This is a genomic window from Pseudomonas sp. 2(2015) (assembly GCF_000955865.1).
Lineage (GTDB): Bacteria > Pseudomonadota > Gammaproteobacteria > Pseudomonadales > Pseudomonadaceae > Aquipseudomonas.
The window spans coordinates 170,572-226,942 of record NZ_JYOF01000014.1; the positions used below are offsets into that span (position 1 = coordinate 170,572).

55 protein-coding genes and 1 tRNA gene (2 of these 56 running past the window's edge) are annotated in these 56,371 nt (G+C 63.7%); 21 read left to right on the top strand and 35 right to left on the bottom strand.

Going from position 1 to position 56,371, the window contains the following annotated elements:
* The 4 genes in view from UB48_RS28225 to UB48_RS19165 are tightly spaced (at most 54 nt apart) and all read right to left on the bottom strand, a layout consistent with a single transcriptional unit that may run on beyond the window.
* Window positions 1-308: the 5' end (the start) of a hypothetical protein gene (locus tag UB48_RS28225; protein ID WP_082075475.1), read on the bottom strand. Its footprint begins 724 nt before the window's first position; 308 of the gene's 1,032 nt are visible here — the first part of the coding sequence; its start codon is at window positions 306-308; the stop codon falls past the left edge of the window.
* Between the two features lie 50 nt (window positions 309-358).
* Window positions 359-1,156, bottom strand: coding sequence for a nucleotidyltransferase domain-containing protein (locus UB48_RS19155; protein ID WP_045199937.1), 798 nt, complete (start codon window positions 1,154-1,156; stop codon window positions 359-361).
* 13 nt (window positions 1,157-1,169) lie between these two features.
* Window positions 1,170-2,375 carry an RtcB family protein gene (locus UB48_RS19160; RefSeq protein ID WP_045199939.1) on the bottom strand — a complete coding sequence of 402 codons (1,206 nt, stop codon included), beginning with the start codon at window positions 2,373-2,375 and terminating at the stop codon, window positions 1,170-1,172.
* Window positions 2,376-2,429: 54 nt separating this feature from the next.
* Window positions 2,430-3,575, bottom strand: a complete 1,146-nt coding sequence (locus UB48_RS19165; protein WP_045200064.1) for a slipin family protein — start codon at window positions 3,573-3,575, stop codon at window positions 2,430-2,432.
* Window positions 3,576-3,909: 334 nt separating this feature from the next.
* Between UB48_RS19165 and UB48_RS27415 the strand changes: the two genes are divergently transcribed.
* The 3 genes from UB48_RS27415 (at window position 3,910) to UB48_RS19175 (ending at window position 6,923) form a co-directional block, all read left to right on the top strand.
* Complete coding sequence (locus UB48_RS27415; protein WP_082075476.1) at window positions 3,910-4,098, top strand: hypothetical protein; 189 nt, start codon at window positions 3,910-3,912, stop codon at window positions 4,096-4,098.
* Window positions 4,099-4,171: 73 nt separating this feature from the next.
* Window positions 4,172-5,764, top strand: a complete 1,593-nt coding sequence (gene rtcR / locus UB48_RS19170) for an RNA repair transcriptional activator RtcR (protein WP_045199941.1) — start codon at window positions 4,172-4,174, stop codon at window positions 5,762-5,764.
* Window positions 5,765-5,834: 70 nt separating this feature from the next.
* Complete coding sequence (locus tag UB48_RS19175; RefSeq protein WP_045199943.1) at window positions 5,835-6,923, top strand: alpha/beta hydrolase; 1,089 nt, start codon at window positions 5,835-5,837, stop codon at window positions 6,921-6,923.
* Window positions 6,924-7,167: 244 nt separating this feature from the next.
* On the opposite strand, the gene UB48_RS19180 is transcribed toward UB48_RS19175, so the two are convergent.
* The 3 genes from UB48_RS19180 to UB48_RS19190 are packed head-to-tail and all read right to left on the bottom strand — an operon-like array spanning window position 7,168 to window position 10,896.
* Window positions 7,168-8,373 carry an SGNH/GDSL hydrolase family protein gene (locus tag UB48_RS19180; protein WP_045199946.1) on the bottom strand — a complete coding sequence of 402 codons (1,206 nt, stop codon included), beginning with the start codon at window positions 8,371-8,373 and terminating at the stop codon, window positions 7,168-7,170.
* Entirely contained in the window at window positions 8,373-9,506 is a 1,134-nt protein-coding gene (locus tag UB48_RS19185; RefSeq protein ID WP_045199948.1) for an SGNH family hydrolase, read from the bottom strand. The genes UB48_RS19180 and UB48_RS19185 overlap by 1 nt, the downstream gene beginning before the upstream one ends.
* Window positions 9,493-10,896, bottom strand: coding sequence for an MBOAT family protein (locus tag UB48_RS19190; protein WP_045199950.1), 1,404 nt, complete (start codon window positions 10,894-10,896; stop codon window positions 9,493-9,495). Before UB48_RS19190 ends, UB48_RS19185 begins: the two co-directional genes overlap by 14 nt.
* A 243-nt stretch (window positions 10,897-11,139) precedes the next feature.
* On the opposite strand from UB48_RS19190, the gene UB48_RS19195 reads away from it, so the two are divergent.
* The 4 genes from UB48_RS19195 to UB48_RS19210 all read left to right on the top strand — a co-directional run bounded on the left by UB48_RS19195 (window position 11,140) and on the right by UB48_RS19210 (window position 16,260).
* On the top strand, window positions 11,140-11,382 hold the full coding sequence (locus UB48_RS19195; RefSeq protein ID WP_045199952.1) for an exodeoxyribonuclease VII small subunit: 243 nt from the start codon (window positions 11,140-11,142) through the stop codon (window positions 11,380-11,382).
* Window positions 11,379-12,266 carry a (2E,6E)-farnesyl diphosphate synthase gene (gene ispA / locus UB48_RS19200; protein ID WP_045199955.1) on the top strand — a complete coding sequence of 296 codons (888 nt, stop codon included), beginning with the start codon at window positions 11,379-11,381 and terminating at the stop codon, window positions 12,264-12,266. The genes UB48_RS19195 and ispA overlap by 4 nt, the downstream gene beginning before the upstream one ends.
* A 140-nt stretch (window positions 12,267-12,406) precedes the next feature.
* A complete protein-coding gene (dxs, locus tag UB48_RS19205; RefSeq protein WP_045199956.1) occupies window positions 12,407-14,305 on the top strand; it encodes a 1-deoxy-D-xylulose-5-phosphate synthase in 1,899 nt (632 codons plus the stop codon).
* Between the two features lie 77 nt (window positions 14,306-14,382).
* Window positions 14,383-16,260, top strand: a complete 1,878-nt coding sequence (locus tag UB48_RS19210) for a TonB-dependent receptor (protein ID WP_045199958.1) — start codon at window positions 14,383-14,385, stop codon at window positions 16,258-16,260.
* Here the strand turns inward: UB48_RS19210 and UB48_RS19215 are convergent.
* The 12 genes from UB48_RS19215 to nrdR form a co-directional block, all read right to left on the bottom strand.
* Window positions 16,238-17,047 (bottom strand): cobalamin-binding protein, encoded by an 810-nt coding sequence (locus UB48_RS19215; RefSeq protein WP_045199960.1) that lies wholly within the window; start codon window positions 17,045-17,047, stop codon window positions 16,238-16,240. The genes UB48_RS19210 and UB48_RS19215 overlap by 23 nt on opposite strands.
* On the bottom strand, window positions 17,047-17,466 hold the full coding sequence (locus UB48_RS19220) for a hypothetical protein (RefSeq protein ID WP_045199962.1): 420 nt from the start codon (window positions 17,464-17,466) through the stop codon (window positions 17,047-17,049). Before UB48_RS19220 ends, UB48_RS19215 begins: the two co-directional genes overlap by 1 nt.
* On the bottom strand, window positions 17,463-18,080 hold the full coding sequence (gene ribA, locus UB48_RS19225) for a GTP cyclohydrolase II (RefSeq protein WP_010222848.1): 618 nt from the start codon (window positions 18,078-18,080) through the stop codon (window positions 17,463-17,465). The genes UB48_RS19220 and ribA overlap by 4 nt, the downstream gene beginning before the upstream one ends.
* Window positions 18,081-18,193: 113 nt before the next feature.
* The gene (locus UB48_RS19230; protein ID WP_045199964.1) at window positions 18,194-18,946 is read right to left on the bottom strand and encodes an ABC transporter substrate-binding protein; all 753 of its coding nucleotides are present in this window, start codon (window positions 18,944-18,946) and stop codon (window positions 18,194-18,196) included.
* A gap of 11 nt (window positions 18,947-18,957) precedes the next feature.
* A complete protein-coding gene (locus UB48_RS19235) occupies window positions 18,958-19,461 on the bottom strand; it encodes a phosphatidylglycerophosphatase A (protein ID WP_045199966.1) in 504 nt (167 codons plus the stop codon).
* A complete protein-coding gene (gene thiL, locus UB48_RS19240; RefSeq protein WP_045199968.1) occupies window positions 19,458-20,423 on the bottom strand; it encodes a thiamine-phosphate kinase in 966 nt (321 codons plus the stop codon). The genes UB48_RS19235 and thiL overlap by 4 nt, the downstream gene beginning before the upstream one ends.
* A gap of 18 nt (window positions 20,424-20,441) precedes the next feature.
* Window positions 20,442-20,942, bottom strand: a complete 501-nt coding sequence (gene nusB / locus UB48_RS19245) for a transcription antitermination factor NusB (RefSeq protein WP_045199970.1) — start codon at window positions 20,940-20,942, stop codon at window positions 20,442-20,444.
* Complete coding sequence (gene ribE, locus UB48_RS19250) at window positions 20,939-21,415, bottom strand: 6,7-dimethyl-8-ribityllumazine synthase (protein ID WP_010222842.1); 477 nt, start codon at window positions 21,413-21,415, stop codon at window positions 20,939-20,941. The genes nusB and ribE overlap by 4 nt, the downstream gene beginning before the upstream one ends.
* Before the next feature lie 89 nt (window positions 21,416-21,504).
* Entirely contained in the window at window positions 21,505-22,599 is a 1,095-nt protein-coding gene (gene ribBA / locus UB48_RS19255; RefSeq protein ID WP_038998529.1) for a bifunctional 3,4-dihydroxy-2-butanone-4-phosphate synthase/GTP cyclohydrolase II, read from the bottom strand.
* 18 nt (window positions 22,600-22,617) lie between these two features.
* On the bottom strand, window positions 22,618-23,283 hold the full coding sequence (locus tag UB48_RS19260; protein ID WP_010222840.1) for a riboflavin synthase: 666 nt from the start codon (window positions 23,281-23,283) through the stop codon (window positions 22,618-22,620).
* A gap of 45 nt (window positions 23,284-23,328) precedes the next feature.
* The gene (gene ribD, locus UB48_RS19265; protein WP_045199973.1) at window positions 23,329-24,459 is read right to left on the bottom strand and encodes a bifunctional diaminohydroxyphosphoribosylaminopyrimidine deaminase/5-amino-6-(5-phosphoribosylamino)uracil reductase RibD; all 1,131 of its coding nucleotides are present in this window, start codon (window positions 24,457-24,459) and stop codon (window positions 23,329-23,331) included.
* A gap of 2 nt (window positions 24,460-24,461) precedes the next feature.
* The gene (gene nrdR, locus UB48_RS19270) at window positions 24,462-24,926 is read right to left on the bottom strand and encodes a transcriptional regulator NrdR (protein ID WP_010222838.1); all 465 of its coding nucleotides are present in this window, start codon (window positions 24,924-24,926) and stop codon (window positions 24,462-24,464) included.
* 107 nt (window positions 24,927-25,033) lie between these two features.
* On the opposite strand from nrdR, the gene UB48_RS19275 reads away from it, so the two are divergent.
* Genes UB48_RS19275 through trxA form a run of 3 tightly spaced genes read left to right on the top strand, consistent with a single transcriptional unit; the run spans window position 25,034 to window position 27,043 of the window.
* Window positions 25,034-25,480 carry a YbaY family lipoprotein gene (locus tag UB48_RS19275; protein WP_045199975.1) on the top strand — a complete coding sequence of 149 codons (447 nt, stop codon included), beginning with the start codon at window positions 25,034-25,036 and terminating at the stop codon, window positions 25,478-25,480.
* Window positions 25,480-26,139 (top strand): methyltransferase, encoded by a 660-nt coding sequence (locus UB48_RS19280; RefSeq protein WP_045199977.1) that lies wholly within the window; start codon window positions 25,480-25,482, stop codon window positions 26,137-26,139. Before UB48_RS19275 ends, UB48_RS19280 begins: the two co-directional genes overlap by 1 nt.
* Window positions 26,140-26,170: 31 nt before the next feature.
* Entirely contained in the window at window positions 26,171-27,043 is an 873-nt protein-coding gene (trxA, locus tag UB48_RS19285; RefSeq protein WP_045199979.1) for a thioredoxin, read from the top strand.
* 66 nt (window positions 27,044-27,109) lie between these two features.
* Here the strand turns inward: trxA and UB48_RS19290 are convergent, their stop codons facing one another.
* Window positions 27,110-27,454 (bottom strand): hypothetical protein, encoded by a 345-nt coding sequence (locus tag UB48_RS19290; protein WP_045199981.1) that lies wholly within the window; start codon window positions 27,452-27,454, stop codon window positions 27,110-27,112.
* Window positions 27,455-27,586: 132 nt separating this feature from the next.
* On the opposite strand from UB48_RS19290, the gene UB48_RS19295 reads away from it, so the two are divergent.
* The 5 genes from UB48_RS19295 (at window position 27,587) to UB48_RS19315 (ending at window position 31,514) form a co-directional block, all read left to right on the top strand.
* A complete protein-coding gene (locus tag UB48_RS19295) occupies window positions 27,587-28,165 on the top strand; it encodes a DUF2796 domain-containing protein (RefSeq protein ID WP_045199983.1) in 579 nt (192 codons plus the stop codon).
* A 46-nt stretch (window positions 28,166-28,211) separates the two neighbouring features.
* Entirely contained in the window at window positions 28,212-28,931 is a 720-nt protein-coding gene (locus UB48_RS19300; RefSeq protein WP_045199985.1) for an ABC transporter ATP-binding protein, read from the top strand.
* Window positions 28,931-30,196, top strand: a complete 1,266-nt coding sequence (locus UB48_RS19305) for an ABC transporter permease (RefSeq protein WP_045199986.1) — start codon at window positions 28,931-28,933, stop codon at window positions 30,194-30,196. The genes UB48_RS19300 and UB48_RS19305 overlap by 1 nt, the downstream gene beginning before the upstream one ends.
* 8 nt (window positions 30,197-30,204) lie before the next feature.
* A complete protein-coding gene (locus UB48_RS19310) occupies window positions 30,205-30,720 on the top strand; it encodes a DUF3299 domain-containing protein (RefSeq protein ID WP_045199988.1) in 516 nt (171 codons plus the stop codon).
* 110 nt (window positions 30,721-30,830) lie between these two features.
* On the top strand, window positions 30,831-31,514 hold the full coding sequence (locus UB48_RS19315; protein ID WP_038998518.1) for an OmpW family protein: 684 nt from the start codon (window positions 30,831-30,833) through the stop codon (window positions 31,512-31,514).
* A 77-nt stretch (window positions 31,515-31,591) separates the two neighbouring features.
* Here the strand turns inward: UB48_RS19315 and UB48_RS19320 are convergent, their stop codons facing one another.
* Window positions 31,592-32,521, bottom strand: coding sequence for an NAD-dependent epimerase/dehydratase family protein (locus UB48_RS19320; RefSeq protein WP_045199989.1), 930 nt, complete (start codon window positions 32,519-32,521; stop codon window positions 31,592-31,594).
* Window positions 32,514-33,398 (bottom strand): sugar nucleotide-binding protein, encoded by an 885-nt coding sequence (locus tag UB48_RS19325; protein WP_045199991.1) that lies wholly within the window; start codon window positions 33,396-33,398, stop codon window positions 32,514-32,516. The genes UB48_RS19320 and UB48_RS19325 overlap by 8 nt, the downstream gene beginning before the upstream one ends.
* A 295-nt stretch (window positions 33,399-33,693) precedes the next feature.
* On the opposite strand from UB48_RS19325, the gene UB48_RS19330 reads away from it, so the two are divergent.
* The 3 genes from UB48_RS19330 to UB48_RS19340 are packed head-to-tail and all read left to right on the top strand — an operon-like array spanning window position 33,694 to window position 36,397.
* Window positions 33,694-34,737, top strand: coding sequence for a TauD/TfdA family dioxygenase (locus UB48_RS19330; protein WP_045199993.1), 1,044 nt, complete (start codon window positions 33,694-33,696; stop codon window positions 34,735-34,737).
* A 16-nt stretch (window positions 34,738-34,753) separates the two neighbouring features.
* Window positions 34,754-35,548, top strand: a complete 795-nt coding sequence (locus UB48_RS19335) for a TSUP family transporter (protein ID WP_045199995.1) — start codon at window positions 34,754-34,756, stop codon at window positions 35,546-35,548.
* A 9-nt stretch (window positions 35,549-35,557) separates the two neighbouring features.
* Complete coding sequence (locus UB48_RS19340) at window positions 35,558-36,397, top strand: alpha/beta hydrolase (RefSeq protein WP_045199997.1); 840 nt, start codon at window positions 35,558-35,560, stop codon at window positions 36,395-36,397.
* A 5-nt stretch (window positions 36,398-36,402) separates the two neighbouring features.
* Here the strand turns inward: UB48_RS19340 and UB48_RS19345 are convergent, their stop codons facing one another.
* A complete protein-coding gene (locus UB48_RS19345; protein ID WP_045199998.1) occupies window positions 36,403-37,221 on the bottom strand; it encodes a helix-turn-helix transcriptional regulator in 819 nt (272 codons plus the stop codon).
* A 175-nt stretch (window positions 37,222-37,396) separates the two neighbouring features.
* Between UB48_RS19345 and UB48_RS19350 the strand changes: the two genes are divergently transcribed.
* Window positions 37,397-38,839, top strand: coding sequence for a sodium:alanine symporter family protein (locus UB48_RS19350; RefSeq protein WP_045200000.1), 1,443 nt, complete (start codon window positions 37,397-37,399; stop codon window positions 38,837-38,839).
* 1 nt (window position 38,840) lies between these two features.
* Complete coding sequence (locus UB48_RS19355) at window positions 38,841-39,833, top strand: asparaginase (protein ID WP_045200002.1); 993 nt, start codon at window positions 38,841-38,843, stop codon at window positions 39,831-39,833.
* A gap of 3 nt (window positions 39,834-39,836) precedes the next feature.
* Here the strand turns inward: UB48_RS19355 and UB48_RS19360 are convergent.
* The 9 genes from UB48_RS19360 to UB48_RS19405 all read right to left on the bottom strand — a co-directional run bounded on the left by UB48_RS19360 (window position 39,837) and on the right by UB48_RS19405 (window position 51,053).
* Window positions 39,837-39,932 (bottom strand) — tRNA-Sec (locus UB48_RS19360).
* Window positions 39,933-39,941: 9 nt separating this feature from the next.
* Entirely contained in the window at window positions 39,942-41,861 is a 1,920-nt protein-coding gene (gene selB, locus UB48_RS19365; protein ID WP_045200004.1) for a selenocysteine-specific translation elongation factor, read from the bottom strand.
* Window positions 41,858-43,273, bottom strand: coding sequence for an L-seryl-tRNA(Sec) selenium transferase (gene selA / locus UB48_RS19370; protein ID WP_045200006.1), 1,416 nt, complete (start codon window positions 43,271-43,273; stop codon window positions 41,858-41,860). Before selA ends, selB begins: the two co-directional genes overlap by 4 nt.
* A 62-nt stretch (window positions 43,274-43,335) precedes the next feature.
* Complete coding sequence (gene fdhE, locus UB48_RS19375) at window positions 43,336-44,259, bottom strand: formate dehydrogenase accessory protein FdhE (protein WP_045200008.1); 924 nt, start codon at window positions 44,257-44,259, stop codon at window positions 43,336-43,338.
* Between the two features lie 4 nt (window positions 44,260-44,263).
* Window positions 44,264-44,917, bottom strand: a complete 654-nt coding sequence (locus UB48_RS19380) for a formate dehydrogenase subunit gamma (protein ID WP_045200010.1) — start codon at window positions 44,915-44,917, stop codon at window positions 44,264-44,266.
* On the bottom strand, window positions 44,914-45,864 hold the full coding sequence (gene fdxH / locus UB48_RS19385; protein WP_045200013.1) for a formate dehydrogenase subunit beta: 951 nt from the start codon (window positions 45,862-45,864) through the stop codon (window positions 44,914-44,916). The genes UB48_RS19380 and fdxH overlap by 4 nt, the downstream gene beginning before the upstream one ends.
* Window positions 45,864-48,929 carry a formate dehydrogenase-N subunit alpha gene (gene fdnG, locus UB48_RS19390; RefSeq protein ID WP_156160223.1) on the bottom strand — a complete coding sequence of 1,022 codons (3,066 nt, stop codon included), beginning with the start codon at window positions 48,927-48,929 and terminating at the stop codon, window positions 45,864-45,866. The genes fdxH and fdnG overlap by 1 nt, the downstream gene beginning before the upstream one ends.
* Before the next feature lie 207 nt (window positions 48,930-49,136).
* On the bottom strand, window positions 49,137-49,649 hold the full coding sequence (locus UB48_RS19400; protein WP_045200019.1) for a single-stranded DNA-binding protein: 513 nt from the start codon (window positions 49,647-49,649) through the stop codon (window positions 49,137-49,139).
* A gap of 9 nt (window positions 49,650-49,658) precedes the next feature.
* Window positions 49,659-51,053, bottom strand: coding sequence for an MFS transporter (locus tag UB48_RS19405; protein WP_045200021.1), 1,395 nt, complete (start codon window positions 51,051-51,053; stop codon window positions 49,659-49,661).
* A 129-nt stretch (window positions 51,054-51,182) separates the two neighbouring features.
* Between UB48_RS19405 and uvrA the strand changes: the two genes are divergently transcribed.
* Window positions 51,183-54,017 (top strand): excinuclease ABC subunit UvrA, encoded by a 2,835-nt coding sequence (gene uvrA / locus UB48_RS19410; RefSeq protein ID WP_045200024.1) that lies wholly within the window; start codon window positions 51,183-51,185, stop codon window positions 54,015-54,017.
* A gap of 60 nt (window positions 54,018-54,077) precedes the next feature.
* On the opposite strand, the gene bfr is transcribed toward uvrA, so the two are convergent.
* The 3 genes from bfr to rplQ form a co-directional block, all read right to left on the bottom strand.
* A complete protein-coding gene (gene bfr, locus UB48_RS19415) occupies window positions 54,078-54,542 on the bottom strand; it encodes a bacterioferritin (protein ID WP_045200027.1) in 465 nt (154 codons plus the stop codon).
* Between the two features lie 155 nt (window positions 54,543-54,697).
* Window positions 54,698-56,146, bottom strand: coding sequence for a catalase (locus UB48_RS19420; RefSeq protein WP_045200029.1), 1,449 nt, complete (start codon window positions 56,144-56,146; stop codon window positions 54,698-54,700).
* A 173-nt stretch (window positions 56,147-56,319) separates the two neighbouring features.
* Window positions 56,320-56,371, bottom strand: partial view of a 50S ribosomal protein L17 gene (gene rplQ / locus UB48_RS19425; protein ID WP_002555463.1) — the 3' portion only. 335 nt of this gene lie beyond the right edge of the window; only the last 52 of its 387 coding nucleotides appear in the window; the start codon falls outside the window, past its right edge; it ends in the stop codon at window positions 56,320-56,322.

Sequence of the window (56,371 nt, forward strand, 5' to 3'; positions counted from 1 at the left end):
AAGTCGAGAACACCCGACCAGAACGGCTCGTACTTGCGCCGTGCCCAGCCCGCGAGCAGCGCCGTCATCACAAAGCTGGTGATCACGCCCATGACCGCGGCAATGCCGCAGCGGGCCATGAACTCGAAGTTGCCCCGGCCGATGCCGAAGTCCAGGTAGACCTCGTTGGCATCACGGTGCAGGAGCTGGTAGCTGTAGGCCTCGACGCCCGTGGGCAAGGGTTTGGGCGACAGGTAGACAATCTCGGTGCCAGAGACTTGCTCGAAGTCTCCGGCATGGGGCAGGCGTTGGTACTTACTGTCAGGCATGAAAACGGTCCGAGTCCTTTCGACAAGGAAGGCACGCCAAGGCGCGCCTCCTATGAATAACGCCGCACAGTATCGCGCAAATAGTCATCCAGCTGTTGCGTATCACCGCGCAGCCGCGGCAAGGCTGGCGAAGTTTCGGCGCGCAACAGCTCAGTGTCGATGAACTGCTGCAGCACCACCCGTCGCGGCCCGTAATCGGCCTCGACCGCCTGGCGCTTGATGCGCAGCAATTCATCGATCTCGGCAAGCATCTGTGGCTCGTTCAAGGTGCCTGCCAAGAGCTCGGCAAAGGCCGTCGGCGGCATGCCCAGGCCCAGGTCGATCCAGCGCACCGCCAACAGCGAACGCAGCACGTAAAGGTACTTCTTGAAGCGCACCTGCTCGCCCTGGAGAAAGTCGCGGTGGTTCTTTTTCGCCATCGACAAGTAATGATGCCGCGCCGCCCGGGCGCTGTAGAAGTTCAGCGCCAGCGCCCTCAGCGACTCGACCGCACCGGGCTCGGCGCGATACACCAGCGGCGAGCCGAGCCATTCGAGCAGGGTCGGGTTGGAGTTGCGCAGCAGCTTCAGGGTCTTGCGCAACTCCCAACCGCTGATGTCCAGCTCGTCGGTCAGCGGCCGTTCGATCACGTCGCGCGGCTCGTCGACACGCAGGTACCAGTCCTGGCGCGGGACGTAGATGAAGCGCACGTCGAAATCGCTGTCGGTGGAGGCAAAGCCCCAGGCACGGCTGCCGGATTCGCAGGCGTAGAGCACGCGCACATCGTGTTCAAGCTCGACCCGGCGCAATTCTTCAAGCACCCACTCGCGCATGGCGCCCGGCAGTGGGTGACGGTCTTCCTTGTTCATGGTGTATCCCTTCCTATCCCTTTACGCACACCACCTGACGCAGGGTGTGCACTACTTCCACCAGTTCGCGCTGGGCCTGCATCACCGCGTCGATGTCCTTGTAGGCCATGGGGATCTCGTCGATCACGTCCTTGTCCTTGCGGCATTCGACATGGGCAGTGGCGCGGCGCTGATCCTCAACGGTGAACGCCTGCTTGGCCCGGGTACGGCTCATCACCCGCCCGGCGCCATGGCTGCAGGAGCAGAACGCCTCTTCGTTGCCCAGGCCACGAACGATGAAACTCTTGGCGCCCATGGAGCCGGGAATAATCCCCAGCTCGCCCTTTTGCGCCGACACTGCGCCCTTGCGGGTGACCAGCACGTCGTGGCCAAAGTGATGTTCGCGCTGCACATAGTTGTGGTGGCAGTTGACCGCTTCGAGGTTGGCCTCAAAGGGTTTGCCGAGCACCTTGCGTGTAGCGCCGATCACCGCGTGCATCATCAGCGCACGGTTCTGCCGGGCGAAATCCTGAGCCCACTCCACCGCCTCGACGTAGTCGGCAAAGTGCCGGCTGCCTTCTTCGAAATAGGCCAGGTTGCGGTCCGGCAGGTTGGCGATGTGCTGGCGCATGTCGGCCTGGGCCAGTTCAATGAACAGGTTGCCGATGGCATTGCCGACCCCGCGTGAACCGCTGTGCAACATGAACCAGACGCGGTTGGCTTCATCCAGGCAAACCTCGATGAAATGATTGCCGCCGCCGAGGGTGCCCAGGTGCTGGCGGTTGTTGGTTTTCTCAAGCTTCGGGTACTTGTCGGTGATCGCCTTGAAGCGCGCCGCCAGGTCGTGCCAGGCACGGTCGGCCATGGCCGGCACGCTGTCCCAGGCGCCCTGGTCGCGGCGGCCGAAGGTCTTGCCATGGGGCACAGCCTTTTCGATCGCCGAGCGCAGGCCGTGCAGGTTGTCCGGCAGGTCGCTGGCGGTCAGCGAGGTGCGCGCGGCAATCATGCCGCAGCCGATGTCGACGCCAACCGCCGCCGGGATGATCGCGCCCAGGGTCGGGATCACGCTGCCGATGGTCGAGCCCTTGCCCAGGTGCACATCGGGCATCACCGCCAGGTGCTTGAAGATGAACGGCATCTTCGCGGTGTTCAGCAGTTGCTCACGGGCGCCCTCGTCCACCGGGACGCCGTCGGTCCAGAGCTTGATCGGCTTGCCGCCGGCCACTTCGAGTATGTTCATGTCGGTACTTCCATTTTTATCTGTTGCTGCCGGGCTGCTTGAGCCCGGCAACGCTCATCCGGCCTTGATGCTGACCAGTCCATTCAACACCTGATCCAGGCCGCCGAACACCGAAATCCGGTCGATGCGCTCGGCCACCCGCTCCAGGGTCTCCAGCTCCTTCAGGCGCAGGGCCGTCGGGTTGTCTTCCATGACTTTGGCGGTGTTGAGCAGCGATCGGGTCGCCGAGGTCTCTTCACGGCGGCGGATGACGTTGGCTTGCGCCGCTTTCTCTGCCTCCACCACCTGCGCCAGCAGGGTTTTCATCTCGCCTGGGAGGATGATGTCGCGCACCCCCAGGCCGCTGACTTCGATGCCGCTGCCAGCGAGTTTTTCCTGCAGGTACTGGCTGACCGAATCGTCGATCAACTGCTTGTTTTCCAACAGCTCATCGAGGGTGCGGGTACCCACCGCCGCCCGCAGGCCGAACTGCACCTCGCGGTACAGATGCTCCAGCGGTTTGCTCAACTGCGCGAACGCACCGAGCACATCGCTGTAGCGCCAGTTGGCCGCAAGATTCAGGCGCAGGCTGACCTTGTCGCGGGTGAGAATTTCCTGCCCGCTGATTTCCATGGCCTGGATCCGCATGTCGACCAACTCGACACTCACCTGACGGTTGAAGCGCCAGAAGCCGTACTGCCCGGCACCCAGCAACTCTTCCACCACGCCATCGACCTTCAACACACCGACATGGAACGCCGGCACCGCCGCCAGCAACACCGCATCCAGCCCGGCCAGGCTGCGACCGCGCAGTTTAGGCTGGTTGAGCTGGGCTACCAGGGCGCTATCCAGGCGATAGGCCTGGCTCAGGTCGATGCGCTGCAGGGTCTGCGCGCTCTGGCCCTTCCAGTACAGCTGGCGGCTGCCCGGAGCCAGCAATTCGACCAGGGCACCGTCCTCAAAACGCAGGCCGGCTTCGTTTTCCGCCAGGTCCATGCGCTCGAAATACTGCTCGACCAAGGCCGGCTCGCTCTGACGCAGGTAGCCCGCCAGGCGATGTTCGAACAGCGAAGTATTGAGGCTGAAGGTTTCTACCGTCAGCCGGTTGTGCAGGTCGAAACGCTTGTGCACGCCAGGTTCGAGGATCGACACAAAGTCACCTTCGCAGAACAGCAGGCCGCGTTCGTTCTTTTTCACGATAAAGCGTTTCAACAGTTTCATCTTGATCATCCTGTGCAATTAAGTCCTTGGTGCCGGTGTTGCCAAAGCGCCGAGCGTTGCGGGCGTGGCCCGGAGGAGGCAGTTGCCGGGACTTCCTGTCCACTGACCGCATCCTGCGGTGCGGCAACTGCCTTGCTCCGGGCCCGGCCGACAAGCCGGGCAAATCGGCGGTGGGCGTGTGCGCTCCGTGCGCACCTTGCAGCCTTGCCTGGCTACGCCCCACCGGCGGGTACAACATTCGAATACCTTGGAGGGTATGTAAGGTTCGAGTCAGGCCTCGAGACCAGCGTCTCCGTGAGGAGCCACGCTATCGACTGCACGTTGCGGCGGCGGCATGCACGACACCTACACCTGGGGTGGGCTCGTGCACCGGCGGGGACATAAACCCCGTCCCGTTGGCCAGCTTGGCGATGCGGTCGGGGAAGATATTGCGAGGGGCGTGCCAGGTTTTGAATCAGGTCCGAAATTAATTTTTAACTTATTGATTTATAAGGTTTTTATTTTTACCAACAAAAAATCATGAGTTTTCTCAGCCTACACCAGACAAGATTTTTATATATTATGGGATACACATTTATCTATTGAGCTAAACAGCAATGAGCAAGCGCAGCGTCGCCATCGGCTTTCTCGGCACCACCCTGGATCGCAACGGCAAAGGCGCGGCGCGCTGGCAGCGCTGGCGGCCGACCATCAGCCTGTGCCAGCAGGCACAAACCCCCATCGACCGCCTGGAGCTGATCCACGGCACCAGCGCTCGCGACCTGGGCCTGGCCGAGCGCATTCGCGAAGATATCCAGAGCATCTCGCCGCACACCGAGGTGCGTTTGCAGCCGATGGTTCTGCGTAACCCTTGGGACTTCGAGGAGGTCTATGGCGCGCTGCACGACTTTGCCAGCGCCTACCCCTTCGATACCGAGCACGAGGACTACCTGGTGCATATCACCACCGGTACCCACGTGGCGCAGATCTGCTGGTTCCTGCTGACCGAGGCGCGCTACCTGCCGGCGCGGCTGATCCAGACCTCGCCAGCGCGCGGCAAGGAAGACATCGCCGACCCGGCCGGCACCAGCACGCTGATTGACCTCGACCTGTCGCGCTATGACCACATCGCATCGCGCTTTCAGCGCGAGCAGGCCGACAGCCTGAATTTTCTCAAGGCCGGCATCGCTACCCGCAACGCCGCCTTCAACCGCTCCATCGAGCAGATCGAGCGGGTGGCGCTGCGCTCACGGGCACCGATGCTGCTGGTCGGCCCGACCGGCGCTGGCAAGTCGTTCCTGGCTCGGCGCATCTATGAGCTCAAGCGCGGCCGCCATCAGCTGGAGGGACGCTTCGTTGAAGTGAACTGCGCCACCCTGCGCGGCGACGGCGCCATGTCGACACTGTTTGGCCATAGCAAAGGCGCCTTCACCGGCGCCCAGAACGCCCGCGAAGGTCTACTGCGCGCCGCCGATGGCGGCATGTTGTTCCTTGATGAAATCGGCGAGCTGGGCGCGGATGAGCAAGCCATGCTGCTCAAGGCCATCGAAGAAAAACGCTTCTTCCCGCTGGGCTCGGACCGTGAGGTAGAGAGCGACTTCCAGCTGATCGCCGGCACCCACCGCGACCTGCGCAGCCGGGTCGCCGAAGGGCTGTTTCGCGAAGACCTGTACGCGCGCATCAACCTCTGGACCTTCGCCCTGCCAGGCCTGGCAGGGCGCCGCGAAGACATCGAGCCGAACATCGATTTCGAACTGCAGCGCCATGCCCGCGAACAGAACCGCCAAGTGCGCTTCAACCTCGAAGCCAAGCGCCGCTACCTGGCCTTTGCCAACTCGCCGCAAGCGCGCTGGGCCGGTAACTTTCGCGAGCTGTCGGCGTCGATCACGCGCATGGCCACCCTCGCCGACAGCGGCCGTATCGACGAGCCGCTGGTACTGGAAGAAATCGAGCGCCTGCAACACGCCTGGGGCCTGGAGCAAGGTGCCAACCCACTCGACGCCTTGCTCGGCGACCAGGCCCTTGACCAGTTCGACCGTCTGCAACTGCAGGCGGTACTCAAGGTGTGCGGCAACGCCCGCACACTGTCCGAGGCCGGGCGCCAGTTGTTCGATGTCTCGCGCCTGGAAAAAGAAAAGCCCAATGACGCCGACCGTTTGCGCAAATACCTGGCACGCTTTGGCCTGGACTGGAATCAACTCAAGGGCTGAACAGGGTGCTAGAATCCGCGCCCTCTTCGGCCGCACCTGGCCGAGCACTACCGAAAAAGGACTCTCGGCTATGTCATTGCTGACAGCGACCCGCCTGCACCTCTGCTCCTTCGGCCTGCTGGCTGGCCTCAGCCTCACCGCAACCACTGCTTTCGCCGACGAGGCCACCGACCAGGCCCTGCACAAAGGCCGCTGGCAAGGCATGGCCGCCATGGCCAACCTGTACCTCAACGACGCCACCCCGGCCGAGTTCATGGATGCCGGTGACAAAGAGAAGAGCGAGCACGACAACTATGCCGGCGCCCTGGCCTTCTACCTGACCGCCGCCCGCCTCGACCCGAAGAACGCCTTCGCCGCGTACCAGGCCGCTGCCGCGCTGTCGTCCATGGACAGCCCGGAACTGGCTGCGCAATACCTCGACGAGGCCCGCGAGCGCGGCTTCTGGCAAGCGGTTATTCTCAAGGAAGACGACGAACTGGAGCCGATGAAAAACGACCCGGCCTACCAGAAGCTGCTGCAAGCGGCCGAGAAGAACTACCCGACCCAGGCCAAGGACGCCGGCCTCGCCGCCTTCAGCATCCCTGAAGGCAAGGCCCCGGCTGGCGGCTGGCCGGTGGTGGTGTGGCTGGCAGGCTTTGGCACCGAAGGCGTCAAGGGCACCAACATGCGCGCCGACCTGGTCGGCGACAAGGCCGTGCTGGTAGCCCTGAACGGTACCCTCAAGCGCGACGAGCATCAGTTCATGTGGCAGCAGCAGTCGGTCGAGCCGACCGAACAAGCGGTGGCCGCAGCGCTGAAGAAGCTGGAAAAAGACACCCGCATCGACCGCTCGAAAGTCGCCCTGATCGGCTTCTCCCAGGGTGCTGAACACGCCGCCCACCTGATCGCCCAGTACCCGCAGAACTACAGCGGCGCGGTGCTGCTGTCGCCGGGCGGCTTCAAGATCCCGTTCACCGTGCAGAAGGCCAAGGACAAGCGCCTGGTCGTGGTCCACGGCGCCCAGGAGCATGAAAGCAACCTGCAACTGACCGCCACCACCGAAAAAGCCTTTGCCAGCAACAACAAGGTGCAGAGCCACGAACACCCTGAAGGCCACACCTTCCAGGACGACTGGCGCAAGGCCTACCCAGGCTACCTGGACTACGCCCTGGGCCTTTGAGTGCGCGCCAGGCAGCCCCGGAAAGCACCTGAGAAATAATCTGTTCGAGAAAATTTACAGCCCTGCAGACAGCTACTAAGGTGAATGCAGAGGAATGAACCGCGACTGATTCAAGGCAGTCGCATCGTGCTGAGCGGGGGCGGTTGCACGCCCCCGGGTTTGCCTCTGTTAAGGGGCGGGAAGACGACTTCATGGGGCGCCGCAAGCCAACCCTGAGTCGTCCCCGCCTCTACTTTTTTCTGCCCTACTTCAAGCCCAGCTGGTTGCGCAAAAACTCGTGCAGGCCGGCCGCGCTTTTCTTGTAGCCATCAGCCGTCAGGTGCACCAGATCACCACGGGCCAGGCCCGACGCCTGCCAGCCGACAATCGAGCACTGCCCGCCCATGTACGCCTGCCAGTCCCAGAACAGCGCATTGGCCTGCTTGGCCGCCTGGCGCTGGATGCGGATCACCTGGGCCAGTTGCTGCGGCTGGCGCGCACTGCAGCTACGAGCCTTGCGCTGCTTGATCGAGTCCGGCGGGCCGACCAGCAATATCACCGCGCGCGGCAGATCCTGGCGCAGGCGCTTGAGGGTGTTGCGCAGTTGCGTCTGGTACAGGCCAAGATCGAGGGTGTCATCGAAGGCTTCGTTGGTGCCGTAGGCGAGAATCACCAGGTCCGGGCGCAGGGTCTTGAGGTTGTCCTGCCAGCCGGCCTGCCATTTGTCCTGCACTTCCAGGCGCGCGCCATTGATGCCCAGCGCCGAGTAGATCACCCCGGCATTCTTCTGGCCCTGGATATACCAGCCACCCAGCAGCGTGCCCGGGCGGTTGCTGACGCTGAGGTCCAGCGGCAGAGCCAGGTTGCTGACTTGCGGGCCGAAGCGCCACTGCCCGCCGGTGGCCGCCAGCAGGCGCTGGTTGCGCCCACGGCCATCGCGCAGCACCAGGGTGCTGTTTTCCCGCGCCTGGTACAGCGCCTGCACCCGATAGCGTTGCGCCGTAGGCTCGCGGGCTTCGATGCGCACGTTGGGGTTGGCCGCCAGCGGCACCGACAGGTAACCGCCAAGCGGGAATTGCGTGCTTTGCTGGTTGCGCGCCGACACCAGCTCCCACTGGCGCTTGGCGGTTTTCAGGATGACCTGGTCGTAGCGGGTGCCGGGCACCGGCGTGGCGGCAATCAGGCCGATACCGCCATCACCATAACGCGCCTGCAGCAGGCGGCGCATCTCGCCACTGAACAGGTCGGCAGCGGTGTGCGAATCGCCGAACTGGATGATGTTGACCGGTGCGCGGTTGGCGTTCTTGAACTTGCCCGCCAGTACCGCCAGGTTGCCGTCGACGCGATTGGCCGGGGCCTTGGCCGCCGTATTGGCAGGCTTGGCCGAGGTGTTGACCGCCGCTACCGGGCTACAGCCCGGCAACGCGCAGATCAGCAGGGCCAACCCCAGAATGTTGTGCAGTCGAGGCATCAGTGTCCCGTTACAGTGAGGCCGGGAAAGGCGATCAACGAGAGAATCCGTTCCGAGATCAGCTTCTGTCCGGTGGTAGTGAAATGGATGCCGTCATCGACCCGGGTCTTGATCCGTTTGCCCTGAGCGTTCTGCAAGGTATAGGAGAAACTGTCGTCGTTGTAACCCAGGACCGGGTTGGCCGAAACGTAATGCTGCTGATACAGGCCGGTCTGTTGCTCGTACAGCCCGCTCAGGTAAGCCATGGCCGTAGACAGCTTGGGCTTTTGCATGTTCGGCGGCCCGACCCAGATCACCTGCACATTGTGCTCACGGGCCTGGTCGAGGATCGAGTCGATACGCTGGCGATAGGTGACTTCCCACTCCGGCGACTTGAAGCGCAAAAACGGCTTACCCTTGCCCTGGGGCATGTCCCAGGGGTCGTTGGGGCCGAGGAAGATCACCATCAGGCGGATGTTCGGCTCGCTTTCCAGGGTCTTGGCCACGGTCTGCGGCCAGTTGAAGAAACCGGGATAAGCAAGGCCGGTGCTCTGCTTGCTGAGGTTGACGCTCTTGATCTGGTAACGCTTGCGCAGGCTGTTGGCCAGGTGCGGAGCGACGCCCTGCATCAGTGAGTCGCCGACCAGGAAGACTTCGTCACCCGCCGCCAGGGACACCACGGTGCCGGCTTGCAAAGGTGCCTGGGCAACTTGCGCTGCGGGTTGCGGCACTGGCGTAGCCACTGTTGCCGGCACAGGCGCAGCCGTTGTCGCAACCTTGACTGGCACCGGGTGAGCCGCAACCGGCGGCTTGTCCAGGTGCACCGGGACCACAGGAATCGGCGCTGGCAGCTCCACGGTGTCGTTGGTCTCAACCTTGGCCACCAGCACCTGCTCGCTGCGCTTTTCCAGGCTGTCGATAAAGCTGTCGCGCGCATCGCCCAGGGCATGAGTGAGGTTACCGCCCATGCGCCAGGCCGGGCTCTGGCCAAGTACCGGCAGCTCGCAGCTCTGGTGATACTTCTGCTGGCAATACAGGCTGATCGAATCCTGGTTCAGCCAGAACAGCAACAGCGTGGTGATGACAACGGCGTAGAAGGCCTTGGCCGCGCCCAGTTGCGACGACAGCAAACGACCGGCATTAGAAGCTTGCATAGATGAACCCCGGCACGCCCGATTGCGAAGCAAAAATGACCAAGGAAATGAACAACCCCAGCGGTATTGGATACAGCTGCCAGGGCAAGCGCGTGGTGGTAGCAAAGAACTGGCGCAGCAGCACCAGCAACTGCGGGTAGACGGCGACATACAACACGCTCGCCAGCAACAGCAGGCCGGTACTGGAGAACAATCCATCCAGGCTCAAGCCGCCGATACCGGCGAGCATGTCCATGGCTTCATCAAGGCTGGCGCTACGGAAGAAGATCCAGGCGAAGGCCACGTAGTGGAAGGTCAGCAGGCGCGCCGCCAGGCCGGCGCCCGGCCAGCGCATCGGCTGCGGCAGGATGTAGGTCGAAGCCTTGTACAGCGCCAGGCCAATGCCATGCAGCGCCCCCCAGATGATGAAGTTGATGCTCGCCCCGTGCCACAGGCCGGAAATCAGCATCGCCAGCAGCATGTTCAGGTTGCCGCGCCACACCCCCTGGCGATTGCCGCCCAGCGGAATGTAGACATAGTCGCGAATGAACAGCGACAGGCTGATGTGCCAGCGGCCCCAGAACTCCTTGAGGTTGTGCGCGGCATAAGGCGCATTGAAGTTGTCGGGCAGGCGAAAGCCCAGCAGCAAGGCAATGCCGGTGACCAGGTTGGTGTAACCGCTGAAGTTGAAATAAATCAGAAAGCTGTAGCCATACACGCTTAGCAGTATCTGCTCGGGCGAATAGCTGCCCGGCGTCTCGAACACCGGGTCAACCCACTCACTGGCCAGCCAGGCACTGCAGAAGAACAGCTTGACCACCGCCAGGGCAATCAACCCCAGCGCCCGTTGCGGCTCCAGCACTTCACGGATAGTACTCGTGCGAATCTGCGGCAGCATGTGGCTGGCTCGGTTGACCGGGCCGGCGATCAGGCTGGGGAAGAACGCCAGGTACAGGGCCAGGTCGAACGGCGAAGCCGAGGGCATCTCGCGGCGGTTGATCGACACCAGGTAGCTGACCGAGTGAAAGGCGTAGAACGACAGGCCGATCGGCACCAGCACTTCCAGCACCGGCAGCGACACGTCCAGCCCGGCGCTGGCCAGGGCGCCCTGCACGCCGCCGACAAAGAACTCCTGGTACTTGAACAGGTAGAAACAGCCCAGCACCAGCAGCAACACCAGCAAATAGCTGAAGCGCCGCCCGGGATAACGCTCACCGACCAGGCCGAGCAGATACACCAGGGCGCTGTAGCCCAGCAGGATGTACAGGGAGTTGAAGCTGAAACTGGCCACCAGGCCGTAACTGGCGGCCAGCAGCAGGACGTTCTGCAAGCGAACGCTCCAGCACAGGCTCCAGTAAACGATGAAAAACAGTGTGAAGCAGAGGCCGAACTCGATCGAAAGGAAGCTCACAACGTAGTCCATTACGTGACAACAGAAATAGGAGGCGTTACCGCCGCAGAGCCGCGGGGCAAAGCGGGCGCGATTATGGCAGAGAGCCACAAGCCCTCACAATGCGAGCCCTGTAGAAAAATCAAGACTTCACCGTCGGCCTTTGTGCAACAGAATGCGACGAAAGATCGACCCTATCGATTTGCTCCCCCCGCCCCGCTCTGCTAGTGTCGCGCCGTTTATACTGCCACCGAGACAGCCGCCATGGCCCGAAAAAAAGCCTCCATTGATTTCGAGCAATCCCTCGCCGACCTGCAGGTCCTGGTCGAGCGCCTGGAGAACGGCGAGCTGTCGCTGGAAGACTCGCTGACTGCCTTCGAGCAGGGCATCAGCCTGACCCGCGACTGCCAGAGCGCGCTGGCCCAGGCCGAACAGAAGGTCCAAGTGCTGCTCGAGCGCGATGGCGAACTGGCGGCCGAGCCTTTCGATGCGGAACAGCCGGAATGATCGCCGCCTACCAGGCCAGTTGCCAGGCGCGGGTCGACGCCGCCCTCGAACACCTGTTCATCGCCCCCTCGGTTGAGCTCAGCCGCCTCTATGAGGCCATGCGCTACAGCGTCATGAATGGCGGCAAACGGGTACGCCCGCTGCTCGCCTATGCCGCCTGCCAGGCCCTCGGTGCTGCACCGGAGCAGGCCAACGGCGCGGCCTGCGCGGTCGAATTGATTCACGCCTACTCGCTGGTGCACGACGACCTGCCGGCGATGGACGATGACGACCTGCGCCGCGGCCAGCCGACCACCCACAAGGCCTTCGATGAAGCCTGCGCGATCCTCGCTGGCGACGGTTTGCAGAGCCTGGCCTTCAGCGCCCTGCTCGACCCGCAATTGAGCCCGCAGCAAGACAGCATCCGCCTGGCCATGGTCCAGACCCTGGCGCTGGCTGCAGGGCCTGCCGGCATGGTCGGCGGCCAGGCCATCGACCTGGGCTCGGTGGGCCTCAAGCTCGACCAGACGGCGCTGGAGTTCATGCACCGGCACAAGACCGGCGCGCTGATCGAAGCCAGCGTCAGGCTCGGCGCCCTGGCCAGCGCCCGCGCCGACCAGACCCAGCTCAAGGCCCTGCAAACCTATGCACAGGCCATCGGCCTGGCCTTCCAGGTTCAGGACGATATCCTCGACGTCGAGAGCGACACCGCCACCCTGGGCAAGCGCCAGGGCGCCGACATCGCCCGCGACAAGCCGACCTACCCGGCCCTGCTCGGCCTCGAGGCAGCCAAGGCCTATGCCCTGGAACTGCGCGACCAGGCCCTGCATGCCCTGCGTCCGTTTGACGCGGCAGCCGAGCCGCTGCGCGAACTTGCGCGGTACATCGTCGAGCGCCGTAACTAAGCAGCGCGGGTATCGCGGGGCAAGCCCGCTCCCACAGCGATCACTGTAGGAGCGGGCTTGCCCCGCGATTAGCTCAAATGGGCAGCCAACACCGCAATAAGGTAAACTGCCGCCACTTCATATCTATAACGATTCGCCTGATGCCCACGACGTTTCAAGAGATCCCCCGCGAACGCCCGGTCACGCCGCTGCTTGACCGTGCCGATACGCCTGCCGGCCTGCGCCGCCTGGCTGAAGCCGACCTGGAGAACCTGGCCGACGAGTTGCGCCAGGAATTGCTCTATACCGTTGGTCAGACCGGCGGGCATTTCGGTGCCGGCCTGGGCGTCATCGAGCTGACGATCGCCCTGCACTACGTCTTCGACACCCCGGACGACCGTCTGGTGTGGGACGTCGGTCATCAGGCCTATCCGCACAAGATCCTCACCGGTCGCCGCCAGCGCATGCACACCCTGCGCCAGAAGGACGGCCTGGCCGCCTTCCCGCGCCGCGCCGAGAGCGAGTACGACACCTTTGGCGTCGGTCACTCCAGCACCTCGATCAGTGCGGCCCTGGGCATGGCCATCGCCGCCCGTCTGCAGAACGATCCGCGCAAGTCGATTGCCGTGATCGGTGACGGCGCGCTGACTGCCGGCATGGCCTTCGAGGCGTTGAACCACGCCCAGGAAGTCGATGCCGACATGCTGGTGATCCTCAACGACAACGACATGTCGATTTCGCGCAATGTCGGCGGCCTGTCCAACTACCTGGCCAAGATTCTTTCCAGCCGCACCTACTCGAGCATGCGCGAGGGCAGCAAGAAGGTCCTCTCGCGCCTGCCCGGCGCCTGGGAAATCGCCCGCCGCACCGAAGAATACGCCAAGGGCATGCTGGTACCCGGCACCCTGTTCGAAGAGCTGGGTTGGAACTACATCGGCCCGATCGATGGCCACGACCTGCCAACCCTGGTCACCACCCTGCGCAACATGCGGGACCTCAAGGGCCCGCAGTTCCTGCACGTGGTCACCAAAAAGGGCAAGGGTTTCGCTCCGGCCGAGGTCGACCCGATCGGCTACCACGCGATCACCAAGCTTGAACCGGTGGACAAACCCGCCGCCGCGCCGAAACAGGCTGCCGGACCGAAGTACTCCGCAGTGTTCGGCCAATGGCTGTGCGACATGGCGGCTGCTGACCAGCGCCTGGTCGGCATTACCCCGGCCATGAAGGAAGGCTCCGACCTGGTGGCCTTCAGCGAGCGCTATCCGGATCGCTACTTCGATGTCGCCATCGCCGAGCAGCACGCGGTCACCCTGGCTGCGGGCATGGCCTGCGAAGGCGCCAAGCCGGTGGTGGCGATCTATTCGACCTTCCTTCAGCGCGCCTACGACCAGTTGATCCATGACGTCGCGGTGCAGAATCTCGACGTGCTGTTCGCCATCGACCGCGCCGGCCTGGTCGGCGAAGACGGCCCGACCCACGCGGGCAGCTTCGACCTGTCGTTCCTGCGCTGCATCCCCGGCATGCTGGTGATGACCCCGAGCGACGAGAACGAACTGCGCAAGATGCTCAGCACCGGCCACCTGTACAACGGCCCGGCCGCCGTGCGTTACCCACGTGGCAGCGGCCCGAACGCAACCATCGAAAACAACCTCGAGCCACTGGAAATCGGCAAGGGCATCGTCCGCCGCCAGGGCAGCAAGGTCGCCTTGCTGGTATTCGGCGTGCAGCTGAGCGAAGCCCTCAAGGTTGCCGAGCAGATCGATGCCACCGTGGTCGACATGCGTTTCGTCAAACCGCTGGATGAAGCTCTGGTGCGCGAGATTGCCGGTAGCCACGAACTGCTGGTGACCATCGAAGAAAACGCCATCATGGGCGGCGCCGGTGCGGCAGTGAGCGAGTTCCTTGCCCGCGAAGCGGTGCTCAAGCCAGTGCTGCACCTGGGCCTGCCGGATGTGTATGTCGAGCATGCCAAGCCTGCGCAGATGCTCGCCGAGTGCGGCCTGGATGCCGCCGGCATCGAGGCTTCGGTGCGTCAGCGGATGCAACTGCTCGGTCTTTGAGACCGCATCGCGGGTCAAGCCCGCTCCTACAGGTTTTGTGGGAGCGGGCTTGACCCGCGATAGCAATGGAACTGCCCATGAAACCCCTGCGCCTTGCCCCCCTCCTGCTATTGCCAACCACCCTGCTGGCCGACCCGATCGACCGCGAAAGCGCCCTGAAGCTGCCCAACACACTGATCAGTGCCAACCGCCAGGTTGAAGACCGCACGCAAACCAGCGCCGCCAATACGGTGTTCACCCGCGACGACATCGACCGCCTGCAGCCTTCCAGTGTTACTGACCTGCTGACTCGGGTGCCGGGGGTTCAGGTGGCACCTACAGGCGGGCGCGGCAGCGTTCCAGGCATTTACATCCGTGGCAGCAAGACAGCACAAAGCCTGGTACTGGTGGACGGTGTGCGCATTGCCAATGCCACCTCCGGTGACAGTGGCTTGCAGTTTCTCAGTATTGACCAGATCGAACGTGTCGAGGTACTGCGCGGTTCACGCTCGGCGGTCTATGGCAGCGACGCCATTGGTGGCGTCATTCAGATCTTCACTCGCCGCAGTGCACAACAGGGCCTGCAACCACGCCTGCGCCTGGCCGCCGGCAGTGAACAGACCTGGCAGCGCAGCCTCGGTGTTTCAGGCGGTGATCAGAATACCCGCTTCAATCTTGGCGCCAGCCTCGATGAAAGCGCCGGTATCAATTGGACCCACACCTCCTACCCCAGCGATGGCGACCACGACGCCTACCGTAACAAGTCGTTCAACCTGAGCCTGAGCCATAGTTTCAACGACAACATCGAGGCCGGTCTGAACCTGCTCGACAGCCATGGCCGCAGCGAGTACGACAACCCGTACGGGCGCTTCGACATGGACACTTTCCAGAGCTTCGGCCAGGCCCCTTACACCGATTTCAACGTCAGCAGCCTGGGGACGTATTTAGGCGCCCAGCTCAATGATCGCTGGTACTCGCGCCTGGAACTCGGCCATAGCGAAAACCGCGACAAGAAACGAGACAAACTCAGCGCAGACGCCAGCGAGTTCAATACCTATCGCGACTCCGCCAGCTGGCAGAACGACCTGGCTTTCGATGACCAGAACAGCGTGATGCTGGGCGCCGACTGGTACCAGGACCGCGTACATGGCAGTACCAACTTCGACGAAGATAGCCGCTGGAATCGCGCAGCCTTCGTTCAGCACCGCTTCAAAGGCCAATGGTTCGCCACCGAAATCGGCTTGCGCCGCGATCAGAACCAGCAATTCGGCGGGAATAATACCTGGAGTGGCAGCCTGACCTTGCCGGTCAACGCCAACAATGACCTGCTGCTCTCCTACAGCGAAGGCTTTCGTGCACCCACGTTCAATGACCTGTACTACCCCCAGTACAGCAACCCGAACCTAAAGCCTGAGCGCTCGAAAAGCTACGAATTACAATGGCGCAGCCAGCTGAGTGAAGACAGCCGACTGGAAACGTCGATTTATCGTACAGAGCTGCGCGATGCGATCATTTTCGGTGAAGGTTCGATCCCAAGAAACGTCGCCTCCGCGCGAGTGAGCGGCTTCGAGGCTGCATTGCATCAGCAATGGTTTGGCTGGCAAAGCAATCTGGGCCTGGCGTTGATCGACCCCCGTGACCGCGACAGCGGTCACACCCTGGCACGACGAGCCCGCAGAACACTGAGCCTGGACCTTGACCGGCAATACGATAAATGGGGCGTGGGCGCCAGCTGGCAAGCAGTGAGCAGCAGTTACGACGATGAAGCCAACAGCAGCAAGCTCGGCGGCTACGGCCTGCTCGGACTGCGTGGCAGTTGGGCGTTAAACCGCGAGATCAAGCTGGACTTCAAGCTGGATAACCTCTTCGACAAGGCCTACTCACGCGCCCTGTACAACTACGAGGGTGCAAGCTACGGCTACCGCGAAGAGGGCCGCACCTGGCTATTGGGCGTCACCTGGACACCGGCGCTTTAGCCTGCAGCAGTTCGCACAGCTTGGCCGTCGCTTCGATCATCTGCCCGCTGGGGCGCTCCAGGCCTTTGTCAGGTACCTGCAGCAACAGGCCATCACGCACGGCAGCGACGTGCGGCCAGGCCTTCCAGGCATCGAGTTGGAGCTGATCAGGGGCAAGGATCACCTGCGGGTTGCGCGCCAGCACGGTCTCCAAGTTGACCTGCGGCGCCGGCTGGGGGAGGTCGGCAAACACATTGCGCGCGCCGCAGACACTCAGCGCATCGGAGATGATCTGGTAACCGCCAACCGTATACAGCGGCTTGTCCCAGACCTGGTAGAACACTGTCAGCGCCTGCTCGCGATGGTACTGCTGGCGCAACGCGGCAAGGCGCTGGCGCAAGGCTGTGGATAACTGCCCGCCCTGCGCCTTGCGCCCGATCCGCAGGCCAATTTCGTCCACCTGCGACACCAGGTCATCCAGCTCGTGCACATCGACGCTGTATAGCGCGATACCCAGGCGTTCGAGCTGGTCGCGCTGGGCCGCCGGCACGCTGCCCGGCCAGTACAGCACCAGGTCCGGGCGCACGCTGAGCAGGCGCTCCATGTCCAGCTGGCCGTAGCGCCCCACCAGCGGTACGGCGCTTAACTGCGTCGGCCGTTCGTGCCACTCGGCCATGCCCACCAGCAGGTCGCCGGCTTGCAGCTCGAGGATGATTTCAGTGATCGAGGGCGCCAGGCTAACCACCCGCGGCGCCGCTGCCAGCGGCATGCCGAAGGCCAGCAGCAACAGCCACAGGTAGCGACGCATCAGCCGAGCTGACGAGGAATGCGATAGAGGTAGAGCAGGACCACGCTGGAGATTGCCAGGAGGATCTGCGGCACCGCCTCAAGGCCAACGAATACCGACAACGCGGCGACCCAGGCCGGCAGGCAGGCGAACAACATGCCCAAGCGGCGGATACGTGCCAGCTCGATCCAGGCCGCAGGTTCATCGTCGCTGTTCAGGGCTTTCTGGGTGGCGATCAGCCCATGCTTGTAGGCGCCAAAGCGCGGCAGGCTGAGGAACATCGAGGCCACGCCGGCGATGAACATCGGCATGGCCAGGATCGGAATCAACGCCTGCACGCCACCGAAGGCCCAGGCAAACACCAGCAACGGCGCCAGCGCCACCGCCAGGTACTGCCACCAGGCCAGCTCCAGGCGACGGCGAACCTGGGCGCGGGTCACGCCCGACCGGCCTCGCCCTGGTGCTCGTTGCCCATCATGTGGCCGAGCTTGCCGGCTTTGGTCGCCAGGTAGTGTTTGTTATGCGGGTTGTGGCCGGTGTGCAGCGGCACCCGCTCGGCAACCGGAATGCCCATGCCGGTCAGTGCCTTGACCTTGCGCGGATTGTTGGTCATCAGCCGCAGCGACTTGACACCCAGGTGCTCGAGCATCGGCTGGCACATGCCGTAGTCACGCTGGTCGGCGGCAAAGCCCAGGCGTTCGTTGGCTTCGACGGTGTCGGCGCCGCCATCTTGCAGCTCGTAGGCGCGGATCTTGTTCAACAGGCCAATGCCACGGCCTTCCTGACGCAGGTACAGCAGCACGCCGCGGCCTTCGCGGGCGATCGCCTGCAGGGCCGCTTCGAGTTGCGAACCGCAGTCGCAGCGCTGGCTGAACAAGGCGTCGCCGGTCAGGCATTCGGAATGCAGGCGCCCCAGCACCGGCTGCCCATCGGCCACATCACCCAGGCTGAGCACGACGTGCTCGCGGCCGGTGGCTTCATCGAGAAAACCATGCATGGTGAAGGTCGCAAACGGGGTAGGCAGCTTGGAAGCGGCAACAAAAACGACGGGCACGTTGTGCTCCTGATCAGTAACTTGAAAATTGACGTGGGCCGATTGTATCAGCAGCGTGGCGACGCTGCTTAGGCTGAATTATTGGGCAAACAGATCGACAAGTTCGATATCAGCTACGGCCGCTTGCCCTCGCCGTCGAACGGATAGGGCTGCTTCCAGTGCTCGAAGATCGCCCGCAACTCGCCACTGGCCACCAGCTTGTCCATGCGCTGGTCGAACAGCGCGCGCAACGCCTTGCCCTCGGCGGTGCGGCCAAAGGCCAGGTACAGCGGCAGCTCCGCCAGGTGGCTGCGGCGAAACAGCTTGGGATCGGGGGCCTGGCCGAGCACATAGTCGACTTCGGTCAGGGCATCGATGTAGTAGTCGACGCGATCATGCTCAAGCATCGGCAAAATCCCCTCGCGGCGCTGGATTTCGCGAAAGTGTCCGACATTGGGCAGATAGCTCTTGTAGTCGTAGCCGCGCACCCAGGCCAGGCGATACTGGCCGAGGGTCTGCTGGGTCGGCACAGGGCTGGTGGCCAGGCCCAGGGCATAGATATGGTCCATATCGAAATGCCAGCGCGGATAGAGGTTGTCGGCGTTCTCTTCGTGATAGGAACCGACCCAGGCATCGGCCTCACCGCGTTTGACCAGGCCTACCGCGCGGCTGTACGGCGCACTCTGGGTGCGAACCTTGACGCCGGCCGGCTCGAACACCTTGCGCAGCACGTCCCAGGCCAGGCCGCTGCCGTCGGCGTTGGTGTAGTCGAGCCACTCTTCACTGACCAGACGAACCTGGCCAGGTGTCGCCGACGGCGCGTCCGCCGCCTTGACCACACCTGCCGCCAGGACCAGCAACACCAGCAACAGCCGCCATCCCGTCATCGCCCCGCTCCTTAGGTGAAACTCCATACCAGAACCTGCATGCCCAGCCAGGCAAACACCCCGGCCAAAACATCGTCGAGCATGATCCCGACCCCGCCATGCACATGACGATCAATCCAGCGGATCGGCCAGGGCTTGAGGATGTCGAAGAAACGGAACATCAAAAAGCCCGCCAGCAGCCACATCCAGCCCTCCGGCACCAGCCACAGGGTTATCCACATGCCGACCATTTCGTCCCAGACGATGCCCTCATGGTCGTGGACCTTGAGGTCATCCGCGACCTTGCCGCACAGCCAGAAGCCGAACAGCATGGTCAACCCGAGCATCAGCCAGTAGCCCCAATCGGGCAGCATCTGCCACAACGGGATAAACGGTAGAGCCACCAGCGAGCCCCAGGTTCCCGGCGCCTTGGGCAGGGTTCCGGAGCCAAAGCCGAATGCCAGGAAATGCCAGGGATTGCGCCAGACCGACGGCGGAACGAACTCCGCAGGCACCTGTTTGGGGTGATCGGTCACGGTGTCTCCTTAAAATGTTGATAGCCCCGGGTGTGTGGGGTGATGTCCTGGCCACTGCCATCAAGCAGGCGCACGCCGCTGCCGGCACTCACCCGCCCGACCACATGGACCGGCCAGCCGGCCGCCAGCAACGGTGCAAGCTCAGCTTCGGGCAAGGTGAAGGCCAGGACGTAATCGTCGCCGCCGGCCAATGCCGCCTGTTGCGCGCCTGCGCGACCGAAAAAGGCCAGCAGCGCCGCCGACAACGGTAGCCGCTCCAGCTCGACCTGCAATGCCACCTGAGACGCCTTGGCGATATGTCCGCAATCGGCGAGCAGGCCGTCGGAGATATCCAGCGCCGAGGTTGCCTTGCCGCGCAGCACCTGGCCCAGCGCCAGTTGCGGTTGCGGCGACCAGTAATGGGCCAGCAGCGGTTCGGCCTGGGCCGCCTCGGCCACGCGCTCGCCGAGCACCAGCGGCAAGGCGCCGGCGGCATTGCCCAGTTCGCCGCCGACGCACAGCAGGTCGCCGGCGCGGGCACCGCTGCGGGTCAGGGCCTGGCCGCCGGGTACGCGGCCGAACACGGTCATGGTCAGGCTCAGCGGGCCACGTGTGGTGTCGCCGCCGATCAGGCTCAGCTGGCAGCTTTCGGCCATCTGGTTCAAACCGCGGGCATAAGCCTGCAGCCAGTCGGCGCGAACCTCGGGCAGGGTCAGGGCAAGGGTAAAGCCGATGGGCGTGGCGCCCATGGCAGCCAGGTCACTGGCAGCGACGGCCAGCGAACGCTGACCGAGCAGAAAAGGGTCGCAGACAGCCGGGAAATGCACCCCGGCCACCAGCGTATCGGTGGAGATCGCCAGCTGTTCGCCGGCTGGCACGCTGAGCAAGGCGCAATCATCGCCAATGCCCAGGGCCACACCTTCGCCGCCTTGCGCACAGGACGCGGCGGCGAAGTAATGACGGATCAGCTCGAACTCACCCATTGGCACAGAGCGCCGGAATCAGCGCTTGAACGCCTTGACTTCGGCTTCACGCAGGCGTGGTGCCAGCTTGTCGAGCACGCCGTTGACGAACTTGTGGCCGTCGGTGGCGCCAAACACTTTGGCCAGCTCCACACCTTCGTTGATCACAACGCGGTACGGAACATCGACGCGCATCATGAACTCCCAGGTGGACAGGCGCAGCACCGCCAGTTCAACCGGATCGAGCTCTTCGAGGGCCAGGTCCAGGCATGGCTTGAGTGCTTCATCGATCTCGACTTTCTTCGCCGGAACCCCATGGAGGATTTCGCGGAAGTAGGCGCCGTCGACATCGATGAAATCGTTATCGACCCGGAACTGCGCTTCGATCTCGTTCAGCGACTGCTTGGCCATGTGCCATTGGTACAGGGCCTGGGTCGCGAGCTGACGGGCTTCGCGACGCTTGGCGCTTTTCGATGGCTTGCCAGCATCCGCAGGTTTTGGATCGCGCGGGTTGAAACGATCGCTTTCGTCGCTAATCACTTGGCCTCCAACTGCGCCAGCAGGCTGACCATTTCCAGAGCGGACAGGGCAGCTTCGGCGCCCTTGTTGCCGGCCTTGGTGCCGGAACGCTCAATGGCCTGTTCGATCGAATCGACGGTCAGGACACCGAAGGAGACCGGCACGCCGAACTCCATGGACACCTGGGCCAGGCCCTTGGTGCATTCGCCCGCAACGTATTCGAAGTGCGGGGTACCGCCACGGATCACGGCGCCCAAGGCGATGATCGCGGCATATTCGCTTTGCTGGGCGACTTTCTGTGCCACCAGCGGGATTTCGAAGGCACCCGGGGCACGGATGATGGTGATGTCGCTTTCGTTCACACCGTGGCGAACCAGGGCATCAACGGCACCGCTCACCAGGCTTTCGACGACGAAGCTGTTGAAGCGGCCAACCACCAAAGCATAGCGACCTTTGGGGGCAATGAAGGTACCTTCGATGGTCTTCAGGGTCATTGCGGAGTTCTCATCTTAAAGAGCCAGGCCGCAAACGGGCGGCCTGTGGGTGTTTGGGACACGAATGGCAGCGCGAAAAACCGCCTGCTTTATTCGGAGGGCACGTATTCTACAACTTCCAGATCGAATCCGGATATCGCATTGAACTTCATTGGCGAACTCATCAGGCGCATTTTGCGCACGCCCAGGTCGCGCAGGATCTGCGAACCGGCACCGACGGTGCTGTAGGTGGTCGGGGTTTTCGCCTGGGCGCCAGCGTCGGCGCTTTCGCGAATGTGCGCCAGCAGCACGTCGCCATCGAGCGGGTGGCCGAGCAGCAGCACCACGCCGCTGCCGGCGTCTGCAACGGCGCTCATGGCCGCGCGCAGGCTCCAGCGGCCCGGTTGTTTGACCATCAGCAGGTCGCGCAGCGGGTCCATGTTGTGCACCCGCACCAGGGTCGGTTCTTCGGCGCAAATGTTGCCCAGGGTCAGCGCCATGTGCACGTCGCCTTCGACCGAATCACGGTAGGTGACCAGGTTGAAATGGCCCAGCTCGCTGTCCAGCGGCTGCTCGGAAACCCGCTGAACGGTACGTTCGTGGATCATCCGGTAGTGGATCAGGTCGGCAATGGTACCGATCTTGATGTTGTGTTCGGCGGCAAAAGTCTCGAGTTCGGCGCGACGCGACATGGTGCCGTCGTCGTTCATCACCTCGCAAATCACCCCGCTCGGCTCGAAACCGGCCATGCGCGCCAGGTCGCAGGCAGCTTCGGTGTGGCCGGCACGGGCCAGGGTCCCGCCAGGCTGGGCCATCAGCGGGAAAATGTGACCGGGGCTGACAATGTCTTCGGCCTTGGCATCACGGGCGGCGGCAGCCTGCACGGTGCGCGCGCGGTCGGCGGCGGAAATGCCGGTGGTGACGCCGGTGGCGGCTTCGATCGACACGGTGAACTTGGTGCCGAAACCCGAGCCATTGCGTGGCGCCATCAGCGGCAGCTTGAGCGTTTCGCAGCGCTCGCGCGACATCGGCATGCAGATCAGGCCGCGGGCGTGCTTGGCCATGAAGTTGATGTGCTCGGCCTTGCAGCACTCGGCGGCCATGATCAGGTCGCCTTCGTTCTCGCGGTCTTCGTCATCCATGAGGATGACCATTTTGCCTTGGCGGATGTCTTCGACCAGTTCTTCGATGCTGTTGAGCGCCACTCGGCACCCCCTTTCAAATCAGGATTTCAGGTAGCCGTTGGCGGCCAGGAAACTTTCGGTGATGCCGCTGCCTTTGCTTGGCTCGGCGGCCTTGTCACCCAGCAGCAGACGCTCCAGGTAACGTGCCAGCAGGTCGACCTCAAGGTTCACCCGACGACCTGGACGGTAGTCGGCCATGATGGTTTCGGCCAGGGTGTGCGGGACGATGGTCAGCTCGAACTCGGCGCCATCGACGACGTTCACCGTCAGGCTGGTGCCGTCGACGGTGATCGAGCCCTTGTGGGCAATGTACTTGGCAAGCTCCTTGGGTGCACGGATGCGGAACTGGATGGCGCGGGCGTTATCGCTGCGCGAGACCACTTCGCCGACGCCGTCGACATGGCCGCTGACCAGGTGACCGCCCAGGCGGGTGGTCGGCGTCAGGGCTTTTTCGAGGTTGACCCGGCTGCCGCTTTTGAGCTCGTTGAAGGCGGTGCAGTCGAGGGTTTCGCGGCTGACGTCGGCCCAGAAGCCATCGCCAGGCAGCTCGACCGCGGTCAGGCACACGCCGTTGACGGCGATGCTGTCGCCCAGCTTGACGTCGCCCAGGTCGAGCTTGCCGGTTTCGACATACACCCGCACGTCACCGCCTTTTGGGGTCAGGGAACGGATGCTGCCAATCGATTCGATGATGCCGGTGAACATGAAGTCCTCCTCGAGAACAGGGCTGCGCATGGCGCTAGCCGCAAATTATACGCCGGGCGCAGGCTTGGGTACTGCTGTGACTCGCCAGTCATCGCCTACTGCGCGCATTTCGGTGATCTGCAAATGGGGCGCCTGGCTCATTTTATCCAGGGGCCAGTCGAGCAACGGCCGGGCACTGGAGCCAAGGATGCGTCCGGCGACAAAAATCTGGTACTCGTCGATCAGTCCCTGCCGGGCAAAGGCGCCGACCAGGCCGGCACCGGCTTCGACCAGCACTTCGTTGACGCCACGCGCGGCCAGCTCAAGCATCAGCGCCGGCAGGTCGACGCGGCCAGCATTGCCGGGCAGGCTCAGCAGCTCAAGACCGGCCTGGGCATAACGTGCGTCGGCTTCAGCGGCGGTGACCACCAGGGCCGGGCCGGCGGTAAAGAACGGCGCATCGAGCGGCACACGCAAGCGACCATCGATCAACACCCGCAAAGGCGGACGCGCCAGGGCCAGCGCGGTGGTTGCCGGGTCCAGGCCCAGTTCTTCGGCGCGCACGGTCATCCGCGCGTTGTCGGCCAATACGCTTTCGGCGCTGGTCAGCACCACGCTGGAGCGGGCGCGCAAACGCTGCACTGCCGAGCGCGCCGCCGGGCCGGTAATCCACTGGCTCTCGCCGCTGGCCATGGCCGTGCGGCCGTCCAGGCTCATCGCCAGCTTGGCCCGGACGAACGGCAGGCCGTGTTCCATACGCTTGAGAAAGCCCGGGTTCAGGGCGCGGGCCTCGGCCTCCAACACACCGCTGGCAACCTCGATACCCGCATCGGCCAGGCGCTTGAGGCCGTTGCCGGCGACTTGCGGATTGGGGTCCTGCATGGCCGCGACCACCCGCGCCACACCAGCCTTGAGCAGCGCCTCGGCACACGGCGGCGTGCGCCCATGGTGGCTGCACGGCTCAAGGGTGACGTAGGCGCAAGCGCCGCGGGCCAGCTCGCCGGCCTGGCGCAAGGCATGCACCTCGGCATGCGGCTCGCCGGCGCGCACGTGCCAGCCTTCGCCGACCACCTGGCCGTCGCGGACGATCACGCAACCCACGCGCGGGTTCGGGTGGGTGGAGTACAAGCCCTTGCGGGCCAGCTCGATGGCCCGGGCCATGTAGTGCGCATCAAGCACCGCGCGTTCGCTGGACATGCTCACTCTTTAGCCGGCACACGGGCCAGGCGGTCGATTTCTTCACGGAACTCGTTGAGGTCCTGGAAACGCCGGTACACCGAGGCGAAGCGGATATAGGCGACTTCATCGAGCTTTTGCAGCTCGGCCATCACCAGCTCGCCGACCACCAGCGACTTGATCTCGCGCTCACCGGTAGCCCGCAGCTTGTGCTTGATATGCGCCAGCGCCGCTTCCAGGCGCTCGACGCTGACCGGGCGTTTTTCCAGGGCGCGCTGCATACCGGCACGCAGTTTTTCTTCGTCGAAAGGCTGGCGGCTGCCGTCCTGCTTGATCAGCCGGGGCAGAACCAGTTCGGCGGTTTCGAAGGTGGTGAAGCGCTCACCGCAGGCTACGCATTCGCGCCGACGGCGCACTTGCTCGCCCTCGGCAACCAGTCGCGAGTCGATGACCTTGGTGTCGTTGGCACCGCAGAAGGGACAGTGCATGGTGGCAGGCAACAAAAAAAGGGAGGGCCATGGTAGCGCATCCCACTGGCAAGACAAGCCAAAGGGGTTACCATCCAGTGAGGAAATATGCCGCGAAGGAATTCCCCATGCCATCAAGAGCGCTTGTCGTGCTCAGTTTTGCTGCCGTGCTGAGCGCGTGCAGCAGCGATAAACCCCAGCCTGTACCGGCCCCCAAAGCCCCGGTAGCCAGCAAACCGGCCAGGGAGCTCGGGCCACTGCCGGCCTATCAGCGCGAATTGAGCGGCACCTTGCAGAACATTCCGGCCGGCGCCGAAGTCGAACTGGCCCTGCTGGTGATCGATGAGCGCGGCCGCCCGCAAGGCTTGCTGGCCAGCAGCACGTTCAGCGGCAATGGCCTGGACCTGCCGTTTCGCCTGCGCTTCAACCCCGAGGCCTTTCCCGCCGGGGCGCGGGTCGAGCTGCGCGGTCGCGCGAGCAAGTCCGGCCAGCTGATCCTGCACCTGCCGCCCCTGCGCATCGCCCAGGCGCAAACCCAGGCCACCGGCCCGCTGCGCTTCGAAAAGGCGCCATGATGGCGCCCGCTCCACTGCAACAGGCCTTGAGCGAGTTGCTTGGGGATGCGCAACTGGTGGTCAGCGACCTGCCCGAGTGCGCGCTCAAGTTGTGGCTGATCGATGCGCAGAACATGGACCGCGCCTTCAGCTCCGAAGAAACCCGGCGCATCCTTCACGAGCCGCCGTACTGGAGTTTCTGCTGGGCCAGCGGCCTGGCCATGGCCCGCTACCTGGATGAGCATCGGCATTGGGTCGAAGGCAAGCGCGTGCTGGACTTTGGCGCAGGCTCCGGGATTGCCGGTATCGCGGCAGCCAAGGCCGGCGCGCTGGAAGTGGTGGCTTGCGACCTTGACCCGCTGGCGCTGCAGGCCTGCCGGGCGAATGCCGAGCTCAATGAGGTGGAACTGAGTTATTCCAGCGATTTTTTCCAGGAGGCCGACCGTTTCGACCTGATCCTGGTCGCCGACGTGCTCTACGACCGCGCCAACCTACCGTTGCTGGACGAGTTTCTCAGCCGTGGCCAGCAGGCCCTGGTCGCCGATTCGCGGGTACGGGATTTCCGCCACCCGCTGTACCGGTCGCTGGGCGTGCTCGATGCCCTGACCCTGCCGGACCTGGCCGAGCCCCACGAATTCCGCCGGGTCAGCCTGTACCACGCCAGCCGCCAGCCTTTATAGTGATGCCATTCACGGATTTTCGAGAGTCGCGATGAACCCTGCTACCCCGTACATTTTCGATGCCACTGGCGCCGACTTCGATCAGTTGGTGATCCAGAACTCTTTCCATAAACCGGTACTGGTCGACTTCTGGGCCGAGTGGTGCGCGCCGTGCAAGGCACTGATGCCGCTGCTGGCGCAGATCACCGAGAGCTACCAGGGCGAACTGCTGCTGGCCAAGGTCAACTGCGATATCGAGCAGGACATCGTCGCCCGCTTCGGCATCCGCAGCCTGCCCACCGTAGTGCTGTTCAAGGATGGCCAGCCGGTCGACGGCTTTGCCGGTGCCCAACCCGAGTCGGCGATTCGCGCCCTGCTCGAACCCCATGTACAACTGCCGCCCCCGGCTGCCGCCGACCCGCTGGAGCAAGCCCAGGCGCTGTTTGCCGAAGGCCGTTTCAGCGAAGCCGAAAGCACCCTCAAGGCGCTGCTCAGCGAAGACAACAGCAATGCCGGCGCGCTGATCCTCTACGCCCGCTGCCTGGCTGAGCGCGGCGAACTGGGTGAAGCCCAGACCGTGCTCGACGCGGTCAAGAGCGACGAGCACAAGGCTGCCCTGGCCGGTGCCAAGGCGCAGCTGACCTTTCTCGGCCTGGCCGCCAGCCTGCCGGAAGTCGCCGACCTTAAAGCGCGCCTGGCGCAGAATGCTGAAGATGACGAGGCCGCGTACCAGCTGTGCATCCAGCAGTTGTCGCGTCAGCAGTACGAAGCGGCGCTGGAAGGCTTGCTCAAGCTGTTCAAGCGCAATCGCGGCTATGACGGCGGGGTGGCACACAAGACCTTGCTGCAGGTGTTTGACCTGCTGGGCAACGACCACCCGCTGGTTGGCAGCTACCGTCGCAAGTTGTTTGCTGCCTTGTATTGAATTGATCGCGGGGCAAGCCCGCTCCTACTGATCCTGTAGGAGCGGGCTTGCCCCGCGACACCCTCATTACCCCACCCAGTGATAAACCGGCGCATCCGCCCCGCTTTGCACCTTCACCTCGGCACTGTGGCGCAGGCGCACCAGCAGTCGCTTGCCCGCCGCGGTATTGCCCGCCAGCCCTTCCAAGTGTTCAAGCAACTCCGGCCCGTTGAGCTGCCCGGCCTTGCGCAGTACCTCGCGCGCCGCCTGCCAGAGCGCATCATCCGGTCGCACCGCCGCAACCGCACTCGCCGCTGCTGCAGGCGCTGGCGTCACAGCGGCCAGCTGGCCGCCCAGTTGCGCCCATTCCGCCGGGTCCAGTTCCAGGGTCAGGTCTACCGGCCAGTCGCCGATGTGTCCGCGAATTCGCATGGGGGTGTCCTTGTGCGCAGTCAATGGGCCCATGCTCCCACGCCAACGCTTCATCGCCAAGCACACTGGCGCACGCCGAACAAGTTGTTATAACATTACCAAATCATTCCAGTGCCTCCGCGGAGTCAGCCCATGCGTCGTCTGTTGCTCGCCTTGCCGTTTGCCTTGTTGCCCCTGGCCGTCGCCCACGCCCATGAAGGCCACGACCACGATCATGACCACGCCCATGGCAGCCTCGGCGCCCATGAACACGGCGTCGCGCGCTTGAATGTGGTGCTCGACGACAAGTCCCTGGAACTGGAACTGGACAGCCCGGCGATGAACCTGGTCGGCTTCGAACACCCGGCCACCAGCGCCGCCGACAAAGCCAAGGTTGCTGCCGTGCGTTCACAATTGGAAAAACCATTGGCGCTGTTCGGCCTGGCCAAGGCGGCCAACTGCAGCGAAAGTGACCAGGAGCTGGAAAGCCCGCTGTTCGGCGACAAGCCGGCAGTCGATGATGACGGCGACGAGCACGAAGGCCATGAGCACAGTGAGGTCCATGCCCATTACCGGCTGACCTGCGACAAGCCCGCTGAACTCAAGAGCCTCGACCTGACTCCGTTGTTCAAGGCCTTCCCCGCCACCCAGAAAATTACCCTGCAACTGATCGGGCCCAACGGCCAGCAAGGTGTCGAAGCGACCCCGGCCAAGGCCACGATCAACTTCTGATAGCCCTTTTGCAGCGAAACGCCCGGGGTAACCCGGGCGTTCATTTATGAGCCAGGCACTGATTGAACTGACCGACCTGGGCTTCGCCTGGCCGGGCCAAGCCCCCCTGCTGGAGATTCCCACCCTGCGCCTGGAAGCCGGCGAATCGTTGTTTCTCAAAGGCCCCAGCGGCAGCGGCAAGACCACCCTGCTGGGCCTTTTGGGCGGTGTGCAAAAGCCCGATCGCGGCAGCATCCGCCTGCTCGGCCAGGACTTGAGCGAACTGAAGCTGGCCGCCCGCGACCGTTTTCGCGTCGATCACACCGGCTACATCTTCCAGCAGTTCAACCTGCTGCCGTTTCTCTCGGTACGGGAGAACGTCGAACTGCCCTGCCGCTTCTCGCGCAGCCGCGCACAACGCGCCGCCGAGCGCCATGGCAGCATCGACCAGGCCGCCGCCAGCCTGCTCGCCCACCTGGGCCTGAAAGACCCGGCGTTGCTTGCCCGCCGCGCGGGCAGCCTGTCGATCGGCCAGCAACAGCGCGTTGCCGCCGCCCGGGCCTTGATCGGCCAGCCGGAGCTGGTAATCGCCGACGAGCCAACATCAGCCCTCGACGCCGACACCCGCGAAGCCTTCATCCGCCTGTTGTTCGCCGAATGCCGTGCGGCCGGCTCGAGCCTGCTGTTCGTCAGCCACGACCAGAGCCTGGCACCGTTGTTCGACCGCCAGCTGTCCCTTGCCGAACTCAACCGCGCGGCCCGCCCGGCCAACGACCTGGAGGCCTGATGTACCTGCTCCGCCTTGCCCTGGCCAGCCTGGCCAACCGCCGCTTTACTGCATTTTTGACCGCCTTCGCCATCGCCCTGTCGGTGTGCCTGCTGCTGGCGGTCGAGCGGGTGCGCACCGAAGCCCGCGCCAGCTTTGCCAGCACCATCAGCGGCACCGACCTGATTGTCGGCGCCCGCTCGGGCTCGGTGAACCTGCTGCTGTACTCGGTGTTTCGCATCGGCAACGCCACCAACAACATCCGCTGGGAGAGCTTCGAACACTACGCCAGCGACAAACGGGTGAAATGGGCCATTCCCATCTCCCTGGGCGATTCCCATCGCGGCTACCGGGTGATGGGCACCGACGCGCGCTATTTCGAGCACTACCAGTACGGCCGCAAGCAGAACCTGCAACTGGCCGAGGGCCGCGCTTTCGCCAGCGACCCGTTCGAGGTGGTGCTTGGTGCCGAGGTGGCCGATGCCCTGCACTACAAGCTGGGCGACAAGCTGGTGCTGGCCCATGGCGTGGCGGCCATCAGCCTGGTCAAACACGATGACAAACCATTCACCGTGGTCGGCGTGCTGCAACGCACCGGCACCCCGGTCGACCGCACCCTGCACATCAGCCTGGGCGGTATGGAGGCCATCCACATTGACTGGCACAACGGCATGCCGGCCCGCGGCGCCGGGCGTATCAGCGCCGATCAGGCGCGCAACATGGACCTCAAGCCCGCCGCCATCACCGCCTTCATGCTCGGCCTGAACAACAAGGTGGCCACCTTCAGCCTGCAACGGGAGATCAACGAGTACCGCAACGAGCCGCTGCTGGCGATCCTCCCGGGCGTGGCCCTGCAAGAGCTCTGGAGCCTGATGGGCACGGCCGAGCAGGCGCTGTTCGTGGTCTCGCTATTCGTGGTGCTGACCGGCCTGATTGGCATGCTCACGGCGATCCTCACCAGCCTCAACGAACGGCGCCGGGAAATGGCCATCCTGCGCTCGGTCGGCGCGCGTCCCTGGCACATTGCCGGGCTGCTGGTGCTCGAAGCACTGGCCCTGGCGGTGGCCGGCATCATCGCCGGGGTGGCTTTGTTGTACGCCTGCATCGCCCTGGCCCAGGGTTACGTGCAGGCCAATTACGGCCTGTTGCTGCCGCTGGCCTGGCCCAGCGCCCATGAATGGACCCTGCTGGGCATCATCCTTGGCGCCGCCTTGCTGATGGGCAGCGTGCCGGCCTGGCGCGCCTATCGCCAGTCGCTGGCCGACGGCCTGTCCATTCACCTGTGAGTACCTCGATGAACCGCGTCTTGCTGCTGTTGCTGCTGTTGATTGCCTCGCCCCTGTGGGCCGCTGAACCGCGCACCCTGGAGTGGCAGCAACTGATCCCGGCCGGGGCGCCGGTGATCCATCCACAACTGGCGCCGCTGCACGACCTTTCGCAACTGAGCGAGGCCCTGGCTGCCGAATCGGCACCCGCTGCGCGGCAAACCGCACCCAATGCCCCGGTGGTCAAGGCCCTGGATGGCCAGCAGGTCAAACTGCCGGGGTATATCGTGCCGCTGGAGGTCAGCGAAGAAGGCCGCACCACCGAGTTCCTGCTGGTGCCTTACTACGGCGCCTGCATTCATGTACCGCCACCGCCGTCGAACCAGATCGTTCACATCTTCAGCGAGATCGGCGTCAAGGTCGAAGACCTCTACCAACCGTACTGGATTGAAGGCCAGATGCAGGTCAAAGCCTCCAGCAGCGAGCTGGCCGATGCCGGATATCAGATGGAAGCCGAGAAAATCTACGCATACGAGCTAGAATGAAAGGCCGCTTGTCAGCCTTTGACGATTTCATTGAGCTGCGTCAAAAGTCGCCGTCCGTCAGCTCCTTACCATTGGACTCATTAAATTCTAAACGTCCTTTGGGAGCTTCCATGAACAAGTCCTTGCTTGGCGCCTCGCTCGTTGCTCTGGCGCTTGCAGCCCCTGTTGCCCACGCCCACCAGGCTGGCGACTTCATCCTGCGTGCCGGTGCGATCACTACCGCTCCCAACGAGAACAGCGGCGACATCAAGCTCGACGGCACCAAGATGTCCGGCACCAAGGCTACTCTGGACAGCGACACCCAGCTGGGCCTGGCGTTTGCCTACATGCTGACCGACCACATCGGCCTCGAGCTGCTGGCCGCCACTCCGTTCCAGCACACCGTGGGCGTCAAGGGCCTGGGCGCTGGCCTGGATGGCAAGCTGGGCGACATCAAGCAACTGCCACCGACCCTGTCGCTGCAGTACTACCCGATGGAAGCTTCGTCGAAGTTCCAGCCTTACGCCGGTATCGGTCTGAACTACACCATGTTCTTTGACGAAGACCTGAGCAGCAACCGCAAGGCTCAAGGCTTCAGCAACATGAAGTTGAAAGACTCGGTCGGCCTGGCCGGTCAGTTGGGCATGGACTACATGATCAACGACAACTTCCTGATCAACGCCGCGGTCTGGTACGTCGACATCGACACCAAGGCCACCATCGACGGCCCGAGCGCCCTGGGCGTTGGCAAGACCAAGGTCGACGTCGATGTCGATCCATGGGTCTACATGGTTGGCGTGGGTTACAAGTTCTAAGCGTCTTCAAACGCACATCGCGGGGCAAGCCCGCTCCTACAGCGTGATGTAGGAGCGGGCTTGCCCCGCGCTGCTTTTCAGCGTCCTAAAAGTCGCGCCAGCCCCACTACCAGCGGCGTCGGCTCAGGGAAATCAAAACGTGCCAGCAAGCGCTGGTTGTTCGCCCGCGAATGGCGGATATCGCCCGAGCGCGCCGGCCCATGGCTGATCGCCGGCAAATCGCCAACCACCGACTTCAATGCCGCCAGCAACTGGTTCAGCGAAGTGGCCTGGTTCAGGCCGATGTTCACCGCGCCCTCCTCGACCTGTGCCAACTCCAGCGCCTGGACCATTACCGTGACCAGATCGCCAACATAGAGAAAATCGCGGGTCTGCTCACCGTCGCCAAACAGGGTGATCGGCGTGCCGTTCAGGGCGCGCTCGCAGAAGATGCTGATAACCCCGGAATACGGCGAGGAAGGATCCTGGCGCGGGCCGAAGATATTGAAAAAGCGGAACACCACCGGCTCCAGGCCATGCTGGCGGCGGTAGAAGTCCAGGTACTGCTCGCTGGCCAGTTTATCCACCGCGTAAGGCGTCAACGGCGCCTTGGGCGTGTCTTCGACAATCGACTGGCCTTCGCCATTGTTGCCGTACACCGCCGCGCTGGAGGCAAACAGCACGCGCTTGATGCCGTTCAGGCGCATGGCCTCGCACACGTTGAGGGTGCCGATGAAGTTGCTCTGGTGGGTTTTCACCGGGTCGTCCACCGAGGCCTGTACCGAGGCGACCGCGGCCAGGTGCACCACCGCCTGGCAACCGGCCGCGGCGCGCTTGACCAGTTCGGCGTCGGCGACATCACCTTCGACCAGTTGCAGCCGGGGGTTGTCGATCTGCAGGTTGCTGCGCTTGCCCGTCGACAGGTCGTCGAGGATACGCACGCTATAGCCTTTTTCCAGCAACGCATCGCTGAGGTGGGAACCGATGAAGCCGGCGCCACCGGTGATCAGAATAGGGGCATCAGCCATGACGATAGAAGCGATCCAGTAAGGGCGGCAAACCGGCGCGCCAGGCGCGGGGCTTGATGCCGAAGGTGTGGAGGATTTTCTTGCAGGCCAGCACCGCATGCTGCGGTTCTTCGCTGGCGTCCGGGCGCGCGGCGTGGGCCTGCGCGGTCGGGGCCTGTACCGCCAGCTTATGCAACTGGGCCGCTTCCGTGAGGATAGCCTGCCCCAGCGCCAGCGGCGTGGTCGCCTCGTTCCCGGCATAGTGATAGGTGCCCCACAGGGGCGCGGCGCAATCGAGCTGCTTGAGCACCGAGAGGATTACCCGCGCAGCGTCGTCCACCGGCGTCGGGTTGCCGCGCCGGTCATCGGCCAGCAGCAGTTCCTGCGGTTGCTCGGCGCGGGTCAGGAAGCGGCCGAGGACGCCATCGATACTCTCGTCAAGCACCCAGCCAAAGCGCAGCAACACATGCTGCGGGCAGGTGGCGCGCACGCTCTGCTCGATGCGCCACAGGGCCTGGCCACGCAGGCCCAGCGGCACTGGCTCGTCCTTTTCGCTGTAGGCGGTCGCCCGCGAGCCATCGAAGACCCGGTAGCTGGACGGCTGGACAAGAATGATGTTGTGGTGCTGACACAGCTCGGCCAGGCGCTCGACGGCGCGCTCCTGCTGGGCCAGGCGCTGCTCGCTGACCGCTTCGGCCTGGAACCAGTCGAAGTAGTAAGCCAGGTTGATCAGCGCATCAGGGCGGGTGTCGTCGAGCAACTGGGTCAGGCTCGCCGGATCCCAGCCGCTGTCCGGCGGGCGCGGTGCCAGAAAGCCGATATCTTCCTCGGCCCCGAGTCGAATCAGCGCTTGCCCGAGGGCACTTCCACCACCCAACAGCATCAGGCGCATTCGCATAGAGTCAGCAGGTCCGATCAGATTATTGGAAGAAAGCCTTCATTTTGCGGTTTCCGGCAGGGGAAGTCCAACACAGGGGCGCCCGTCCCGCCCGGCGCGGCGCTGAGGGCAAGGTTTTTCCTGTGCTTACACAAATCCGGAAACTGCCTATACTGCGCCCGGAATGAGCTGACTCGCCTGAATGGATTAACCAGGAGAATAGTTAGCTTATTCGTTCGCCGGGGCGCAGCAGCACTTTCTGCACCCTGGTCGGCACGGATTGCCAGATAAAACCAATAACAAAGGAATGTTTCCCATGCAGGATTCGGAAGTCGCGTACCTGAGTTTCGACCAGGACCAGGCCCGTACGCTGGCAGCTGCCAGCCAGCACCTCGCCGAACTCGGCGGCCCTCAGGCCCGCGGAGTCGCCAACCAGGCGCGCCAGTGGGCACAACGCCTGCACCCTACCCTCGACGCCAGCCAGAAGGCCGTGTTGCAACGCTTTGCCGATGGCCAGTTGTCCGCCCTGATGTGCTCGCAGATGGCCTGCCCCGGCAGCGATCCGCTGTCCGAGCATCTGCCTGAGCTGGCCACCCTGGCTCAGAGCGAGCGCTGCCTGTACCTGGCCTCGCGCAACCAGTTGCTGCTGGAGCTGGTGAACTACCGGGCCTTTGCCTTCGATATCGACAACGAAGGCCAGATCATGCGGCTGGTCGGCAACTTCAAAGGCGGCGGCAGCGTGCCCCGCCCCGACGAACACCAGCACACCGAAGTCGAACTCAGCTCTCACGCCGGGTTGCGCCTGGGCCCGCATACCGAAGCGCCCTACAACTGTTCGGTTGCCGCCAGCGAGGGCCGCTCACCTGCGCCGTCAGCGCTGATCCTTTCCGCGCGCTGGAACCCGGCGGGCGAACCGACCCGGATCATCCCGCTGCGCGCCATCATCGAGCAACTGGGCAGCCTGCATGCGCTGGCGTTGACCTCGGCCTCCTTCGACTTCACCCGCAGCGAGTGCTTTGTCGCCGGTCAAGGCGAGGCCGGCCAGGCCACGTCGATGCTGCAGTTCGATCCCGACGGCGGTTTCAGCCTGCGCTACAACTCGTATCGTTTCTCGTTGAACGATCACGCCAGCGACGCCGCAGCCCGTGCCTTCGACGCCTTCCAGGCGCTGGTCCGGGACGCCCAGCCCTTGCCGTTCGTGCTCCAACCCGATAGCGCCTTGCTGATCAATAACTGCCGCGCCCTGCATGGGCGCGACATTCTCCAGGACAACCGGCGCCTGCTGGTGCGCCTGTTCGGCTACTCGCGATTCGCGCGCCCGATAGTCCTCAACGATGACCCGCTGCTGGTACGTGGCTGAACAAGGGAACCCCCCGATGATGGAAATTGATATCACCCTGCTGCTGACCCTGGCGTCGGTAGCGCTGATGGCCGGATTTTTCGATGCCATCGCCGGCGGCGGCGGGCTGATCACCCTGCCGGTGCTGTTCGTTGCCGGCATCGACCCGCTGGCAGCGATCGCCACCAACAAGTTCCAGGCCGCCTCGGCGACGGTCTCGGCCACCTTTGCCTTTGCCCGCAAGGGCATGATCGACTGGAAGCGCGGCCTGCCCATGGCGGCCATGGCTTTTGCCGGTGGCGCCCTCGGGGCGCTGTCGGTGAGCCTGGTGCCCAAGAGTTTCCTCCAGGCCTGCGTACCGGTGCTGCTGATCCTGGTGGCCGCCTACTTTGCCTTCAGCCCCAAGCCGGACGAGCAGCAGCGCAAAGCGAGGATCTCGATCAGCCTTTTCTGCCTGGCAGTGGCGCCGGTGATCGGCTTCTACGACGGGGTGTTCGGCCCCGGCGTTGGCTCGTTCTACATGGTGGCGTGCGTGGTTCTGCTCGGCCAGCCGATGCTGCGCGCGGTGTGCAACAGCAAACTGCTCAACGCCGCCTGCAACCTCGGGGCGCTGTCGGTGTTTTCCCTGAGCGGCGCGATCGTCTGGCCGCTGGCCCTGGCGATGGCTTGCGCGGCCTTCGTCGGCGCGCAACTGGGGGCTCGCTGCGCGGTGCATTTCGGTCCTAAACTGATCAAGCCGCTGCTGGTCTGCGTGTGCTGCATCATGGCCCTCAAGCTGCTGCTCAGCGCCGGCAACCCCCTTGGCGAATGGCTGCAACATCAGTTTTTATAGGCGGTGTCCATGCACCTGGAAGCAATTTCGACTCAACGCTCCACCTGGCAGTACGACGAACCCGCGCCGGCTACCGAGCGCTTCATCAGCGAAACCTTCGACGGTTTCCAGCAACAGGCGCGGCTGCTTATACCTGACCAGGAGCGCGCTGCGCCGATGTTCGTGATCGGTGGCGCGCGCTCGGACTTCACCCGCCTCAACCCGCTGCTGTATCGCCTGCAGCAGCAGGGGATCGGCTCACTGACCGGCAACCTCTCCGGCCACAGCCTGGCCGCCGAGCCCGGCGCGCCGCAGCCGTCGCTGACCACCAACCTGGAAGAAGCGCAGCGCTTTCACCGGCATATCGCCGAGCGCTGCCAGACCCTGCTCGGCCACAGCCTGGGTGGCGCCATCGCGCTGAAACTGGCAGCGCAAACGCCCGCCATCGACAAACTGGTGCTGATCTGCCCGGCGGTTTACCCGGACGCCGCCCACCAGGCGCCGTTCGGCCCGGCCTTCAGCGCAGCGATCCGCCAGCCCTACGGCTTTCTCGACTGCGACAGCTACGAGTTTCTGCGCACGTTTGCGGGCCGGGTACTGCTGGTGATCGGCGAATTCGACGGGCTCAACTCCAAAGCCTACGGGCAAGCCGAAGGCACCTCGGCGGGCACCTTGTGGCTGGCCGGCGCCCAGCGCTATAGCCCGATCCCTGAAGAAGTCACCCAGGCCCTGCTGCGCGCCGTGCCGGCACCGCACCTGGAATGCCTGCTGCTGACCGACTGCGATCACGGCATTGCCGCACACCTGCGCGACAAGCCGGCGGTGGCCAATCAGGTGGCGCAGGTGGTGGCCGAGTTCATTCTCGGCTAAGCGGGTTATTCAATCTCGAACAGGCCGTTGCGGATCGGCCCGGCGCTCAGGCGTTCACGCACGTCGTCGTCGATCCGTGGATCGTCCGGGCGGTACAGCTTGACCTGGCGGTAGGCGCTGATGCGGTTGATCTCGGTGCCGAGGAACTCCCACACCACCCGGGTGCAGGCCGGGGTGCGCCGGTCACCGCTGGAAACCCCGGTCTTGAGACCGTTGAGGCGGGTGATGCGGCTCTTGAAGCTGGGAATGAGGATGGTCTGGCTCATCTCGTTGACCGTCAGCGATTCGTAATCGAGCAGAAACAGGCGGTCCTGCAACTGGAACGCCGCGCCCAGGTAACGGCAGCGCACCCAGTCTTCGGCCTGCACATCGGTACTGCTGGAGCGCTCCTGACGCTCCTGGCGCTCGAACAGAAAACTGCCGCGCTCTTCGCGCAGGTGCACCAGCGACAGCAGGATGGAGCCGGGTACCGACATGCAGTTGGAGTATTCGAAGTAGTAACCGCAATAGCGCGACAGGTTGCCGGCGTGTTCGCGCAACGGCCGCAGCAGCTCGGCCAGCGGATCGTTGTGGCTGAGCGCCTGGTTGGCGGTACTGCGCGCACCAATCAGGCGCGCGAACTGCTCCGGCGGCAAACCCAGTTCGTAATCCTCGACACCGAAGAAATCGCCGATGCGCTTGAGGTTGTACGCCGTCGGCTGGCTTTGCCCGCTCAGGTACTTGTTGAACTGTGCACGATTGATCGACAGCTGCCGGCAAACTTCCGAGATAGAGCGGTAGTGGCTGCAGGCGAGCTTGAGATTGGCGCCGAGATGTTCGCTCATGTGAGCCGTTCCAGGTGATGCGATAGGCGCCAGTTTAGCATCAAGTCGCATCAACTGAGAGCAACCCGCGAAATTGTAACCAGTCTTGTCATGACCAACCATGCGCCCCACGGACACGGCGCATCGACGCCGGCCTGTCGTCTTTCATGCGAAGAATAAGAATCGAGGTCATTTCATGCTCGAAGCGCTCAACGATTTCCTCTCGGGGAAACTCCTCATCGTGCTTATCGTCGGACTCGGCAGCTACTTCACCCTGCGCTCCCGTTTCGTCCAGTTCCGCCATTTCGGCCACATGTTCAGCGTCTTCAAGGAATCCCTGCGCGGCCAGGCAGGCCAGCTGAGCTCGTTCCAGGCGCTGATGCTGAGCCTGGCCGGCCGCGTCGGTGCCGGTAATATCGCCGGTGTCGGCATCGCCGTGACCCTCGGCGGCCCGGGCGCGGTGTTCTGGATGTGGGTGACCGCGCTGGTGGGCATGTCCAGCAGCTTTTTCGAGTGCACCCTGGCCCAGGTCTACAAACGTAGCGACGGCGACGGCCTGTACCGTGGCGGCCCGGCCTACTACATCCAGCACGGCCTGAAGCTGCGCTGGATGGCGATGGTGTTCGCGATTCTGCTGCTGGTGACCTACGGCTTTACCTTCAATGGCCTGCAGTCCTACACCGTGACCCACTCGCTGCAGAACGCCTTCGGCTTCGAGCCGAAATACACCGGTATCGCCCTCGCCGCCCTGCTCGGCCTGGTGTTCATCGGCGGTATCAAGCGTATCGCCTCGGTGTCCGACCTACTGGTCCCGGTCAAGACCCTGGCCTACATCGGCGTGACCCTGTACGTGATTTTCACCCAGATCGAACACGTGCCGGCCATGCTCGAAACCATCGTCAAGAGCGCTTTCGGCCTTGATCCGGCCTTTGCCGGCCTGCTCGGCAGCGCTATCGTCATGGGCGTCAAACGTGGCGTGTTCGCCAACGAAGCCGGCCTTGGCAGTGCGCCGAACGTCGCCGCCGTGGCCGCGGTGAAACACCCGGCCGCCCAAGGTGTGGTCCAGGCGTTCAGCGTGTTCCTCGACACCTTCGTGATCTGCACCTGCACCGCACTGCTGATCCTGCTCTCGGGCTTCTACACCCCAGGCTTTGAAGGTGACGGCATTGCCCTGACCCAGAACTCCCTGGCTGCGGTAGTCGGTGACTGGGGACGGATTTTCGTCAGCGTCGCGCTGTCGCTGTTCGTCTTCACCTGCATCCTCTACAACTACTACCTGGGCGAAACCAGCCTGCAGTTCTTCACCCGCAACCGCCTGGTGCTGCTGGGCTACCGCGGCCTGGTACTGCTGCTGATTCTCTGGGGTTCGGTGCAAAACCTGTCGACCGTGTTCGCTTTCGCCGACATCACCATGACCTGCCTGGCGTTCGTCAACCTGGTAGCCCTGGCGCTGTTGTTCAAGGTTGGCCTGCGGGTGATGCGCGACTACGACGAACAGCGCCGCGCCGGTATCGCCCAGCCAGTGTTCGACGCGTCGAAGTTTTCCGACCTGGACCTGGACCCGGCTGCCTGGCCAGTGAATCCGCAGGTCGAGACCCGGACCGACGTCAACGTCGCCAACGCACAGACTCAGAGCTGACATGCGCGCCGTCAACAACCTTCTGGTGCTGTACACCGGCGGCACCATCGGCATGCTGCAAACCCCGCAGGGCCTGGCGCCTGCCGGCGGCTTTGAAGCGCGTATGCGCGAGCACCTGGAGCAAATGGCCGATGCACCGCTGTTGAACTGGCGGCTGTGCGAACTGCGGCCATTGATCGACAGCGCCAACATGCAGCAAAGCAACTGGCTGGCCATGCGCGAGGCGATTGTCGAAGCGGTGGAGCGCGATGGCCACGACGGTATCCTGCTGCTGCACGGCACCGACACCCTGGCCTACACCGCAGCGGCGCTGTCGTTTTTGCTGCTCGGCCTGCCAGTACCGGTACTGCTGACCGGCTCGATGTTGCCGGCCGGCACCGCCGACAGCGACGCCTGGGACAACCTTTGCGGCGCCCTGCGGGTGATGGCATCCGGTATCGACGATGGCGTGCAGCTGTATTTCCACGGCCAGCTGCTGCACGGCGCGCGCGCGTCGAAGCTGCGCAGCGAAGCCTTCGATGCCTTCGCCGCGCTGCCGCGTGAGCGCGATGGACAACGCGCCGAGTCGCTCCCGGCCTGCCTGGATTACCGCCAGCCACGCCAACCGGTAAACCTGATGGTGCTGCCGGTGTTCCCCGGGCTGCAGGTCGGCCATCTGCGCGGCCTGCTCTCTAGCGGCGTGCAGGGCTTGCTGCTGGAGTGCTACGGCAGCGGCACCGGGCCATCGGACGATCAGGACCTGCTCGATGCGCTGCACGACGCCCGCCAAGGCGGGGTGTTGATTGCGGCCATCAGCCAGTGTCCGGAAGGCGCGGTGCACTTCGACACCTATGCGGCCGGCAGCCGCCTGCGCGATACCGGCCTGGTCAGCGCCGGCGGCATGACCCGCGAAGCGGCGCTGGGCAAGATGTTCGCTTTGCTCGGTGCCGGGCTCGATGTGCAAGCGGCGGAACACTGGTTCGCCCAGGACCTGTGCGGCGAGCGCGCCCAGTAGAAATGGCGGAAGGCAGCGGGAGTCGAACCTGCCCGGGAACGGCTGCCGTCCCCAACCGGGTTTGAAGCCCGGCCGCGCCACCGGGCGCGATTGCCTTCCTTGAACGGGTTACTGCCCCGGCGCCTGGGCCAGGGCATTGTCGGCGCGAACCTGGCGTCGGTCACCGACACGCCGGGTCAGGCCGATACGGTCGAAGTACTCGAGTACCTGCACACTGCGCTTGCGCCCGATCCCCAGCACATCGCGAAACGCCGCCACCTGCACCACCGGATCGTCGCTGGCCAGCTGCAAGAGCATAGCCGCCATTTGCCGGATCGTGGCCTCAGGATAGAACAGATCGCGCACCACCTGGTGCACCTGGCCCAAACGCCCAAGCTTGCGCAGCAACAGGCGCACCTCGGCTTCATCGACTTGTAGCGACCTGGCCAGGTCGCGTACCCAGGGCGGGTCGAACAGCCCCTCGACCAGCAATGGCTGCACCTGGCTCCACAGCTGCGAGTCAGCATCGCTCAAGCGTATCTGGTGCTCGGGCAGGTGCAGCCAGGGCCCGCTGCTGACCAACTTGCCGCTGGCGAGCAGTTCATCCACCAGGCTGATGAAGGCCGGGCGCTCAAGGGTCAGGCCAACAAAGCGGCGCAAGCGATCACGATCAGGACCGAGCTGGTCCGGCTCCTGTTCATGAAACCGCGCCAGCCCCTCCAGCAACGCCGTTTGCAGAGTTTGCCAATGCTCATCGGTAAACAGCAGCGGGCCTTGGCGAGTGGCGATTACCTGGACATTGGCCGGCAGTTGCCAGCAGCTGCGCAGGCGATTGAACTGGCGCTCCAGGCGTTGCGGGTCGAGGCCCAGGTCATCACTGGCCAGCAGCGCCGGCAAGGCCTGCTCAAGGCTGTCGGCGCCAGCCAGGGCCTGCAACTGGGCAATGCGCGCCTCGCTGCGGCGCTGGCGCGCAGGTGCAAAGGGATCGAGCACCCGGCCGCCACCGAGGGTACGTTGCGCACGCTGGTCACGCAGCACCAAGCGATCACCGTGCACCGCCTGTACCGGTGCATTGGTGAGCAGTTGGGCGAACATGCGCTTGCCCGGTAGCACATGCTCGCCCTGCAACAACGCTACCCGGGCGGTGACATCCTGGGTGCCCAGGTGCACATGCACCGGGCTGAAGTGCTCGAAGGCGCGCAGTTCGCTGGCCAGCAGTTGCAGCTCGATGTCCACGCGCTGGGTCGGCGCATGCAGCCACTCGGCAAGCAACCAGTCGCCACGGTGAATTTGCTCAAGGGCCAGGCGCTCGGCACTGATGTTCAAGGCCACCCGCTGCCCAGCTTGGGCCTCAACGGCGGCCTGGTTCTGCGCATGCAGGCCACGCACCCGCACCGGCTTGCCGGCTTTGCCGAGCAGCAGGCTGTCGCCCAGTTGCACACGCCCGTCCAGCGCCGTGCCGGTGACCACGATACCGGCACCGGCAACCGCGAACGCACGGTCGATGGCCAGGCGAAAACCGCCCTGGCTGCTGCGCTGGCTAACCTCAGCCTGAGCCGCCAGTAAGGCCTGGCGCAGCGCCTCGATGCCCTCGCCGGTAACGCTGGAAACCACGAACTGCGCCGCCCCCGCGTACGGCCCGGCAGCCAGCAGCACGCTGACCTGGGCTTGCACTTCCTGCAGCCGCTGCGGCTCGACCCGGTCGCACTTGCTGATTACCACCAAGGCCTGGGGAATACCCAGCAGCTCGACGATCGCCAGGTGCTCGCGGGTCTGCGGCATCACCCCGTCATCGGCGGCCACGACCAGCAGCACCAGGTCGATGCCCTGGGCGCCAGCGAGCATGTTGTGGATAAACCGCTCGTGACCGGGCACGTCGATAAAGCCGGTTAGAGCTGCGCCAGGGCTGAGGGCGGCATAACGATAGCCGAGGTCGATGGTCATGCCGCGCTCGCGCTCTTCCCGGCGCTGGTCGCCCGCCTGGCCGGTCAGGGCCTCGAGCAAAGCGGTCTTGCCGTGGTCGATATGCCCGGCGGTACCGATAATCACGCCTGCACCTGCGCCAGTTGCGCCAGCCACGCGGTTTCGTCATCGAGCTGGCGCAGGTCCAGCCACAGCGCATCGTCATCGATGCGCCCGAGCACTGGAATCGGCAAGGCCCGCAGCGCGCGTTCCAGGCCATGCAAGGCGCGACCGCGCAGGCGCTTGGACACCTGCGGGCGCACACACAAGGCCGCACTGGGCAAGCGCGCCACCGGCTGGCTGCCACTGCCGATCATGCCCAATGCAAGCTCTGCGCTGACCGTCCACTGCTCGCCCAGCTGTTGCGCCAACGCTGGCTGCAAGCGCTCGGCCTGCTGGAGAATCTCGGCCTGCGGCCGGGTCAGCAGGCGCAGGCTGGGCAGGCGCTCGGCCAGTTGATCAGGATTACGGTACAAGCCCAGCACCGCCTCAAGCGCTGCGAGGGTGAGCTTGTCGACCCGCAAGGCGCGCTTGAGCGGGTTCTTTTTGATCCGCGCGATCAAGTCCTTGCGCCCGACAATGATGCCAGCCTGTGGCCCGCCCAACAGCTTGTCGCCGCTGAAGGTGACAAGATCGGCGCCATCGGCCAGGGCCTGGCGCACAGTCGGCTCGGCCGGCAGGCCCCAGCGGCTCAAGTCGAGCAGGCTGCCGCTGCCGAGGTCTTCGAGCAGGGGCAAATCATGGCGATGAGCCAAGCGCGCCAGTTCTGCGGTCGGCACCTGGGTGGTGAAGCCTTGAATGCTGTAATTGCTGCAATGCACGCGCATCAACAGGCCGCTGCGCGGGCCGATGGCCGCCTCGTAATCGCGGGCATGGGTGCGATTGGTGGTGCCCACCTCATGCAGCTTGACCCCGGCGCGGGCCATGATGTCGGGAATGCGAAAAGCGCCACCAATCTCGATCAACTCACCGCGCGAGATGATCCCCTCTTTGCGCGCACCGAGGCTGTTGAGCGCCAGCAGCACGGCCGCGGCGTTGTTGTTGACCACGGTGACGGCTTCGGCGCCGGTGAGTTCGCGGATCAAGCCTTCAATCAGGTCATCGCGATCGCCGCGCTTGCCGCTGGCCAGGTCGAACTCGAGGTTGAGCGGATAGCGGGCCGCCAGTTGCACGGCGTCGATGGCTTCCTCGGGCAGCAAGGCCCGGCCCAGGTTGGTGTGCAGCACCGTGCCGGTGAGGTTGAAGACCCGCCGCACCTGGCTGCGGTGGCGAACCACCAGGCGCTCGCCGGCGCGGCCGAGCAGCACCGGCGCGGCCAGTTCAGCGGCGTCCAGTTGGCCGAGCCGGGCGTCCTCGCGCAGGTCGTCGAGCAACTGGCGCAAGGTCGCCAGCAGCGCGTCGCGGCCATAGCGCTCGGTCAGCGGCTGGCTGGCGGGGTGACGCAACAGAGTGTCGATGGAGGGCAGGCGGATCGGGAGCTTGGCGAGGTTGGACGGCATTCAGACGGTTCTCAACTTCAGTGGGCGCTGGCCATGGGCAAAACCTCAGTGTAGACCCGATCTCACTCCCCTCCCGGCGCCAGCAAAAGGTTCGGCGCCAGGCGCTGGAAGCCTTCCTGATCCAGGCGCAGGTCCAGCGCCAGGCTGGCAAGGTCGGCCGACAGTGCTTCGGCATCGGCGTCGTTTTCCAGGTAGATATGCTTTAGGTAGGTGTTGCAGCCCGGACAGCATTCGGCCTGCAGCGGCGCCTTGGCGCTGGCGTAGCGGTCATCCTCGAAGCTGAAGTACTTGAGGCCCTTGCTCTGTTCGCAGTACACGCATTTGACCCGCACCACATGCCATTCGCAGGCACACAGCGAACACACCAGGTAACGTAGGCCGTTGTACTTGCCGCGATGGCGGATGACCCCGGCCATGGCCGGCGAGCCACAGGCCGGGCATTGGCAGAGGCTGTCCGCCGCTTTCAGTTCGACCCCCTGCAGGCTCAGCAGCCAATGGCTCCAGGCCGCCTGCAACGCCGCGCCCAGGAACGGCACCAGCGCCGCCGGCACCAGGCTGTACGAACCTGTGAGCAAGGCGATGGCCCACAGCTTGCGCTGCTCATCGGCGGCGCATTGCAGCACAGACACGGCATCGGCCACGGCGCCACTCGAAGCCGGATAGCGCTGCAACAACGCCTGTAGATAAGCCAGCCAGTGTCCGTCGCGCACCAGGCTGTCGGCAGCCAGCGGCGGCAAGCCATGCTCGACACACAGGCGCTGGCGTTCGCTGTCGCTGGGAGCTGCGGCAGGCGGCTGGTCGAGCAGGCTCTGTTGCACATGGCAGAGGCCGGCCAGCAGACGCAGGTAATCCACCAGCGGGTTGCCCTCGGCCAGTTGCTCCAGGCGCTGCGCACGCAGGGCGAACAGGTTCTTCGGCGGCAGGTAGAGAAACGGCGGCGTGCTGGCCGCCGCTTCGATCTGCCCGGGTTCCAGAAGAGTACTCAAGCGCTCATCCTTTTTTATTGATCGGCGGTGGCGGCTGTTTGTCGCCGGTCACTTCCCGATACCACAGCTCATGGTGTTTTTTCGCCCAGGCGCGGCTGACCCAGCCATGCAGCATGGCGCTGACCGAACCCTTGATCCAGATCCCGGCGTAAATATGGACGATGATGCTCAGCACCAGCACGAACGCCGCCAGGGCGTGCGCCAGGGTCGCCAGGCGAATCGAACCGATACCGAAATAACTGCTGAAGTAGGCCCGCCAGATCACCACGCCGCTGATCAACAGCACCAGCATGCACAGCAGCAAGGTCCAGAACAGCAGCTTCTGCCCGGGGTTGTACTTGCCGATTGGCGGTACGCCCTCCTCTTCGTTGCGCATCACCCGGTCGATACGCTTGAGCCATAGGCGGTCGTTGGCGATGAAGTAGTTCGCCCGCCAGAAACGCAGCACCAGGCCAACAAAAAACACGAACATCAACACGCCCATGAACGGATGCAAAATCCGTGTCCACGGCCCGCCGCCGAAGAGATGGCTGAGCCAGAACAGTGCCGGGTGAAACAGTGCCAGCCCCGACAACCCGGCCATGATGAACAGGATCGCCACCAGCCAGTGATTGGTCCGTTCGTTGGCGTTGTAGCGCAGGATAGGTTTGTCGTTCATGGTCGTTCCTCCCCTTGCCCGCCCGGCCGGTTCGGGTCATAGACATGCACCGCCGGGTCGACCACCTGCACACTGGTATCCGCAGGGCTCGGGTGCTCGTCCTCTTCGACCCGCTGCGGGCCGACGCGCACATAGTGGAAGAACCCGGCGAGCACCGCCGCGCCCATGGCCAGCAGCGCCAGCGGCTTGGTCACGCCTTTCCACAGGCCTACCAGCGGGCTGATGATCGGCTGGTCCGGCAGGCCCGCGTACAAACGCGGGGTATCGGCATGGTGCAGCACGTACATCACGTGGGTACCGCCGACACCATCGGGATCGTACAGGCCGGCGTTGTCGAAACCCCGCGACTTGAGGTCGACGATGCGCTCGGCGGCGTGCTCCTTCATGTCCTGCTTGCTGCCGAAGACAATGGCGCCGGTCGGACAGGTTTTCACACAGGCCGGCTCCAGCCCCACCGACACCCGGTCGGAACACAGGGTGCACTTGTAGGCCTTGTGGTCCTTCTGCGAGATTCGCGGGATGTTGAACGGGCAGCCGGTGATGCAGTAGCCGCAGCCAATGCAGTGGTCCTGGTTGAAATCGACGATGCCGTTGGCATGCTTGATGATTGCCCCCGGGCTCGGACAGGCCTTCAGGCAACCGGGATCGGCGCAGTGCATGCAACCGTCCTTGCGGATCAGCCACTCCAGGTTGCCGTCGCCGGTTTCGTGCTCGGTAAAACGCATCAGCGTCCAGGTTTCGGCGCTCAGGTCCTGGGGGTTGTCGTAGGTGCCATGGTTGTGACCGACCTCGTCTCGCAGCTCGTTCCACTCCGAACAGGCCACCTGGCAGGCCTTGCAACCGATGCACTTGGTGGTGTCGATCAGCTTGGCCACCTCCTCCAGCTGGCGGATCGACGAGGGCGGCGTGGTGGTGGCCGAACGGGCGATGATGTCTTGGCTAGCCATCAGATTTTCTCCACGTTGACCAGGAACGACTTGGATTCCGGCGTCTGCGTATTACCATCACCGAGGAACGGCACCAGGGTGTTGGTCAGGTAGCCGTGGCGGGTACTGCCGGTGAAGCCCCAGTGCAGCGGAATGCCGATCTGGTGCACGGTCTGGTTGTTGACCTGCAACGGCCGGATGCGCTTGGTGACCACCGCCACCGCCTCGATATGCCCGCGCTTGCAGGTGACCCGCACGCGGTCGCCGGCGACGATGCCCTTCTCTTGCGCCAGCACTTCGCCGATCTCGACAAACTGCTCGGGCTGGGCAATGGCGTTGAGCTTGCAGTGCTTGCTCCAGAAGTGGAAATGCTCGGTCAGCCGGTAACTGGTCGCCGCGTAAGGGAAATCCTTGGCCTGGCCAAGGGTGTCCCACACCGAATCGAAGATGCGCCCGGCCGGGTTGCTGGTCGCCTGCTTGTTGTTCGGGTGCAGCGGGTTGATGCCGATCGGCGTTTCGAAAGGCTCGTAGTGCTCGGGGAACGGGCCTTCGTTCATCTTGTCGACGGCAAAGAAGCGCGCCACCCCTTCAGGGTTCATGATGAACGGGTTCATGCCGGCCTCTGGCGGCACGTCTGCCTTGTAGTCCGGGGTATCGGTGCCGCCCCAGGCTTTGCCGTTCCACCACACCAGGCGCTTGTTCGGGTCCCACGGCTTGCCTTGCGGGTCGGCCGAGGCGCGGTTGTAGAGGATCCGCCGGTTGGCCGGCCAGGCCCAGGCCCAGCCGAGGTTCTGCTTCATGCCGAATGGGTCGCTGTTGTCGCGCCGGGCCATCTGGTTACCCTGCTCGGTCCAGCTGCCGCAGAAGATCCAGCAGCCAGAAGCAGTACTGCCGTCATCCTTGAGCTGGGCAAAACCGGACAACTGCTGGCCGGCCTTGAGGGTAGCGCCAGTGGCATCAGTGAGGTCGCTGACGGCGTTGCCGTTGAGCTCCCTGGCCAGTTCTTCGGGCGACGGTTCATCGGCTACCTTGTAGGGCCAGCTGAGGTTCAACAGCGGCTCGGCAAAGGCGCCGCCTTCGGTCTGGTAGCGTTTGCGCAGGCGCAGGAACAGCTCACTCATGATGCGCACGTCGGTGCGGGTTTCCCCCGGGCCGTCGGCGCCCTTCCAGTGCCATTGCAACCAGCGGCTGCTGTTGACCAGCGAGCCGTCCTCTTCGGCAAAGCAGGTGGTGGGCAGGCGGATGACTTCGGTCTGGATAGCCTCGCTCTGCACGTCGTTATAGGGCCCGACGTTGCGCCAGAACTCCGAGGTCTCGGTGGCCAGCGGGTCCATCACCACCAGCCACTTGAGCTTGCTCAGGGCCGCAGTCACGCGGTTTTTGTCCGGCAACGCGGCAATCGGGTTAAAGCCCTGGCACATGTAGCCGTTGACCTTGCCCTGGCCCATCAGGTCGAACATCTTCAGCACGTCGTAACCGGGAATATCCAGCTTCGGCAGCCAGTCGTAGCCCCAATGGTTTTCGGCGCTGGCATTGGCGCCATACCAGGCTTTCATCAGGCTGACGTGGAACTTGCCGTAGTTCTGCCAGTACGACAGCTGCCCGGGCCGCAACGGCTTGAGCGCCCGCTTGGCGATGTAGGCGTCGTAGTCCTGCTCGGCATCGCCCGGTAGGGTCAGGTAGCCTGGCAGCGAATTGGACAACAGGCCCAGGTCAGTAAGCCCCTGGATATTGGAGTGCCCGCGCAGGGCGTTGACCCCGCCACCGGGCATGCCGACGTTACCCAGCAGCAGTTGCACCATCGCCGCACTGCGAATGATCTGCGCACCGATCGAGTGCTGGGTCCAGCCCAGGGCATAGAGAATCGTCATGGTCTTGCCCGGTTGCGAGCAGGTAGCGATCTCTTCCCAGATCTTCAGCATGCGGTCTTGCGGCATGCCGCAGGTCATGCTCGCCAGGTCCGCGGTGTAGCGGCTGTAGTGCAGCTTCATCAGCTGGTAGACGCAGCGCGGGTCCTGCAGGGTCGGGTCGACCTTGGCAAAGCCGTCCTCGCCCAGCTCGTAACCCCAGCCGGACTTGTCGGTGTAGCTGCGCTTGGCCGCGTCATAGCCACTGAACAGGCCATCCTCGAAGCCAAAGCCGGCTTTGACGATAAACGACACGTCGGTGTAGTTGCGCACGTACTCGTGCTGGATCTTGTCGTTACTCAGCAAGTAATTGATCAGGCCGCCCATGAAGGCGATATCGCTACCGGTACGAATTGGCGCGTAGTAATCGGCCACCGACGCGGTACGGGTAAACCGCGGGTCGACCACAATCAGCCGGGCCTTGTTATGGGCCTTGGCTTCGGTCACCCATTTGAAGCCGCACGGGTGCGCTTCTGCTGCGTTGCCGCCCATCACCAGGATCAGATTCGCGTTGGCGATATCGGTCCAGTGGTTGGTCATGGCACCACGGCCGTACGTCGGGGCAAGACTTGCCACCGTCGGGCCATGTCAGACACGCGCTTGGTTATCGAACCCCAGCATGCCCAGGCTGCGAATGACCTTGTGGGTCAGGTAACCGGCTTCGCTGGACGCCGCCGATGCCGCCAAAAAACCCGTGGTCAGCCAACGGTTGACCGTCTGCCCCTGGGCATTCTTCTCGATGAAGTTGGCGTCGCGGTCGGTCTTGACCAGATCGGCGATACGGTCCAGCGCCTCATCCCAGGACACCCGCGTCCACTCGCTGCTGCCGGGCTTGCGCACCTGCGGGTACTGCAAGCGGCTGGGGCTGTGGATAAAGTCGAGCAGGCCGGCGCCTTTCGGGCACAGCGTACCGCGGTTCACCGGATGGTCGGCGTCGCCTTCGATATGGATGATGTTCTGCGCAACGTTCTTGCCGCCGTCCCCCTGGCTGTACAGGATCAGGCCACAGCCGACCGAGCAATAGGGGCAGGTGTTGCGCGTTTCCTTAGTGTGCGCCAGCTTGAAGTGGCGCACCTGCTCGGCGAAGGCAGGTGTCGGGGCCATGCCCAACGCTGCCAGGCTCGAGCCTCCAAGGCCAACTGCTGCGACCTTGAAGAACTGCCGACGGTTGAGATCCATCGTGCACTCCTGATCAGGTGGTGGACGCGCGGGACGTTGCCGGCGTCTCTTGAAACGATCACGGTGGCGGCAGATTGATGGCCGCCAACTGTCACTCTAGTCAAGATTCCCGGGAGCGGGATGAAAACGGATTGTCGGTCGACAAAAAGCAAAACGCCCGATGCGATGCACCGGGCGTTTTGAGGGTATTGCGGTCAGCGTGGCGAATCAGAACGGAATATCGTCATCGAAGCTGTCGAAGTCCGGAGCCGGCTGCGGTGCGGCCTGCTGAGGCGCCGGGCGCTGTTGCGGCGCGGACTGCTGTGGACGCGGAGCCTGTTGGCGTGGCGCCTGGTTGTAGTTGTTGCCGCCTTGCGGGGCGCCGTCCTGGTTCTGCGGGCGGCCACCGAGCAGTTGCATGGTGCCCTGCATGTCGACGACGATTTCGGTGGTGTAACGCTTGATGCCGTCCTTTTCCCACTCGCGGGTCTGCAGCTTGCCTTCGATGTAGACTTGCGAGCCTTTGCGCAGGTATTCACCGGCGATTTCGGCAACTTTGCCGAACATCGATACGCGGTGCCATTCGGTGCGCTCGACCTTCTGGCCGGTCTGCTTGTCGGTCCACTGCTCGCTGGTAGCCAGGCTCAGGTTGGTCACGGCGTTACCGTTGGGCAGGTAGCGGACTTCGGGATCCTGGCCGCAGGTACCGACCAGAATGACTTTGTTAACCCCACGGGCCATAACGTTCTCCTAGGCTTCGCACGCGGAGGAAGCCGGGTTTACCAGGCGTTCCAGGGTCGTGCGATCCAAAATTTGTGTATCAAGTTTGATATAGATGGCGGCTTCATCGGCCACCACCACTGCGTCGGTCACACCCGGGACGGCCATCAGCCGCTCGGTCAGCCCCGCTTCCCGTACCGCCTCGGCCGATAACGGCATGCGCAGGCTGGTCACGTACGGCGGTTCACGCATGCTCAGCGCCACGACCCACCACAGGGCACACAACGCTGCGCAGCCAAGGAACACCGTGCTCAGGCCACCGTGCTGGAACAACCAGCCACCGAGAATTCCTCCCAACGCGGCACCAAGGAACTGGCTGGTGGAATATACCCCCATGGCCGTGCCCTTGCCGCCGGCGGGCGACACCTTGCTTACCAGTGAAGGCAAGGATGCCTCCAGCAGGTTGAAGGCGGTGAAGAATATCACGGTGCCGATCACCAGTTCGTGCAAGTTGTCTGCTGACAGCCAGAAGAATAGCTCGGTGAGCATCAACACACTGACCGCGCCCAGCAGGACACGTTTCATCTTGCGCTTTTTTTCGCCGTAGATGATGAACGGGATCATTGCAAAAAATGAAATCAGCAAGGCGGTCAGGTACACCCACCAGTGCTCTTCTTTCGGCAGGCCGCCGCGCTCGACGAAAGCCAGCGGCAAAGCGATGAAACTGGCCATCAGAATGGCATGCAAGACGAAGATGCCCACGTCCAGGCGCAGCAGGTCCGGGTGGCGCAGGGTCGGCATCAGCGCCTGCTTGGCGACCCCGGACTCACGATGCTGCAACGCGCCGTGGGACGGCGGCACGACAAAGGCAATGATCGCAATACCGACTACGGCCATGGCCGCGGTGGCCAGGAACAACCCCGAGAGGCCAAAGGCACGGGTGACCAGCGGGCCGACGACCATGGCCACGGCAAACGACAGGCCGATGCTCATGCCGATCATGGCCATGGCCTTGGTGCGGTGCTGTTCGCGGGTCAGGTCCGAGAGCAAGGCCATGACCGCGGCAGAAATCGCCCCGGCGCCTTGCAGGATGCGTCCGGCAATCACCCCCCAGATCGAGTCGGCCTGGGCCGCCAGCACGCTGCCCAGGGCAAAGATCACCAGGCCCAGGTAAATCACCGGGCGACGGCCGATGCGATCGGAAATCACCCCGAACGGGATCTGCAGGAAAGCCTGGGTCAGGCCGTAGGCACCAATGGCCAGGCCGATCAGTGCCGGGGTGGCACCGGCCAGGTCCATGCCATAGGTCGCCAGTACCGGCAGGACCATGAACATGCCCAGCATACGGAAGGCGAACACCAGGGCCAGGCCGCCTGCGGCGCGGGTCTCGCTGCCACTCATGCGTTCGCTGTGGGGATCGTGCATGGATAAACCTCGTGTGAACCGGCGGCGATTCTACCAGTCCCATCGCATAACGGCATATACGCGACGCTTTGCCGCGTAATGGCATGGAGCCGTATACTCAACCGTTTATGCCCGCCGAGCGAGGCCGCAGTGGACAAGATCCTGATTCGTGGGGCACGTACCCACAACCTGAAGAACATCGACCTGACCCTGCCCCGGGACAAGTTGATCGTCATCACCGGCCTGTCCGGTTCCGGCAAGTCGTCCCTGGCCTTCGATACCCTGTACGCCGAAGGCCAGCGCCGTTATGTCGAATCCCTGTCGGCGTACGCCCGGCAGTTCCTGTCGATGATGGAAAAGCCCGACGTCGATACCATCGAAGGCCTGTCGCCAGCGATCTCCATCGAGCAAAAGTCGACCTCGCACAACCCGCGTTCGACCGTCGGCACCATCACCGAAATCTACGACTACCTGCGCCTGCTCTACGCCCGCGTCGGTACCCCGCGCTGCCCGGACCACGACATCCCGCTGGAAGCGCAGACCGTCAGCCAGATGGTCGACCTGGTCCTGGCCCAGCCCGAAGGCAGCAAGCTGATGCTGCTGGCGCCGGTGATTCGCGAGCGCAAGGGTGAACACCTGGCGGTATTCGAAGAGCTGCGCGCCCAGGGCTTCGTCCGCGCGCGGGTCAACGGCAAGCTGTTCGAGCTCGATGAACTGCCCAAGCTCGACAAGCAGAAAAAACACACCATCGAAGTAGTCGTCGACCGCTTCAAGGTGCGTGATGACCTGCAGCAGCGCCTGGCCGAGTCGTTCGAAACCGCGCTGAAACTGGCCGACGGCATCGCCCTGGTCGCTTCGATGGACGACCAACCGTTCGAAGAAATGATCTTCTCCGCCCGCTTCGCCTGCCCGATCTGCGGCCATGCGATCAGCGAGCTGGAGCCCAAGCTGTTCTCCTTCAACAACCCGGCCGGCGCCTGCCCGACCTGCGACGGCCTGGGGGTCAAGCAGTTCTTCGACATCAAGCGCCTGGTCAATAGCGAGCTGACCCTGGCTGAAGGTGCGATTCGCGGCTGGGACCGGCGCAACGTCTATTACTTCCAGATGCTCGGCTCGCTGGCCGCGCATTATGACTTCAGCCTCGAGATCCCCTTCGGCGAACTACCGGCCGAGCAGCAGAAAGTCATCCTCCACGGCAGCGGCAAGCAGAACGTTGATTTCAAATACCTCAACGACCGCGGCGACATCGTCAAGCGCTCGCACCCGTTCGAAGGCATCGTGCCGAACCTGGAACGCCGCTACCGCGAGACCGAGTCGGCGACCGTGCGCGAAGAGCTGGCCAAGTTCCTCAGCACCCAGCCCTGCCCGGATTGCCGTGGCACGCGCCTGCGCCGTGAAGCGCGGCACGTGTGGGTCGGCGAGAAGACCCTGCCGGCAGTCACTTGCCTGCCGATCGGCGATGCCAGCGGTTACTTCGGTGGCCTCAAGCTGACCGGTCGCCGGGGCGAAATTGCCGACAAGATCCTCAAGGAAATCTGCGAGCGCCTGCAGTTTCTGGTCAACGTCGGTCTCGACTACCTGACCCTCGATCGCAGCGCCGATACCCTCTCCGGCGGTGAAGCCCAGCGTATCCGCCTGGCCAGCCAGATCGGCGCCGGCCTGGTCGGGGTCATGTACATCCTCGACGAGCCGTCCATCGGCCTGCACCAGCGCGACAACGACCGCTTGCTCGGCACCCTCAATCACCTGCGCGACATCGGCAACACGGTGATCGTGGTCGAGCATGACGAGGACGCCATTCGCCTGGCCGACTACGTCGTCGACATTGGCCCGGGCGCCGGCGTGCATGGCGGCCAGATCGTCGCCGAAGGCACCCCGGCCGAGGTCATGGCCCATCCCGACTCGCTGACCGGCAAGTACTTGTCTGGCCGAGTGAAGATTGCCGTACCGGCCAAGCGTACGCCGCGTAACAAGAAGCTCTCGATCAAGCTCAAGGGCGCGCGCGGCAACAACCTGCAGAACGTCGACCTGGAAATTCCGATCGGCCTGCTGACGTGCGTGACTGGCGTGTCCGGCTCCGGCAAATCGACCCTGATCAACAACACCTTGTTCCCGCTCAGCGCCACCGCCCTCAACGGTGCCAGCACCCTGGAAGCGGCGCCGCACGACAGCTGCGATGGCCTGCAGCACCTGGACAAGGTGGTCGACATCGACCAGAGCCCGATCGGCCGTACCCCGCGCTCGAACCCGGCGACCTACACCGGACTGTTCACGCCAATTCGCGAGCTGTTCTCCGGCGTGCCGGAGTCGCGCTCGCGCGGCTACGGCCCGGGTCGTTTCTCGTTCAACGTCAAGGGCGGGCGCTGCGAAGCGTGCCAGGGCGACGGCCTGATCAAGGTCGAGATGCACTTTTTGCCGGACATCTACGTGCCGTGCGATGTGTGCAAGAGCAAGCGCTACAACCGCGAAACCCTGGAGATCAAGTACAAGGGCAAGAACATCCACGAGGTCCTGGAAATGACCATCGAGGAAGCCCGCGAGTTCTTCGACGCGGTACCGGCGCTGGCGCGCAAGCTGCAGACACTGATGGATGTCGGCCTGTCCTACATCAAGCTCGGCCAGTCGGCGACCACCCTCTCCGGTGGCGAAGCGCAGCGGGTCAAGCTGTCACGCGAGCTGTCCAAGCGTGACACCGGCAAGACCCTGTACATCCTCGACGAACCGACTACCGGCCTGCACTTTGCCGATATCCAGCAGTTGCTCGATGTGCTGCACCGCCTGCGCGATCACGGCAACACCGTAGTGGTGATCGAGCACAACCTGGACGTGATCAAGACTGCCGACTGGATCGTCGACCTCGGCCCCGAGGGCGGTTCCAAAGGCGGACAGATCATCGGCTTCGGTACACCGGAACAAGTGGCCGAGATGAAGCAGTCGTATACCGGCTACTACCTCAAGCCGCTGCTGGAACGTGATCGCGCCTGATTCGGCCCGCTCGCACATGAAAAAGCCCCGCACTGGCGGGGCTTTTTTTGCTCCGGAAAATTACATCTGCGATTGCAGGTAGTTCTCCAGACCGATCGACTTGATCAGGCCCTGCTGTTTTTCCAGCCAGTAGGTGTGATCTTCTTCGGTATCGGCCAGCTGCAGGCGCAGGATGTCGCGGCTGATGTAGTCCTTGTGCAGTTCGCACAGCTCGATGCCTTTGCACAGTGCCGCGCGCACCTTGTACTCCAGGCGCAGGTCGGCGGCGATCATGTCCGGCACGGTGGTGCCGACGTCCAGGTCATCAGGACGCATGCGCGGGGTGCCTTCGAGCATGAGGATACGACGCATCAGGGCATCGGCGTGTTGCGCCTCTTCTTCCATTTCGTGGTTGATACGCTCGTAGAGCTTGCTCAAGCCCCAGTCCTCGTACATCCGCGAGTGAATGAAATATTGGTCACGTGCCGCCAGTTCGCCCGTCAGCAACGTGTTGAGATAATCGATTACGTCCGGGTGACCTTGCATCGCCCTGCCTCTCCCTGTGTGAAAGTCATAGTTTGAACCAGGATGACCGGAAGGTCACTGAGAATTGGGCAAAAAAGTGCAAAAAAGCGGGTAAACGGTAGTGATATTCATTGAAAAACCGCCCAAATGAGGGCGGTTCTTCTTATCACTTCGACTTAGGCGAGATTTATGCCCAAAGCCTTGGCAATCCCTTCGCCATAGGCCGGATCGGCCTTGAAGAAGTGTTGCAACTGACGCTGGACCACCTCTTCAGAAACTCCGCCCATGGCGCCGGCGATGTTGCTGATCAGCAGCGCCTTCTGCTCCGGGTTCATCAGGCGGAACAGCGCACCGGCATGGCTGTAGTAGTCGGTGTCTTCGCGGTGATCGTAACGATCGGCGACACCGTTGAGCGCCAGTGGCGGCTCAGCATACTGCGGCGCTTGCTTGGGCGCATTGGCGTAGCTGTTCGGCTCATAGTTAGGCGCCGCACCACCGTTGCTGCCAAACGCCATAGAACCATCACGCTGGTAGCTGTTTACCGGGCTGCGTGGGGCGTTTACCGGCAGTTGCTGGTGGTTGGTACCGACGCGGTAGCGATGGGCGTCTGCGTAAGCGAACACGCGTCCCTGCAGCATGCGGTCTGGCGACAGGCCGACACCCGGCACCATGTTGCTCGGGCCAAACGCGGCTTGCTCGACTTCGGCAAAGTAGTTCAGCGGGTTGCGGTTGAGTTCCAGTTCGCCGATCTCGATGAGCGGGTAGTCCTTCTGCGACCAGGTCTTGGTCACGTCGAACGGGTTCTCGTCGCGGCTGGCCGCTTCTTCTTCGCTCATGACCTGGATGCACACGGCCCATTTCGGGAAGTCACCGCGCTCGATCGCTTCGAACAGGTCGCGTTGGGCGTAATCCGGATCGGTACCGGCAAGGCGAGCAGCCTCGGCAGGTGCCAGGTTCTTGATGCCCTGTTTGGTCTTGAAGTGCCATTTGACCCAGGTGCGCTGCCCCTGAGCGTTGATCAGGCTGTAGGTATGGCTGCCAAAACCATGCATGTGCCGGTAGCCGTCCGGAATGCCGCGGTCGGAGAACAGGATGGTGACCTGGTGCAGCGCTTCAGGCGAGTGCGACCAGAAGTCCCACATCATCTGCGCGCTCTTCAGGTTGCTTTGCGGCAGGCGCTTCTGGGTGTGGATAAAGTCGGGGAATTTCAGCGGGTCACGGATGAAGAACACCGGGGTGTTGTTGCCAACGATGTCCCAGTTGCCTTCCTCGGTGTAGAACTTCAGGGCAAAACCACGCGGGTCGCGCTCGGTATCCGCCGACCCCCGCTCGCCACCGACGGTGGAGAAACGCAGGAAGGTCTCGGTCTGCTTGCCAACATTGCTGAAAAGCTTGGCGCAGCTGTACTGGGTGATATCACGGGTAACGGTGAAGGTGCCATAGGCACCCGAGCCTTTGGCGTGTACGCGGCGTTCAGGGATGTTCTCGCGGTTGAAATGCGCGAGCTTCTCGATGAGATGGAAGTCATCCAGCAACAGCGGGCCGCGTGGGCCTGCCGAACGCGAATTCTGGTTGTCGGCTACCGGGGCGCCGCTGGCGGTGGTCAGTATTTTGTTCTGGCTCATGCTCTCTCTCCCTATCGGTCTTGAACGGCCGGCTAATCGGCTTGGGAGGAGTATCGACCACAACTATGACAACAACAAATTCATTGCCTGACTCAGATCAATAGATTATTACAATACATATAGACACAAAAAACCGGGCACTAGGCCCGGTTTCTTGTTACAGACTGTTCGCTTTACTCAGCAGCTTCAACCGAGCCACCAACAGGACGATCAACCAGCTCGACG

Coding starts and splice junctions, on each gene's coding strand:
- UB48_RS19155 (WP_045199937.1), bottom strand. CDS start 1,156: ATGAACAAGGAAGACCGTCACCCACTGCCGGGCGCCATGCGCGAGTGG.
- UB48_RS19160 (WP_045199939.1), bottom strand. CDS start 2,375: ATGAACATACTCGAAGTGGCCGGCGGCAAGCCGATCAAGCTCTGGACC.
- UB48_RS19165 (WP_045200064.1), bottom strand. CDS start 3,575: ATGAAACTGTTGAAACGCTTTATCGTGAAAAAGAACGAACGCGGCCTG.
- UB48_RS27415 (WP_082075476.1), top strand. CDS start 3,910: ATGCACGACACCTACACCTGGGGTGGGCTCGTGCACCGGCGGGGACAT.
- rtcR (WP_045199941.1), top strand. CDS start 4,172: ATGAGCAAGCGCAGCGTCGCCATCGGCTTTCTCGGCACCACCCTGGAT.
- UB48_RS19175 (WP_045199943.1), top strand. CDS start 5,835: ATGTCATTGCTGACAGCGACCCGCCTGCACCTCTGCTCCTTCGGCCTG.
- UB48_RS19180 (WP_045199946.1), bottom strand. CDS start 8,373: ATGCCTCGACTGCACAACATTCTGGGGTTGGCCCTGCTGATCTGCGCG.
- UB48_RS19185 (WP_045199948.1), bottom strand. CDS start 9,506: ATGCAAGCTTCTAATGCCGGTCGTTTGCTGTCGTCGCAACTGGGCGCG.
- UB48_RS19195 (WP_045199952.1), top strand. CDS start 11,140: ATGGCCCGAAAAAAAGCCTCCATTGATTTCGAGCAATCCCTCGCCGAC.
- ispA (WP_045199955.1), top strand. CDS start 11,379: ATGATCGCCGCCTACCAGGCCAGTTGCCAGGCGCGGGTCGACGCCGCC.
- dxs (WP_045199956.1), top strand. CDS start 12,407: ATGCCCACGACGTTTCAAGAGATCCCCCGCGAACGCCCGGTCACGCCG.
- UB48_RS19210 (WP_045199958.1), top strand. CDS start 14,383: ATGAAACCCCTGCGCCTTGCCCCCCTCCTGCTATTGCCAACCACCCTG.
- UB48_RS19215 (WP_045199960.1), bottom strand. CDS start 17,047: ATGCGTCGCTACCTGTGGCTGTTGCTGCTGGCCTTCGGCATGCCGCTG.
- UB48_RS19230 (WP_045199964.1), bottom strand. CDS start 18,946: ATGACGGGATGGCGGCTGTTGCTGGTGTTGCTGGTCCTGGCGGCAGGT.
- thiL (WP_045199968.1), bottom strand. CDS start 20,423: ATGGGTGAGTTCGAGCTGATCCGTCATTACTTCGCCGCCGCGTCCTGT.
- ribE (WP_010222842.1), bottom strand. CDS start 21,415: ATGACCCTGAAGACCATCGAAGGTACCTTCATTGCCCCCAAAGGTCGC.
- UB48_RS19260 (WP_010222840.1), bottom strand. CDS start 23,283: ATGTTCACCGGCATCATCGAATCGATTGGCAGCATCCGTTCCCTGACC.
- ribD (WP_045199973.1), bottom strand. CDS start 24,459: ATGTCCAGCGAACGCGCGGTGCTTGATGCGCACTACATGGCCCGGGCC.
- nrdR (WP_010222838.1), bottom strand. CDS start 24,926: ATGCACTGTCCCTTCTGCGGTGCCAACGACACCAAGGTCATCGACTCG.
- UB48_RS19275 (WP_045199975.1), top strand. CDS start 25,034: ATGCCATCAAGAGCGCTTGTCGTGCTCAGTTTTGCTGCCGTGCTGAGC.
- UB48_RS19280 (WP_045199977.1), top strand. CDS start 25,480: ATGGCGCCCGCTCCACTGCAACAGGCCTTGAGCGAGTTGCTTGGGGAT.
- trxA (WP_045199979.1), top strand. CDS start 26,171: ATGAACCCTGCTACCCCGTACATTTTCGATGCCACTGGCGCCGACTTC.
- UB48_RS19290 (WP_045199981.1), bottom strand. CDS start 27,454: ATGCGAATTCGCGGACACATCGGCGACTGGCCGGTAGACCTGACCCTG.
- UB48_RS19295 (WP_045199983.1), top strand. CDS start 27,587: ATGCGTCGTCTGTTGCTCGCCTTGCCGTTTGCCTTGTTGCCCCTGGCC.
- UB48_RS19300 (WP_045199985.1), top strand. CDS start 28,212: ATGAGCCAGGCACTGATTGAACTGACCGACCTGGGCTTCGCCTGGCCG.
- UB48_RS19305 (WP_045199986.1), top strand. CDS start 28,931: ATGTACCTGCTCCGCCTTGCCCTGGCCAGCCTGGCCAACCGCCGCTTT.
- UB48_RS19310 (WP_045199988.1), top strand. CDS start 30,205: ATGAACCGCGTCTTGCTGCTGTTGCTGCTGTTGATTGCCTCGCCCCTG.
- UB48_RS19315 (WP_038998518.1), top strand. CDS start 30,831: ATGAACAAGTCCTTGCTTGGCGCCTCGCTCGTTGCTCTGGCGCTTGCA.
- UB48_RS19320 (WP_045199989.1), bottom strand. CDS start 32,521: ATGGCTGATGCCCCTATTCTGATCACCGGTGGCGCCGGCTTCATCGGT.
- UB48_RS19325 (WP_045199991.1), bottom strand. CDS start 33,398: ATGCGAATGCGCCTGATGCTGTTGGGTGGTGGAAGTGCCCTCGGGCAA.
- UB48_RS19330 (WP_045199993.1), top strand. CDS start 33,694: ATGCAGGATTCGGAAGTCGCGTACCTGAGTTTCGACCAGGACCAGGCC.
- UB48_RS19335 (WP_045199995.1), top strand. CDS start 34,754: ATGATGGAAATTGATATCACCCTGCTGCTGACCCTGGCGTCGGTAGCG.
- UB48_RS19340 (WP_045199997.1), top strand. CDS start 35,558: ATGCACCTGGAAGCAATTTCGACTCAACGCTCCACCTGGCAGTACGAC.
- UB48_RS19345 (WP_045199998.1), bottom strand. CDS start 37,221: ATGAGCGAACATCTCGGCGCCAATCTCAAGCTCGCCTGCAGCCACTAC.
- UB48_RS19350 (WP_045200000.1), top strand. CDS start 37,397: ATGCTCGAAGCGCTCAACGATTTCCTCTCGGGGAAACTCCTCATCGTG.
- UB48_RS19355 (WP_045200002.1), top strand. CDS start 38,841: ATGCGCGCCGTCAACAACCTTCTGGTGCTGTACACCGGCGGCACCATC.
- selA (WP_045200006.1), bottom strand. CDS start 43,273: ATGCCGTCCAACCTCGCCAAGCTCCCGATCCGCCTGCCCTCCATCGAC.
- UB48_RS19380 (WP_045200010.1), bottom strand. CDS start 44,917: ATGAACGACAAACCTATCCTGCGCTACAACGCCAACGAACGGACCAAT.
- fdxH (WP_045200013.1), bottom strand. CDS start 45,864: ATGGCTAGCCAAGACATCATCGCCCGTTCGGCCACCACCACGCCGCCC.
- UB48_RS19400 (WP_045200019.1), bottom strand. CDS start 49,649: ATGGCCCGTGGGGTTAACAAAGTCATTCTGGTCGGTACCTGCGGCCAG.
- UB48_RS19405 (WP_045200021.1), bottom strand. CDS start 51,053: ATGCACGATCCCCACAGCGAACGCATGAGTGGCAGCGAGACCCGCGCC.
- bfr (WP_045200027.1), bottom strand. CDS start 54,542: ATGCAAGGTCACCCGGACGTAATCGATTATCTCAACACGTTGCTGACG.
- UB48_RS19420 (WP_045200029.1), bottom strand. CDS start 56,146: ATGAGCCAGAACAAAATACTGACCACCGCCAGCGGCGCCCCGGTAGCC.